Below are 57,671 nucleotides of genomic sequence, written 5' to 3' on the forward strand. Positions count from 1 at the left end.
GCACGACCTGACCGAGCTGCCCGAGGTCGTCGCCCCGCTGCGGGACCGGCCCGAGCGCTTCATCCTGTATGTCGACGACTTCAGTGTCGCCTCTTCCGACGCGCGCCTGACCGCGCTCAAGACCGCCCTCGATGGCGGCATCGAGGACCCGCCGGAGAACGTGCTCATCTATGCCACGTCGAACCGTCGCCACCTGATGCCCGAAATGGCCAAGGAGAACGAGGGGTACCACTGGGAGGATGGCGAATTGCATCCCGGCGAAACCACCGAGGAGAAGATCTCGCTGTCGGAGCGCTTCGGCCTGTGGCTGAGCTTTCTGCCCTTCACGCAGGACCAGTATCTCGACGCCGTGCGGGTGCACCTGGCCCTGCTGGGGCACGACGGCTGGGACGAGGAGCTCCAGACGTTGGCGCTGCGCTGGGCGCTGAACCGCGCTTCCCGATCGGGTCGCGTGGCTCGTCAGTTCGCTCGCGACTGGGTGGGCCGCGAGAGCACGTGACGGCTAGCCGACCAGCTTCTTGACGACGGCCAGGTAGTTCTTCATCGCCTGGTCGGCACTGGTGCCCTTGAGCTTGCTCCAGGCGTCGTACTTGGCGCGGCCGACCATGTCGAGCATGCCGGGACGCGCGCCCTTGACGTCACCGTCGGTGGATTGCTTGAACAGCGAATAGAGCGTCAGCAGATCCTCGTTGCTCGGGCGCTTGGTCAGCGTCTTGACGTCCTTCTGAGCCTGCTCGAACTGCGCCTTGATGTCCGACATGAAAGCTCCTGGCAAGAATTTCGGTGGGACGTTTTAGCACGCGCCCTGCCCGCCCAGCAGGGGCCGATCCCGTGCTAGGCCCGTTCCAGCGTGACGAAGCGATAGGCGTAGGGGTGCCGGTCGTCCGCCGGATGCTCCTGCGATGCAACCTCGCGGAATTGCGCGCGTTCGAACGCGGGGAAATGCACGTCCCCCGGCAGGGACGGCCCGACGCGGGCGAGAACCTCGGTGAGATACACGGTCTGCGCCCGGGCCAGCGACTGCCGGTAAAGGTCCGCGCCACCGATGATCATCAGCTCGCCGTCGCAGGGTTCCGCCAGCGCGGATTCGAGCGACTCGAAACGGCGGGCCCCTTCGGGCGCGAAGGCCGGGTCACGGCTGAGCACCCAGTTCGGACGCCCGGGCAGCGGCCGGCCGAGGGAGGCCCAGGTCTTGCGGCCCATCAGTACGGTCTTGCCCATCGTCGTGCGCTTGAAGTGCGCCATGTCGTTGGGCAGCTTCCAGGGCAGCGATCCGTCCGCCCGGCCGATCAGTCGGTCCTGATCCATTGCGACGATCAAGCCCAGGCGGCGCCCCTCGCCGCCCGCGGAGCCCGATGGGCTCACACCGCCACCGGCGCCTTGATGTGCGGGTGCGGCTCGTACTCGGTCAACGCGAAGTCGCCGGGCTGGAACGCGAACAGGTCGCGCACTTCCGGATTCAGCGTCATCTTCGGCAGCGGCCGGACTTCTCGCGCGAGCTGCGTGCGGGCCTGTTCGAGGTGGTTCGAGTACAGGTGGCAATCACCGCCGGTCCAGACAAAATCACCCGGAGCCAGTCCGCAGACCTGCGCGATCATCAACGTGAGCAGCGCGTAGCTCGCGATGTTGAACGGCACGCCGAGGAAGATATCCGCGCTGCGCTGGTAGAGCTGGCAGGACAGCTTTCCGTCCGCCACGTAGAACTGGAAAAGCGCGTGGCAGGGCGCCAGCGCCATCTTGTCCAGCTCGCCGACGTTCCAGGCCGACACGATGTGCCGGCGCGAATCCGGGTTGCCCTTGATCTGGTCGATGATCAGGCGCATCTGGTCGATCTCGCGGCCACCGCTCGCCGGCCATGCGCGCCACTGGCGACCGTAGACCGGGCCGAGTTCACCGGTCGCGTCGGCCCATTCGTCCCAGATCGAAACGCCGTGTTCCTTGAGCCAGGCGACGTTGGTGTCGCCGCGCAGGAACCACAGCAGTTCGATCAGGATGGACTTGAGATGCAGCTTCTTGGTGGTGACCATCGGGAAGCCTTCCGCGAGGTCGAACCGCAGCTGGTGGCCGAACACCGACAGCGTCCCGGTGCCGGTGCGGTCGGATTTGGGCGTGCCGTGCTCGAGCACGTGCCGCATCAGATCGAGGTATTGGCGCATGGCCGAATTGTACCGGCGCCCTGCGTAGCCCGGACGAACTCCGGGAGGAGAATTTGTCCGAGCGGGCGCGCAATCCCCGGACTTCGTCCGGGCTACGTCGGCGAACTCAGACGGCGAAGCTCTCGCCGCAGCCGCACTGCGCCTTCACGTTCGGATTGATGAACTTGAAGGACTCGTTCAGTCCCTGCTTCTGCCAGTCCAGGATCATGCCCTGCAGCATCGGCAGGTGCTCCGACTTCACGATCAGCTTGGCGCCATGGGACTCGAACACCTCGTCCCCGGCCGACACGTCGTCGGCGTAGTCCATCGTGTAGGCGTAGCCGGAGCATCCCGACTTCTTGACCCCCACACGCAGTCCCAACCCCTTGCCGCGCTTGGCGAGCTGGAGCTGGATACGGCTGGCGGCGGAGGCGGAAAGCTGGAGACTCATGTCAGGTGGCGGTGCAATTCGCGCAGAACGTCCTGCGCCATGAGCCAACAGTGGGCGCGATCCTCTGGAATTTCAAGGTCGGCGCGCAGTTCGGCGACCGGCGCGACCTGCAAGTCCGCCACCGGACGCCCGAGGCACCAGTCGGCCAGCCAGCTGCCGACGGCGATCGTGTAAGGGCATCCCCAGGCGCGGAAGCGGGCATCGCTGACGCGCCCGTCGGTCAGGCGGCATTCCAGCCTCAGCCGGAACTTGCCGGCGTGGGACCCGACCTCGGCGGCGCTCACACCGACCGCCGGCTCAAGAGCCCCGGCTCGCGGGGTTCCGATGAAGCGCCGCCAGACCTGCGGCGGATAGCCGAGCGGGTTGTTCGAGCCCAAACCGTTCTCGCCCACGTTCGCCGTCATGCGAGCCGGTTCAGCCCGTTGTGCGCGGCCACCCGGTAGGCCTCGGCCATCGTCGGGTAGTTGAACGTCGTGTTGATGAAGTAGCGGATGCTGTTGGTCGCCGGATCGGCCATCACCGTCTGCCCGATGTGCACGATCTCCGAAGCCCGATCGCCGAAGCAGTGCACGCCGAGCACCTGCAAGGTCTCGGAGTGGAACAGCAGCTTGAGCATGCCCACCGTCTCGCCCGTCATCTGCGCACGGGCCAGGCTCTTGAACGCGGCGTGCCCGACCTCGTACGGCACGCGCGCCGCGTGCAGGTCGCGCTCGGTACGACCCACCGAGGAAATCTCGGGGATCGTGTAGATCCCGCTCGGGATCATTTCCAGCGGCTGCGGCTGCACGCTGGGGTCGAGGATGTGCTGCGTCGCGAAACGTCCCTGCACCGACGCCGCGCTGGCCAGTGCCGGCGGACCGATGACATCGCCCACCGCGTAGATGTGCGGCAGCGCGGTGCGATAGCAGTCGTCGACCAGCACCTGTCCCCGTGAATTCAGCGCGATGCCGAGCTCGGCCAATCCCATGCCGTCCGAGTTGCCGGTGCGCCCGTTGGCCCACAGCAGAACGTCGGACTTGATGCGACGGCCCGACTTCAGGTGCAGCACGACGTCGCGTTCGCGTGGCTCGACGCGTTCGTACTCTTCCTGATGGCGGATCAGGCAGCCCTGCTCGCGCAGGTGATAGGACAGCGCCTCCGCGATCTCCTCGTCGAGGAACGACAGCAGGCGGTCCTGCGTATTGACCAGGGTCACCTTCGCGCCGAGGTTGACGAAGATCGAGGCGTACTCGCAGCCGATCACGCCAGCGCCGAAGATCGTCACCGAGAACGGGTGATGGCCGTAACGCAGGATGCTGTCGCTGTCCTTGACGCGCGGATGCGTGAAGTCGAGGTCGGGCGGGTGATACGGCCGCGAACCGGATGCGATGACGAAGTGCGCCGCCTTGAGTATTTCCGGCGCCGCGCTCTCGCCGCGCACCTCGATACGATTCGCATCGAGAAAGCTCGCACTGCCCTCGAACACCGGAACACGATTGCGTTCGTAGTAGCGCCGACGGCTCGCGATCTGCGATTCGACGACCTTGTCCGCGCTGCTGAGCAACTGCGGATACTCCGGCGGATTGGCGTTGTAGTAGTTGCGCGTCAGCGGGTTGTGCCGCAGGTCGCTGAGCGTCTTCACGGCATGACGCAGCGCCTTGCTCGGGATCGTGCCCCAGTGCGTGCAGCCGCCGCCGATCTCGACGCTGCGCTCCACCAGCGCGACGCGCCGGTGGTTCTTGGCCGCCATCATGGCCGCGCCTTCTCCGGCGGGGCCGGAGCCGATCACGACGATGTCAAATTCCTGCATCTGTTTCCTCGATTTCCTGCATCTGTTTCCTCGATCAGTTCGTCAGCGGCGACAGCGCGCGCAGACGCAATACTTCATGTTCGACGCGCGCAGCGGCCGCATCGATGTCGGCTTCGCACGTCGTGCGGCCGAACGAAAAACGCAGGGATGCGTTCGCGAGTTCGTCGTTGCGCCCGAGCGCGCGCAGCACGTAGGAGGGCTCCGCCGTCGCCGACGAACAGGCCGCGCCACTCGAAACCGCCACGTCGAACAGCGCCGCCCGCAGGGATTCGCCTTCCACGCCGTCGAAGCTCAGGTTGAGGATGTGCGGCGCCGCCTGCCGCGCATCGCCGTTGCGTTGCACCCCGGGCAGCATCGCGAGTCGTTGCCAGAGTCGTTCGCGCAAGTGGGTCGTCCGTTCGCTGAAGTCCACGGGAAGCGATGCAAATGCCGCGCCCATGCCCACGACCTGGTGCGTGGCCAGGGTCCCCGAACGCATGCCCCACTCGTGGCCACCGCCGTGCAGCAGCGGCGCGACACGTGCCCGCGGCCTGCGTCGCACGAACAGCGCGCCGACACCCTTGGGGCCGCCGAGCTTGTGCGCCGAAAGTGACAGCAGGTCGACGGGCACCGCGCAGAGGTCGATCGCGACCTTGCCGGCGGCCTGCGCCGCGTCCACGTGCAGCATCACGCCGCGCTCGCGCAACTGCGGGGCCAGCGCCGGGATATCGGTGAGATTTCCGATCTCGTTGTTGGCCCACATCAGCGACACCAGCACGGTTTCGGGGCTCAGCGCGTCGATCACCTGCTGGGGCTCGATGCGCCCCAGCCGATCCGGTTGCAGATACGTGACGCGCACGTTACGCGCGCCTTCCAGCCAGCGGCAGGTATCCAGCACGCAGCGATGCTCGATCCGCGATGTGATCACGTGGGCCCGCCCGCGGGCATGGAATTCCACCGCGCCCTTGATCGCGAGGTTGTTCGACTCGGTGGCGCCGCTGGTCCAGACGATTTCCTCCGGCTGCGCACCCACGAGCGCCGCAACCTGCGCGCGCGCCGCCTCCACCGCGGCAAGCGCCTGCCGGCCCGCGGCATGCGCCGACGCCGGATTGCCATATCCGCCGCCCGGCTCCAGCCAGGGCCGCATCGCGGTCCAGGCTTCGGGTGCGAGCGGCGTGGTGGCGGCGTGGTCGAGGTAGATCACGTGGCGGATGAGACGAAGGCTTCGGGCGGATAGTCTGATGCAAGTCGGCGCCCATGGCCGAATCGACGCTCGTCGTCATGCATCGAACGTGACGTTGGCGCGCGCCGCTGCGTACACTTTTCCGTCCTGGCGTGCCTGCGCACGTCTCTCGGAGGTCTGGCTTGAACATCACCATCTTCGGCTCCGGCTACGTCGGGCTGGTCACCGCCGCCTGCTTCGCCGATGCCGGCAACGACGTCCTGTGCGTCGATGTCGACGCGGCAAAAGTGGAACGGCTGCGCCGCGGCGAGTGCCCGATCTACGAGCCGGGACTCGAGGAATTGCTGGTCTCGAATGCGCAGGCCGGCCGCCTGCGTTTCACCACCTCCGCAGCCGAAGGCGTCGCCCACGGCCTCTACCAGTTCATCGCGGTCGGCACGCCGCCCAGCGAGGACGGCTCGGCCGACATGAAGTACGTGCTCGCGGTCGCCAAGTCCATCGGTCATCACATGGACGACTACCGCATCGTCGTCAGCAAATCGACCGTGCCAGTGGGCACAGCGGACCGCGTGCGCGACACGCTCGCCGCGGAGCTGGCGGGTCGGGGCAAGACGATCGAATTCGACGTGGTGTCGAACCCGGAATTCCTGAAGGAAGGCGCCGCCGTGGCGGACTTCAACAAGCCCGACCGCGTGATCGTCGGCGTGTCGTCGGAAAAGGCCGCGGACCTGATGCACGCGCTGTACGCGCCGTTCAACCGTAACCACGACAAGATGATCGTCATGGACCTGCGCTCGTCGGAGCTGACCAAGTACGCGGCCAACGCGATGCTGGCGACCAAGATCAGCTTCATGAACGAGATGGCCAACCTGGCCGAGCGCGTCGGCGCCGACATCGAGAAAGTGCGCGTCGGCATCGGCTCGGATCCGCGCATCGGCTTCCATTTCATCTATCCGGGCTGCGGCTACGGCGGCTCGTGCTTCCCCAAGGACGTGAAGGCGCTGGCGCACACGGCCTCGACGGTCGGCTTCGAGGCCTCGTTGCTCAACAGCGTCGAAGCCGTGAACAAGGCACAGAAGAATCGCCTGTTCGAAAAGATGCAGAAGCACTTCGGCTCCCTGCAGGGCAAGACGATTGCGCTGTGGGGCCTGGCGTTCAAGCCGCGTACCGACGACATGCGCGAAGCGCCGTCGCGCGACCTGATGGAAGCGGTGTGGGCCGCCGGCGGGAAGATCCGCGCCTACGATCCGGTGGCGATGCACGAAACCGAAAAGCTGTATGGCAAGCGCGCGGACCTGGTGCTCGCGAGTTCGCCGGAGGAAGCGGTCAAGGGCGCTGATGCGCTCGCCGTGGTCACCGAGTGGCGCGTGTTCCAGTCGCCGAATTTCGAGCGCATCGCCAAGGCGATGAAGCACCCCGTGATCTTCGACGGCCGCAATCTCTACGAGCCGAAGTTCGTCGAGCAGGCGGGCATCGCGTACTACGCGATCGGACGCGGACGCGCCTGACGTGGGCCACGCGCAGGTCGCCTGGGTGACCTGCCCGCTCGCGCACGCGGAGGCGCTCGCGCGCGGCCTGGTGGAAGCGCGTGTCGCGGCCTGCGTGAACATCCTGCCGGCAGTGACCTCGATCTATCGCTGGAAGGACGAGGTGAGTCAGGACGGCGAAGCGCTGCTGATGATCAAGACCACGGCGGACGTCTTCGAGGACCTCAAGCGCGAAGTCCTCGCGCGCCACCCTTACGAACTCCCCGAGATCATCGCGGTCGATATCGCCGCTGGGCACACGCCCTATCTCGAATGGATCGCCGCTTCGATCGGATCACCACCGCACTCTTGAAGAAACTTCTCCCTTTCCTGATCGTCGCCCTGCTCGCGCTGGGCGGTGGATTCGCCTTGCAGCGCTATCTGACCGGTCGCGAGGCTGTGGAGGCACCGTCGCTCGCACCCGAGCTGTCGATGGCCACGCTCGACGGCGGCACCGCGAGCTTGTCGGCGTTGCGCGGCAAGCTCGTGCTGGTGAATTTCTGGGCGACGTGGTGCGCGCCGTGCCTGCAGGAAATCCCGCTGCTGGTGCAGATGCAGGATCGCTACGGTGCACGCGGCCTGCAGATCCTGGGGCCCGCGATGGACGACCCCGAGCAGGTCCGCGCGATGCTGCCGCGCCTGAAGATCCAGTACCCGATCCTGATCGGCGAGACGCAGATTCCGAATGCGATGGATGCGCTCGGCGACACGATGGGCGCGCTGCCGTTTTCCGTACTGATTTCCGCGGACGGGTACGTAGTCGATCGCAAGCACGGCGAATTCGAGGCCGAGGAGCTGATCCAGCTCATCGAGAAGCACCTGCCCACGCAGGACGCGCTCTAGAAGCCAGGCAGAACGGACACGACGGCTTCCCGCGGACGCCGAAACATGGTTTCGGCCCGTCGTCGCGCTGACCGGGCACCCCATCTTGCCGCCAACGGTCGGCAAACCGCTTCGATCCTCCGCCAATTTCCATTCCCGCTGCCCTTCGGGCAGAATCTTGGCACTTCAAGGACGGAAGCGTTCCACTTGAGCCACCTGCTGCTCCTGAACGGCCCCAACCTCAACCTGCTCGGCACTCGCGAGCCCGAGGTCTACGGGGCTACGACGCTCGCCGAGATCGAGGCGGACATGGCGCAGCGTGCGCAGGCGCTGGGGCACCGCCTGAGCAGCTTCCAGAGCAACCATGAAGGCGCCCTCGTCGATCGCGTGCAAGAGGCGCGCGGCGATGTCGACTTCATCCTGCTCAATCCTGGTGCGTTCACGCATACCAGCGTCGCGCTGCGCGATGCACTGCTGGGCGTGGCCATCCCGTTCATCGAGGTTCATCTCTCGAACGTGTACAGCCGGGAGTCCTTCCGGCATCACTCGTACTTCACCGACATCGCCGTGGGCGCGATCGTGGGACTGGGCCCGATTGGCTATGGGCTGGCTCTGCACGCGGCGGATCAACAACTGACGAAAAAGGGGAAATAGCGGCAATGGACCTGCGCAAGATCAAGACGCTGATCGACCTCGTGGAGCAATCGGGGATCTCGGAGCTGGAGGTCAAGGAAGGCGAGGAATCGGTGCGCATCAGCCGCAACAGCGGGCCGATCACGCAATACATCTCCGGTCCGGGACCCGCCGCCGGCTCGTACGCGCCCCCGGCACCGGCCGCAGTCGCAGCGCCGGTGGCACAGGCGGCTCCCGTCGCCGCGGCGAAACCCGAAGTGGATACGCGCCACATCGTGCGCGCACCGATGGTCGGCACGTTCTACCGGCAGCCCTCGCCGGGCGCGCGCGCGTTCGTGGAGATCGGCCAGACCGTCAAGGCCGGCCAGACGCTGTGCATCATCGAGGCGATGAAGATGCTCAACCAGATCGAGTCCGACAAGGCGGGCGTCGTCGCCGAGATCCTGGTGGCCAACGAGAACGCGGTGGAGTTCGACCAGCCGCTGTTCGTGATCGAGTAGGCGGCCGTCTCGATGAGAGAGATCAAGAAGATCCTGATCGCCAATCGTGGCGAGATCGCGCTGCGCATCCTGCGGGCCTGTCGCGAGATGGGAATCAAGACGGTCGCGGTGTATTCGCAGGCCGACCGCGACCTCAAGCACGTGCTGCTCGCCGATGAATCCGTCTGCATCGGGCCTCCCGCGGCGCAGAAGAGCTACCTGAACATGGCGGCGCTGATCAGCGCCGCGGAAGTCACGCAGGCCGACGCCATCCATCCCGGCTACGGATTCCTGTCCGAGAACGCCGACTTCGCCGAGAGCGTCGAGAAATCCGGCTTCATCTTCATCGGGCCGCGTTCGGAAACGATCCGCCTGATGGGCTCGAAGACCAACGCCAAGGCCGAGATGATCGCAGCGGGCGTGCCCTGCGTGCCCGGCTCCGAAGGCGAACTGCCCGAAGACGAGGCCGAGTGCCTGAACATCGCCGAAGCCGTGGGTTACCCCGTGCTGATCAAGGCGGCATCGGGCGGCGGCGGCCGCGGCATGCAGGTGGTACGCACGCGCGAGGAGTTGATCGGCAAGATCCAGATCGCCCGCACCGAGGCCCTGAACGCGTTCAAGGATTCCTCCGTATTCCTCGAGAAGTATCTCGAAACGCCGCGCCACGTCGAGGTGCAGGTGCTGGCCGACGGCCAGGGCAATGCGATCTACCTGGGCGAGCGCGACTGCTCCATGCAGCGCCGCAACCAGAAAGTCATCGAAGAATCTCCGGCACCCGGCATCACGGACGAGCAGCGCGAGGAGATCGGGCATCTCTGCGTGGAAGCCTGCAAGCGCATCGGCTATCGCGGCGCCGGCACGTTCGAGTTCCTGTACGACGAAGGCAAGTTCTACTTCATCGAGATGAACACGCGTATCCAGGTCGAGCACCCGGTGACCGAAATGGTCACGGGCGTGGACCTGATCCGCGAGATGATCAAGATCGCCGACGGCCGCAAGCTGACCAAGCGCCAGGGCAACATCCGCCTGCGCGGCCACGCCATCGAGTGCCGCATCAACGCCGAGAACGCGCGCACGTTCATCCCTTCGCCGGGGTGCATCACCAAATACCATGCTCCGGGCGGCCCGGGCGTGCGCATGGATACGCACATCTACTCTGGTTACAAGGTGCCGCCTCACTACGACTCGATGGTCGGCAAGCTCATCTGCTGGGGGAACACGCGCGATTCGGCGATCGCCCGCATGAAGGGCGCGCTGTCCGAGATGATCATCGAGGGCATCGAGACCAACGTGGCGCTGCAGCAGCGGATCATGCGTGACCAGGCCTTCGTCGAGGGGCGGCACGACATTCATTACCTCGCCGGCATGATCGATCGCTGGTCGCAGGAATAAGCCCCCTTTCACTCCATCTCATTTCTCCCGTGCCGACGAAACCCGTTTTCCTGACGCAGTTCCTTATCGAAGAGATGCGCGAGCACGGCGAGCAGATGCCTGATTTGCGCCTGCTCATCGAGGTGGTGACACGCGCTTGCAAGCGCATTTCGATCGCCATCGGCAAGGGTGCACTCGGCGGGGTGCTGGGCGAGGCCGGTACCGGCAACATCCAGGGCGAGGCGCAGAAGAAGCTGGACGTGCTGTCCAACGACATCCTGATGGAGGCCAACGAGTGGGGCGGGCATCTCGCCGCATTGGCCTCGGAGGAGATGGACGAGGCGGTCATGATCCCCGAGCAGTTCCCGAAGGGCGGGTATCTGCTGCTGTTCGATCCGCTCGACGGCTCGAGCAACATCGACGTCAACATTTCGGTGGGCACCATCTTCTCGGTGCTGCGCGCGCCGCGACGTCCGACTGGGCCGCTGGAGGAGTCGTTCCTGCAGGCGGGCACGCAGCAGGTCTGCGCCGGCTACGCGCTGTACGGTCCGAGCACGCAGCTGGTCCTGACGATCGGCACCGGCGTCCACGTGTTCACGCTGGACCGCGAACTCGGCAGCTTCGTGCTGACGCAGCGCGACCTGCGCATCCCCGCCGACACGCAGGAATTCTCGATCAACGCCTCGAATGCACGCCATTGGGAGGCGCCGGTCAAGCGCTACATCGATGAATGCCTGGCCGGCAAGGACGGACCGCGCGGCAAGGACTTCAACATGCGCTGGGTCGCATCGATGGTGTCCGACGTGCACCGCATCCTGACGCGCGGCGGCGTCTTCATGTACCCGCTCGACGCCAAGACCAAGGCCCAGGGCGGCAAGCTGCGCCTGATGTACGAAGCCAACCCGATGAGCATGTTGATCGAGCAGGCGGGCGGCGCGGCGAGCACCGGCCGCGAACGGATTCTGGCGATCAAGCCGGGCAAGCTGCACCAGCGCGTGCCAGTGATCATGGGCTCGAAGAACGAGGTCGAGCGCGTCGCGTCGTATCACGCCGGCGGCTGAGCCAGCGACCGGACGCGTCACGCCGGTACGGCCCTGGCCGCACCGGATCTTGCATCGAGAGTCGCGCAGGCTGGGCAGGCTGTTGCTCCCGCCTTCCATCCTTCACGCCTTTGCGCTAAATCTCTCGCAGCCATACGTCCGCCGGAGCGACCATGCCCCGCAATGCCCTCTACGCCCAGTCCGGCGGCGTCACCGCGGTCATCAACGTTTCGGCGCAGGGCGTCATCGAGACGGCGCGCCAGCATCCGCAACATTTCGGAAAGCTCTATGCCGGCCGCAACGGCATCATCGGCGCGCTGACCGAAGACCTGATCGACACCTCGCTGGAATCCGACGCCGCCATCGCCGCGCTGCGTCACACCCCGGCCGGCGCATTCGGGTCGTGCCGGCACAAGCTCAAGGGCCTGGACAAGAATCGCGCGGAGTACGAACGCCTGATCGAGGTGTTCAAGGCGCATGACATCGGCACCTTCTTCTACAACGGTGGCGGCGACAGCGCCGACACCTGCCTGAAGGTCAGCCAGCTCGGCGAGACGCTCGGCTATCCCGTCCAGGCGATCCACGTGCCCAAGACGATGGACAACGATCTGCCGCTCACCGATTGCTGTCCGGGATTCGGATCGGTGGCCAAGTACACCGCCGTGTCGATCCGCGAAGCAGGCTTCGACGTCGAGAGCATGGCCAAGACCTCGACCAAGGTCTTCATCCTCGAAGTCATGGGACGCCACGCCGGCTGGACCGCGGCGGCCGGAGGCCTCGCCTCCGAGAACGAAGGCGAAGCACCGCAGGTGATCCTGTTTCCCGAGATCGTGTTCGACGAAGACAAGTTCCTGGCCGCCGTCGACGCGAGCGTGAAGCAGCATGGCTCGTGTTCGATCGTCGCCAGCGAGGGCATCCGGCTCGCGTCGGGCAAGTTCGTTTCGGAAGCTGGCGGTGCGGATGCCTTCGGCCACACGCAGCTCGGCGGCCTGGCGCCGCTGCTCGCCAGGCTCGTCGGCGACCGCCTCAAGTACAAGCAGCACTACGCGGTGGCCGACTACCTCATGCGCGCGGCGCGTCACATCGCCAGCGCCACCGATGTCGAGCAGTCGTACGCGGTCGGCAAGGCCGCGGTGGAACTGGCGGTGGCCGGCAAGTCGGGCGTGATGGCGACCATAGAACGGCAGTCCGACTCGCCCTATGTCTGGACGACGGGCGAGGCACCGCTCGATCAGGTCGCCAATGTCGAGAAGAAGATGCCGCGCGATTTCATCAGCGCGGACGGCTTTCACATCACCGACGCCTGTCGGCGTTACCTGGCGCCGCTGATCGCGGGCGAGGACTACCCGCCGTATCGCAACGGGCTGCCGGACTACGTGCGCCTTCGCAATGCCGCAGTCCCGAAGAAGCTGCCGACTTTCACCGTGACGAAATGAGCCGCCCGGTCCCCATGGACCTGGGCTTTCTCCGCGGCGGGCTGTCGATCAGCCTGGCCGCCGCCGATTCGCACGGGATCGCCACGCTCTGCCGCGTACTGGGTTGCCACTTCGAGGACAGCGGACGCGTGCTGAACCTGATCGTCGACCTCGACAAGGCCGCCGAAGCCCTCGCCTGCATCGAGACCACGCGACGTGTTGCGGTGACGTTCTCGCATCCGATCACCAATCGAACGTTGCAGTTCAAGGGCTGCGACGCACAGATCGTACCGGTGCAGAGCGCCGATCTCGATCTATGCCGGGTTCACACCCGGGACTTCGCCGCGGTCCTGGGGGTGTACGGCTGGACGCACGAGTACGTCGACACGCTGCTCGACGTGCGCGAAGGCCACGTGGCCTGCGTGCGCTTCTCGCCCGATGCCGCGTTCGAGCAGACGCCCGGCCCGCAAGCCGGCGTGCGCATGGAACCCGGAACGTGACGCACACGGTGGGGCTGGATCAGGTTCGCGATTGCTTCGAGGGCGGCGTGCCGCCGATTCTGGCCACCTGCGGCGCCGATGGCGTGCCGAACATCACCTTGGTTTCGCAGATCGAATACGTCGATCGCAGCCATGTGGCGCTGTCGTTCCAGTTCTTCAACAAGACGCGCGAGAACATCCTCGCCAATCCTTCGGCGACGGTGATGGTCACGCATGCACAGACCGCGGAGGCCTGGCGGCTGCGGCTGCATTACCTGCGCACGGAAAGCGCAGGGCCGCTGTTCGAGCGCATGCGCGCCAAGCTCGCCGGCATCGCGTCCCAGACCGGCATGTCGGATGTGTTCCGGCTGCTCGGCTCGGATCTCTATCGCGTGGCATCGATCGAACGCGTTCCCGGACGCAGCCTGCCGCCGGCGCCGGCCGGGCCGCCGCCGCTGGTGGCGCTGCGCAACGGCGTCGAACGCTTGGCGGCCTGCGCCGACCTCGAGCGCCTGTTCGACGAGACCCTGTCGGTGCTGCAGCGCGAGTTCGACATCGGCCATAGCCTGCTGCTGATCAGCGATGCGCCGGGTGCGCGCCTGTACGCAGTGGCCAGCCGTGGCTTCGTCGATTCCGGCATCGGCACCGAGATCGCGCTGGGCGACGGCGTGATTGGCGTGTCGGCGCGAGAGCGCACGCCGATCCGCATCACCCACACGAGCAGCGAGTACGCGTACGTACGCGCCGTACGCGACAGCGGACGTCAGCCCGGCCACGACACCAGCACCGAGATCCCCTTCCCCGGACTGCCCGACGCGCAGAGTCAGCTCGCGGTGCCGCTGCTGGATCGTGGCCAGTGCCTGGGTGTGCTCTACGTGGAGAGCAGCCGACCCAGCCGCTTCCGCTACGTCGAAGAAGACCTGCTGTGCGTGCTCGCCGCCCAGCTCAGTGCGCGCATCGCGCTACTGCGGCTGCAGGAAGACGACGCACTGGCGACTGGCAGCGCGCCGTCACCGACACCGGAAGGTCCGCCGCTGCAGCTGCGACGCTTCGCCGAGAACGACAGCGTGTTCGTCGGCGACGAATACCTGATCAAGGGCGTGGCCGGCGCGCTGCTGTGGAAATTGCTGCGCGATCACGCCGGCGGCCGCCGCGATTTCACGACGCGCGAACTGCGCCTGGATCCGAACCTGCGCCTCCCCGAGATCGTCGACAATCTCGACACGCGCCTGATTCTGCTGACGCGCCGCCTGGCCGAGCGCTGCCCGTGGATCGCGCTCGACAAGACCGGGCGCGGCCGCTTCCGCCTGCGCGTGGAGCGGCCGCTGCAACTGGTGGAAGTCAGTCGCTGACCGGCCGCAGCACTAAGCCAGGCTCATCGTCGTGGCGAGCTTGTTCCACTCCCGCGGAAGCAGCAGGTCGCGCAGCATGTTCATCACGCCCTGGAACGCCTCGCCCGGCATGCCCTGGCGCATGCCGCCGAGCATCTCGGCGCGCTGCGCGGGGCTGGCGTAGGGCAGCATCCACGGCAACAGCAGCTGCATCATCTCCGGCTTCACCGAAGCCACGAGCCGCTGCTCGATACCCATGATCTCGGCGTCGGTGTACGCGGACCACAGCACGGAATTGTTGTAACGCTCCTCGATCTCCATGTGCTCGAAGTTCTCGGCGACGAATCCTGCCAGCGCGCGGTACAACTCGTCGCCCGCCTGCTGTCGCGCACCGTTGGCGGATTCGCCGACGCGCGCGGCCATGCGGCCGAGCTCTTCGATGTGACGCAGATGGTCGCGATGATCGCCGGAGGTCTGCGCGCTCGAACCCGGGCGGCGTTCCTCCATGGCGGGATGGATGAAGCCATCCTCGTGCTCGAGATGCGCGGCGCAGCAGGCGAGCAGTTCTTGCACCTGCGCGAGCGTGGTCCCGCGGTCCTCGGCGTCCTCCCAGTCGACGCGGCCGACGCGGGTCAGCGTCTGGCCCATGAAGGCCCGCAGGCCCTTGTGGATGACGGCGTAGATGTCGGCGCGTTGCTGCATGTCGGTTCTCCCGGAAGGTGTTGCGGCGGAACTGCCGCTTGCCGACCAGCTTAGGAACCGCACCTCGGAGTCGCTGCTAAAACGCGCTTAAGGGTTTGCTAAGAACTCGCTAAGGGGCCGCGGTTCGTGATGCGGCGCACGCATCGCTCGTCGAGGCCGCTTCGTCTCGTAGCCCGGACGAAGTCCGGGGTCGCGCCCGATCTGCACCAGAAACCCCGGACTTCGTCCGGGCTACGGGCGCGTCAGCGCCCGTAGCCCGCGATCTTTACAGCAGACCTCGCGACAGGGTCGCCGTCGCCGCCACCGCGCCGCGCGTCGCACTGATCGTCGTCGTGATGGGCAGCAGACCGGCGATGACCGTCGCGAGACCCTGCGTCCCGGCCTGATTGCTGATCGTGGCGACGCTCGCCTCGGAAGACGCCCAGGTGACCTGTTCCGTGATCGGCAGCGTGCTGCCGTCGGAGAAGGTTCCAACCGCCACGAACTGCTGCGTGCTGCCCGACGGTCGGAATACCGATCCCGGCGTCACCGCAATCGACGTGAGGGTCGCCGCCGTCACGGTCACGCCGGTCTGCCCGACGATGTTGGTGCCGGCGCCGTTCGACAAGGTCGCCCTGATCGTCGAGCCTCCGACCGCGGTGCCGCTCACCACGCCCTTGAACCCGCTGGCGTTGCTGACGGGCGCGATGGCAGGAGCGGTCGAGGTCCAGAGGACCTGCGTGGTGACATCCTGCTCGCTGCCATTCGAGTACACGCCCAACGCGGTGTACTGGCGCGCGAAGCCGATCGGCAACGTCGCGGCGGCAGGCGTCACGCGAATCTCCGTCAGCAGCGCCGACACGACCGTGAGCGTCATTGCGCCATCGATCATCGTGTCGGGATCGGTGGCGGTGATCGTGGCCGCTCCCGTCGTCGCGGCAGCCGTGGCCAGGCCCTTGCTGCCGGTCGCATTGCTGACCGATGCGATGGACGGATCCACGGTGGCCCAGGTGACCTCGGTCGTGATGTTCCGGGTCGAGCCGTCGGAGTACGTGCCCGTCGCCGTGAGCTGGCGCGTGCCGCCGAACACCACCGTGGCCGCGGCCGGCGTGACCTGGATGGACCGCAGCACGATCGGCGTCACGATGAACGACGTCGAACCGACGACCGCTCCGCTGATGCTCGTCGCGCTGATCGTCGTCGTGCCCGTGGCCCTGGCCGTTGCAAGTCCGCGCGAACCCGTCACGTTGCTGATCGTCGCCACGCTGGTCTGGCTGCTGGCCCAAGTGACGAGACCACTGAGGTTCGCCGTCGAGCCGTCCGAATACGTGCCGGTCGCCGTGAACGCCTGCTCGGCGCCGACCGGGACGCTCGCGTCGGCCGGCGTCACGTCGATCGTCTGCAAGACGGCTGCCGTCACCCTGAGCGTGGTCGAGGCAGTGACGCCGTTCCGCGTCGCGGTGATGGTCGTCGTTCCGGCCTGGATGCCTGTTGCGCGTCCCTGCGTCATGGCGCCCGCATCGTTGCTGATCGTCGCCACGGCCGGGCTCGAACTGCTCCACGTCACCGAGGTGGTGATGTCGCGTGCCACCTCGTCGGTGAATGTGCCGGTAGCCGTGAACGCCTGCGTCAGGCCCTTGGCCACGATCGGATTCACCGGCGTGATCTCGATGGCGGTCAGCGCCGCGTCCGCAACCGTCAGCACCGTCTGGCCGGTCGTGGGCCCGATCGACGCGGAAACCGTCGTCGTCCCGGTCGCGATCGAACTCGCCAGGCCATGGCTGCCATCGGCATTGCTGATGGTCGCCACGGCTTCGTCGGAAGAAGCCCAGGTGACGCGATCGGTCACGTTCAACGTGCTCGAATCCGAGAACGTGGCGATGGCCGTGAACGGTTGCTCGAGGCCGAGCGCGATCGAGGGATTCGCCGGCGTCACGCCGATGGCGGTGATGGTGACCACGTTGACATTCAGCGTGGTCGAACCTTGCGCATCGCCGAGCGTCGCGGTGATCGTCGTCTGCCCTTCAGCCACACCGGTCGCGATGCCCTTGTCGGCGGCCGCATTGCCGATCGTTGCAAGCGCGGGGTCGCCGGACGTCCAGCTCACCTCGGTCGTGATGTCGCGGGTCGTGGCGTCACTGAGCCGGGCCGTCGCCTGGAACGCGCGCTCGAATCCGACGCCGACATTGGCATTCTTCGGCGTGACGTCGATGGACACGAGCAGCGCATCGGTCACCGTCATCGTGGCGGTGCCGTTGATTCCGCTCCGTGTCGCAGTGATGGTCGTCGTTCCGACCTGGACCGCGGTTGCGCGTCCCTGCGTCATGGCGCCGGCGTCGTTGCTGATCGTGGCCACGGCCGGGCTCGAACTGCTCCACGTCACCGAGGTGGTGATGTCGCGCGCCACCTCATCGGTGAACCGGCCTGTGGCCGTGAATGACTGCGTCAGGCCTTTGGCCACGGTCAGATTCGTCGGCGTGATCTCGATCGCGGTCAGCGCCGCATCCGCAACGGTCAGCACGGTCTGGCCCGTGGTGGTCCCGATCGAAGCCGAGACAGTCGTCGTCCCGGTGGCGAGCGAACTGGCCAGGCCGCGGCTGCCATCGGCATTGCTGATGCTGGCCACGGTCACGTTGGAAGACGCCCAGATCACGCGGTCGGTCACGTTGAGCGTGCTCGCGTCCGAAAACGTGGCGATGGCCGTGAACAGCTGATCGAGGCCGAGTGCGATCGACGGATTCGCCGGCGTCACACCGATGGCGGTAAGCGTGACAGCCGTGACGTTCAGGGCGGTCGAACCTTCCACGTTGCCAAGCTTCGCGGTGATCGTCGTCGGCCCTGCGGCCACACCGGTCGCGATGCCCTTGTCGGCAGCCGCGTTACCGATCGTTGCACGCGCCGTGTTGCTGGACGTCCAGCTCACCTCGGTGGTGACGTCGCGGGTCGTGCCGTTGCTGAGCCGGGCCGTCGCCTGATAGGGGCGCGCGAAGCCGACGGCGACATTGGCGTTCTTCGGCGTGACGTCGATGGACACGATGCCTGTATTGGTCACCGTCATCGTGACGGCGCCCCTGACGCCCATCACCTCGGCACTGATCTGCGTGGCGCCGGCGAGGCGAGCGGTCGCAAGGCCCTTGGAACCGGCGGCATCGCTGATCGTGGCGCGTCCCGGCAACGAAGAAATCCAGGTCGCGGTCGTGGTGACGTCTCGCGTCGTGGAATCGCTGAACGTCACCGTCGCGGTGAACTGCTGCGTGCCGCCGACGGGGACCGCCGGATTGAACGGTGTCACCGTCAGACTGGTCGCCAGTGCCGACGTGACCGTCACCGTCGCACTCTGCGTGAGCGACATCGCAGTGGCGGATATCACCGAGCTGCCCGGGTCGATCGCCGTCACGAGTCCCGTCGAGTTTACGGTGGCCACGGCGGGTCGGGCCGTGGTCCACGTCGCGCTGTTGGTCACATCCTGCTGCGTCCCGTCGGAGAAGAACATCGTCGCCGCGAGCTGGCGAACGCCCCCATCCGGAATGAAGGGATTGGTCGGTGTGACCGAAAGGCTCACCGGCGTCGCGGGCGTCACCGTCACGGCGGCGGTGACGCTCGCGCCCTGGAAGGTCGCTGACACCGACGTGCTTCCGGCCCTGATGCCGCGCAGCAGTCCTTTGTTCACAGCAGCATTGCCAACCGATGCAACGGCCGCGTTTTCAGGCGTCCAATTGGCCGTGCTCGTGACGTTCTGCGTCGTTCCGTCGGAATACACGGCGGTGGCCGTGAGCTGCTGCGTCGTGCCGATCGCCACCGAAACGGTCGCAGGCGAAATCTCGACACGCACGAGCGTCGCTTCGGGATCGTCTCCACCATTGCCGCCCCCGCCCCCGCCTCCGCCGCAGGCACCCAACAGAAGGGCCAGCATCAACATCCAGGAAAAACGAGCCTGCAGCAGCGAGCCTGACGAGATCATGAGTAAGAGGGTCTCCACACAATGAACCCATGCCGTGCGCCATGCAGCATCCCCGGGCGCACCGCTGAGCTGAGTCACCCTCGACGAGGGGACTCTTGTTAACGAGATGCTACCAATTGCCGGCGTGCGGCTGACGGCATCTCACGCATTCACGCCATAGATCTTATGGCTATGGTGATCCTTCGGTTCCCACATCGAAATACCCATATCGATATCTTGCGCGGGAATAAGTGTCTCGCCCCGCGAGCAGCAATCGACGAACGCAGCCTCGAGCGTGCGAACGAGCGCGCGCGCGTTGCCGTGCCAGCGACAGGCGCGAATCCGCTCCCAGGCATCGTCGTGCAGGCCGGTGGGACCCTTCCACGTGGTGCAGCCTTCGCCCAGCCGCGCGAGCGTCGTCGCGGTGACGGCGATCATGTCCTCCTCGCGCTGCGACAGCTCGGGCACCTGCAACGTGGCGGCGCCCAGACGCGTGAATTCATCGATGTTCACGGAGTCCATCAGGTGCTGCCAGCTCCGGTTGGTCGCGAACAGCAGCGCACAATCGAGCCGCTGCTTCGCGGCGGCACCGAATGGCAGGTACTGCCCGTTGTCGAGGGCCTCCATCAGTACTTCCATCACGGGGCCCATGACGCCGTGGCTCTCGTCGAGGAAGCACACACCATCGCGCGCCTGGGTGAAGGCGCCGATGCGCGCACCTGCTCCGGGAAACGCGCCGGCCACGTGACCGCACAGCAACGACTTCACCGATGACTTGTCACCGGTGTTCTCCGCCGCAAGGTTCACCGACACGAAGCGGCCCTTGTTGCGGACCAGGAAGTAGTAATACGCGAGCGAGGTCTTGCCGCTGCCCGGCCCGCCGAGCAGGTAGGCGCGATGGATGCCGTTCTGCGCGAACGCGCGAACGCGTGTGACGAGCGTCTGCAGCTTGGAACTGAAGACGTAGAAATTCTTCCAGCTCTGGTTCTCGACCTCGGTGGTCATCGGCATGCGGATGACGTTCTCTTCGCGCACCGGGCTCATGCGATCGCCGAGCTGCGCGGAGACGCCGTCCAGATCGGCCGCGACCAGCAGATGCATGCCGCCGAGGCGGTGCTCGCCGGCACGCTTTTCCAGCCAGCGTCCGAAGGCCGCGAGCTGGCCCGGCTTGATTGCGACGATCAGCGCGATGCTGCGTCCCTGCCGACGCAGCGCGAGCACCGCGTCGGCGAGCGGATCGAGGCGCGCCGGCTCCAGGAACAGGCCGAGCACGAAATCGCTTCCCATCGGCTCGCCTTCGAATCCCGTCGGCAGCCCGCGAAACTCGAAGCGGCGCCCGGCCGCGAGATGGTGATGGAACGCGCCGATCCTCTGTTCGTCACGCAACTGCGTGTCGGACGAATAGATGATCAGGTCCGGTGCCGGCAGTCGATCGGCTATCGGAAGGTCAGCGTTTCTTTTTGGGCCAAGCCGGAACATGCATCTTCCCCGCGATTACGACGTGGCGTTCACCATACCGCCGCTGCACGGCGGATGGACAGCCGGTCGTCACCGATCGACGGCGCCGGTCCCGTCACCGGGACGAGCTCATCACGAAAAACGGCAAGGCAGGGGCATTTCCGGTGCGTGGAGAGCGCCGAATCGCACCCGTGAGCCGTTGTCCGGATTGCACAGCGTCATCGCCGCCGGGGGACCGACCCGATGCCGCGAGGGCTCCCGGCCAGATTCCCGGCCCGCCTGCGGCAGCGAACCTCGGTGCAGCCCCGCAGGCGTTCGACCCTGCCGAAGGCATACGCCCTCGACCCGCAACTCGAGCCGGGTGCGGCTGATCCATCCCCCGCGGGTGCGTCAGAGGGCCCGGTCTGCGAGGCCCGAGTCTGCCCAAACCGGCTTTCGTGAACCAGCCCTAGGCACGGGCCACGACGGCCAGTGCCCGCGAGGCTCCGCACATCACCGCAGGGGTGTAGCCATAGCAGCTCCGGACGCATCGGCTCAGGTGCGTCGAGTCCGCATACCCGGCATCGAGGGCTACATCGACCAGCCTCGGCTGGCCGGTCAGCATCGTCAGGAATCGGCGCGCGCGCTTCCAGCTGCGAAAGCGGCGGAACGTCGTCTGGGTCTGCTCGCTGAACAGGTGCATGAATCGCGATGACGACAAAAAGACCTGACTGGCGTATTGCTCCGCGCTCAGGCGAGAAGTCTCGGGGGCGGCGATGAGATCGATCACCCGCCGGACACGATGATCCAGCCGACGGCACGGCAGGGCGCCACCAAAAAAATGGACGTCGAAATCGGCAGCCGCACTGGGATTGTTCCGGAAGCCGTCACGGATCGCATCCGCCGTTCGCTGCTGCGCCTCGGGCGAGCCCATCAATGCGGCGCACATCGCAGGGACATCCACGGAGTCGGGTTCGATCAGAAGGACCGACAGATCGCGCCCCGACGGCACGACGCGATGCCTGCTCCAGGGCGCGACGAGCGCAAATCGTGTAGAGCGCCCGTCCTGCCCTTCCTCGTCCAGATGGAACGGCTCGTCGGCCGAAACATAGAAGGTCCACGATCCCAGGCAGCGGCTGCTGGGTCTTCCGAAAGGTCCGCAGAACGCGATGCGATTCCGGGTGATCAGCATCACTCGATGCAGACGCTGCTGCGGCTCGTCGACGCCTCGCTCTACGTGGCAGTGGTTCATCCCGAGTCCCTCCCTCTCGATGATCCGTCAGCGTGTGTCTCGATGATCTGTCGGCTTATATATAGCCGACTATATTTTTTCGACTCTATCTTCGGCACGCGCCGACCTGCAATGAACGCACCGGATCAGGCTGACGAGCGGTTGCTGCGATCGTTCGAGAGTCGATGAGATACGCGTCATCGCCAGACGAGGTTCCGGCGCCGATCACACTCGTCCCGCCTGCGCGGATGACGGCGCGCCGGATCGCTGCGCGCGCTATGCAGCCGGACGTGAACGCTGCGTGGGGACCTTGGCCTTGCGCGTCGTGGGCCGAAGAGGGCGCGGCGCGACCCGCGCGCGGTGCGCAGAAGAGCCCAGTCGAAAGGCCTTGAGCGGCGCAGGCCGGCACGCTTGCATCAGAGACAGCACTCGCTTGCGCCGTGCTCCGCTGGTGAGTCCCACCGCCAAGGCCAAAGCGCCGTACGCCAGGTGCGATGGGAGATTCTCGTTCTCGATTTCGCCGTGGACCCATAGATCCACACGCCCGAGGGCCATACCGACCAGTTCGCAGGCGAGCTGGCCCCGAGATTGCGCGTCGGAGAACAGATGCAGGGACTGCAGGCCGTCGATCGCCACATACCAGAAGAACGCCGCCCGCTCGAGATAGTGGGGGCGATGAACAGGATCGACCGCGCTCAGCAGTACCTGGTGCAGCGGGCGATAGAACCTGGCGTCAGCCGTGAACATTCGACCGACGCCCTCGGCAGCGTTCATCACCCGGATGAAAGGGTCCGGCTCCGCGCTTGCCTTTCGACCCGCATCGTTTACGCCATCAAGAGAACGGATCAGAAGCGCATAGAGCAGGCAAAGTTTGGACTCGAACAGGTTGAACGGCGTCGCCGCGCTGACGCCGGCCGCCATCGCCAGTTCGGCCATCGTGAAGCTGGTCGCCCCGCGCTTGCGAATCAGCGCCTCGGCCGCGTCCATGATGGCCTGACGACGCGCTGCCATGTGGACCGGTCCTGCCGGCATCAGACGCTCTCGAAGCGGGTCGAATGCGCCATCTTGTTCACACGTCTACTCGGGGTCCGGGGCGATCCGAAAAAACTCTTCGCGAAGCTGAGCGGCTCGAGTCCACGGGTAATCCTCTTCCGGCAGCTCCAGAAGCCAGTTCCAGAAATCGCCTCCGAGACCTGCACCGCCACTGCAAAGCGGGCCGCGATTACTCTCGTTCGACCAGACCCGCTCGCGAGCGATCAGGGAAACCAGTTCGTGCAGGGGCGGATCCGATACGGTGCAGACCTGTGCCGGGTCTGCACTCCGCGCCGAACGACTGCACGCCTTTATTGCCGCGCGCTTGTCGCGATCGGCGCCGCGGTGAAACCGTCCGAGGAAAGCTGTCCTGTCCATGGCACCTGCGCATCGATTCGCGCATGCGCGCGGCTGGAAAAGGTTACGGAAGTGGCCGGGCGCGACTCTTGTACGAACGGGCTAACACGCTCATCAATCCGCTTTCAGACCCGGACCAGACCCGTTGCTGCGCGGCGCGCTGACAGGCGTTCCGTCGCCCTGGGGCGCGGACGACGAATTCAGCAGGCCCGTCGACGCGCGCGCAGACGTATTGAAGAGCGAGAACGCAAACGAAGCGGAGATGCCGACGACACAAGCCACGATCCAGCTTGCGAAGAACAAGCGGTACGCCAGTGGTCCCTGGTGCAGTTCCATGAAGTTGCGAAGGATCAGGAAAATCTTGCCCCCCGCAACGACCATGATCGCCGCAGCCGCCAGGAGCGGATGCCCGAGCAGCTGGGCTGTGCCGACACCGAACAGGGTGGCCAGGATCAGCGCCGCCCAGGTCAGATGCAGCGTTCTTGTGCCCGCTGTCCGGACGTTCATCGCACGGCGCCCAGCAGATAGAGCATCGGGAAGAGGAAGACCCAGAGCAGGTCGACCATGTGCCAGAAAATGCCCCCGGACATCACGGCTCGCGTCAGCCCTTCGTCGACCGCCGCGACCCGCTGCGCTCGCCGCAGCAGCACCAGCAACACCAGCATCCCGGCCCCGTAGTGCAGGAAGTGGACGCCGGTCAACGCGAAGTAGTAGCCGAAGAACGCATCGGTCTGGGGCGTGATCCCAGCCGCGATCTTCATCGCGTATTCCGTCAGTTTGAGCACCGCGAAGCCCGCTCCGACGACGATCCCGCCGAGCAACAGGCGGCGCAGCGCTGGCAGATCATCGCGGCGGGCTGCGGCGGCGGATAGCGCCACAAGATAGCTGCTGGTAATCAGGATCAGCGTGTTCGCCAGGCCCAGACGCACATCCAACAGGCTCGCCGAGGCATCGTAGGCCGCGGGATCGTGCAGTCGCTCGGACATGAAGACACCGAAGAGCACACCAAACGTGGCGCAGTCCAAGGCGATGAATGTCCAGATGCTGGGGAACCACGGCGCGGAATCCTCGTCCGTCGCCTCGCCGGGTGCCTCGGTCACTGGCATTTCGATCGTTCCGGATCAGGTCTTCGCTACGTGTTCCGCGGCGTACTCTGCGTCCAGCTTTGGAATGGCCTTGAGCAGGAAGATGGTCGAGAGCACCATGAAGAGGAAGAAGGCCGGAAGCTCGAACCAGAAATTGATCGCGCCATTGCGGGCGAACGCACCGGTCTTGAAGAACGGCATGAACGCGAACATCACCAAGCTCGCGCCGACGTAGATGCCCATCCAGCCAATCCACTTCGGGATGATGGGAATGCGGCGTCGATCCGAAAGGATGCACACGCCAAGCGCAATGAGCTGGGCGGATCCTGTCGTCGCCGACATGTCGAACAGCATCCATGCGACGTCCGTCAGAGCCTGCAGGATGTCAGGTGGCATGGTCTGGGCGCGAAACGTCGAGCCGAGCCAGATCCCGGGGGGAACGATGAAGAAGACGGTCGTCAGTCCGCCGCTCCACATCTGCAGTGTCGAGAGCACGTTGTTCGCGCTGTTGGCGCGCTCGATCGGCTCCATTATTTTCGTGATCCCCACCGTCCAGAACATGTAGAGGATTCCGCCCATGACCGCTCCCGTCATGCCGATCCGGATGACATCCGCGTCGGCCCGGAAGACTTCGGCGTAGGCCTGCGCATCAAGCGCCGGGGAGTACGGCGGGATGTTCTGTCCCAGGATCCCCCAGAACACCACTTCGATGAACAGCAGGACCACACCGGCCCAGATGCACAGGCGGACGTGCTGATACGGATTGATCATGGGCATCGTTGAACATCCTCTCGCGTTGCCGGCATCGGCCGGTACCTGCCGCGACGCGGCATGGACAAAAACCCCGACCTCCACAGCCGGCGGGTGACGCGGGCCTGGGTCATGGCACCCGGGCCGTCGGAGGCGCCTTACTGCGCGACGAAGCCGCCATCGATTGAAAGATCGGCGCCCACGCAGAAGCTGGATTCATCCGATGCAAGGAACAGGCACCCGTAGGCGAGTTCTTCGGGGCGTCCGGCCCGACCGATCGGCTGCCCGCGCAGGAAGATCTCCTCCATCGCCACAGGATCCATCGCGTTCTTGTACGCGGCTTGCAACATCGGGGTATCGATGACGCCCGGGCAGATCACGTTGGCGCGGATGCCTTCCTTGATGTGTGCCAGTGCGGTCGCCTTGGTGAGATGCCGAACGGCCGCCTTCGAGGCGTGATACGCCGCAAACCCGTTCGATGCGACGATTCCGTAGGCAGAAGATATGTTGACGATGGAACCGCCGCCTCTCTTCTTCATCTCCGGCACCGCATACTTGGTAGCAAGGAAAACGCCCTTTACGTTGACGTCGAAGACCCTGTCCCACTCCTCCTCGGTCGTATCGACTTCGTTCTTCGTGATCTCCAGGCCGGCGTTGTTGACCAGGACGTCCAGGCCACCGTAGGTCTTCACGGCAAACTCGATCATCGCGCGGATATCGGCGTGCTTGCTGACGTCGGCTCGAACGAAATCTGCAATCCCGCCCGCACTGCGAATGGATTCGACGACCTGCGCCCCGCCCTGTTGGTTGATGTCGGCAACGACGACCTTGGCGCCTTCCTTCGCGAACAGCGTCGCGGTTGCCGCACCGATACCGGAAGCAGCACCCGTTACGATCGCCACCTTGTCCTTCAAGCGGTCCGCCGGTTTCGTCGCCATAGCGAGACTCCCCTTTGCATAACGATGGATGTACGCCGGTAACGCCAGCGTTGATTCGAAGCGGCGCCGTCGGCAATCCCTGTTGGCAAAGGTGATGCGCGCTCAGCGATCGGGCGATGTCAGCCGTCGCTCCGGCAGCGTGATGGCTGCGGCAGTCGCCTGTCTTGATTAAACGAGCTGAACACTCGCCGTCCGGTCCACGGCGGGATGCGCGACCAGGTGCTCCTCGATCATCAGCAGGCTGATGTTGCGGCTGCCGCGCAGCAACATGTCCGTGACACGCCCCATGATCTTGATCTTGCCCTGCGCGTCCAGGCGACCGAGGTCACCCCTGCGATGGAAGCCGAGCGCGTCGAAGGCTGTCCGCACCGCTTCGAGATCGTGGAGATGGCGAAACGACTTGTCCGGCGGTTGCCGGCACGCCTGGTCGATCTCGCCCCTGAAGTGCCACGTGCTTCGGCCTCGCCACTCACGCGCCTGGGAAGGTTCGGTGGCGGCATCGCTTCGGGGTCGATACCCGATACCCGGACCGTAGCCCGGCTTCGGACCGGATGTCCGAGCATTGGGCCTTACCGGGCGCCAGAAACAAAAATCCCCGCATGTTCGCGGGGGTTTCTGTACTTCTGTGGATCACGATGGACCCTTACTTGGTGCCGACGGAGGGACTCGAACCCCCACGACTTTCGCCGCTACCACCTCAAGGTAGTGCGTCTACCAATTCCGCCACGTCGGCAATCAATCTGCGAGTCGGCCCGATGGTTCAGCTGCCCAGGGCGAGGGGCGCGAATCTTAGCGAGTCGACCCGGCTTTGTCTCGCCCGGATTCTTCTCGCGACCACCCGGATTTCACTCAGGAACTTTGGGCGCCTCTTCGGCCGGAGCCGGAGCCTGCGGCGCAACGGCCGCCGGTGCCTCGGCGGGGGCCGGGATGATCAGGCGGGGCTCTTCGGTGACCGGCCCGGGCGCAGGTGTCTCGATCTGGTCCGTGACGCTTCCACTGGTACGACCCGTGCGGTCATTGACCAGATAGGCCAGGCCCAGGCTGGACGCGAAGAACGCGGCCGCGAGCCAGGCCGTGGTCCGGGTCAGGAAATTGGCCGCGCCGCGCGCACCGAACACGGTGCCGGAGGCACCGCTGCCAAAGGCTGCACCTGCGTCGGCGCCCTTGCCGTGCTGGATCAGCACGAGACCGATCAGGGCAACCGCCACCAGAACCTGAACTACCACCAGAACCGTATGCATGGAGACAACCCTGCTCTCTTAAGCCTGCTGTGCCTGCGCGCCCGCGCAGATCGCGAGGAAATCGCTGCTCTTCAACGACGCACCACCAATCAATCCGCCATCCACGTCCGCACCGGCGAACAGCTCCAGGGCATTGTCCGGCTTGACGCTTCCGCCGTACAGGATGCGAGTCGAGCCCGTGATTGTAGCATCGCGATTCGCAAGCTGGCCGCGCAGGAAGGCATGGGCGGCCTGGGCCTGGGCTGCGGTCGCCGTCCGGCCGGTGCCGATGGCCCAGACCGGCTCATAGGCGATCACGGCCTTAGCGCCGAAAGCGGCGACCCCCGCGGCGTCGATCACCGCGCCGAGCTGACGCCCGAGCACAGCCTCGGTGCGGTTGCCGTCCCGCTCTTCCAGCGTCTCGCCCAGGCACAGCACCGGAACCAAGCCCAGCGCCTGCGCAACCTTGAACTTGGCCGCCACGATCGCGTCGGTCTCGCCATAGAGCGCGCGGCGCTCGGAATGCCCGACGAGCACGTAGGAGCAGCCCAGTTCCTTGAGCATCGCCCCATGGGTTTCGCCGGTGAAGGCGCCAGCCTTTTCCTGGTCGGCGAGGTTCTGGCCGCCCAGGCGAATGCGCGTCGAACCGATCAATTCCCGGACCTGCCCGATGTGGACCGCGGCCGGGCAGACGAGCACTTCGACCTGGGCACAGGCCTCGAGCCCGGCCGCGATGCCCGCGACGAGCGTGCGATTGGCCTCGAGGCTGCCGTTCATTTTCCAGTTGCCGGCGACAAGATACTGGCGCTTCATCGTCTCTCTCCTTGGAGTTCTTCTCTGCTCAGGCTGCCACCGCGCGGACGTGGTCGGCGATGAACGCTGCCGCCGCCTGCGTCTCCGCCGCGTCCTGCGCTTCGACCATGACGCGGATCAGCGGCTCGGTTCCCGAGGGCCGCAAGAGTACGCGACCTCGCCCCGCGAGCTTCGCCTCGGCCTCGATCACCGCGGCCTTCACCGAGGGGGCCGCCATGACGCGGTCCGCGGCGCCGGCGAGCCGGACGTTGATCAGGACCTGTGGGAACTTGCTCATGCCCGCTGCCAGGTCAGCCAGGCTGCGGCCCGACTCCATAATCGCGGCCAGCACCTGCAGCGCGGTGATCGTTCCGTCGCCGGTCGTCGTGCGGTCCAGACAGAGCGTGTGACCCGAGGTCTCGCCGCCCAGCGAGCCGCCGTGCTCCTTGAGCATTTCCAGCACGTAGCGGTCGCCGACCTTGGCGCGCTTGAAGCTGATACCAAGGGCCTCGAACGCACGCTCGAGGCCCAGGTTGGACATCTGCGTGCCGACCACCGGCCCCTTCAGATCTCCCGACGCCAGCCGGCTGCGCGCGATGATGTAGAGGATCTCGTCGCCGTCGATCTCGTCGCCGCCGGCGGTGACCATCAGGCAGCGGTCGGCATCGCCATCGAGTGCGATACCGAGGTCGGCCTTGCGCTCGCTGACGACGCGCTTGAGCGCGTCCAGATGCGTGGATCCGCAATCCTGATTGATGTTGAGGCCGTCGGGCCTGTCACCGATGACGATCGTCTGCGCGCCCAGTTCGGCGAACACGGCCGGCCCGGTGCGATAGGCCGCGCCGTTGGCGCAATCGATCGCGACGCGCATGCCCTTGAGGCTGCGATTGAGCGGAAAGCTGCTCTTGCAGAATTCGATGTAGCGGCCCTGCGCGTCGTCGATGCGCCGCGCCCGGCCCAACTCGTCCGAGGGCACGCATTCGAGCGGCTGTTCCATCAGCGCCTCGATCTCGGCCTCGACCTCGTCGCTGAGCTTTCCACCGTCTGGACCGAAGAATTTCACGCCGTTGTCGTGATGCGGATTGTGCGAGGCCGAGATCACGACGCCGGCCTGCGCACGCAGCGCGCGGGTCAGGTAGGCCACGCCCGGCGTCGGCAGCGGGCCGAGCATGTCGCTCTCCACGCCCGCGGCTGCGAAGCCCGCCTCGAGCGCGGATTCGAACATGTAGCCCGAGCGTCGCGTGTCCTTGCCGATCAGCACGCGCGCACCGGGCGTGCGTGCGAGGACACGGCCGGCAGCCCAACCCAGCTTGAGCGCGAAATCCGGCGTCATCGGCGCGCTGCCGACCGGACCGCGAACGCCGTCGGTCCCGAAGTATTTTCTTTTCACGAACTCTCCTCCCCCGCGGCTCGAATGGCAGCGGCAACCCGCACCGCATCGCGAGTCTCGCGCACATCGTGCGCGCGCACGATGGCCGCTCCCCCCAGCACCGCGGCCGTGGCCGCGGCCAGGCTCGCCGGCAGGCGCTGGTCCACCGCCGCACCGCAGAGTTTCTGGAACATCGATTTGCGCGACAGGCCCACCAGCACCGGGAATCCCAGGGCGGCGATCGCAGGAACGCGCGCCAGCAGCGACAGGTTGTGCTCCAGCGTCTTGCCGAAACCGAAGCCCGGATCGAGCAGCAGCGACTCGCGCGAGATCCCGTAGTCCACGCACTCGTGCACGCGTTCGAGCAGGAAGTCGGTGATCTCGGCGAGCACGTCGAGATAGTGCGGCGCGACCTGCATCGTCCGCGGCTCGCCCTGCATGTGCATCAGGCAGGCGGCCGCGCCAGCATCCCGCACGGCCTCGATGGCGCCCGGCGCCCGCAGCGCGTTGACGTCGTTCACCAGCTGCGCGCCGGCCGCACAGGCTGCCCGCATCACCGCAGGCTTCATCGTGTCGATCGAGAGGACGCAGCCGATGGAATCCCGCAGGCGCTCGATGACCGGAACGACGCGATCGAGCTCCTCTTGTTCGGAGACCGGCTGTGCGCCGGGACGCGTGGATTCGCCGCCGACATCGATCAGGTCGGCGCCTTCGGACGCCATCTGCCGGGCATGCGCGAGCGCCTTGTCCAGCGAGACGTAGCGGCCGCCGTCGGAGAACGAGTCAGAGGTGAGGTTCAGCACGCCCATCACGCGCGGCGTGGACAGGTCGAGCGAGCCGTCGCGGAAGCGGAGGATCAAGGGATCAAAACGAAGCGGGGCCAGCTCGCGCTGGCCCCGTTACGAACCGTGTCGACGATCAAACCGGCTTGGGTGCGGCAGGCGGCGGCACCTGGCCCGCCGGGCTGCCCGACGCGCGCGGCGGCGGCGGCGTGTTGGGACGGCCACCGTTGTCGTTCCAGCTTTCCGGCTGCCCCGGATCCTCGCCCCGCATCAGGCGGGCGAGCTGCTCGGCGTCGATCGTCTCGTACTTGAGCAGGGCCTGCGCCATGGCGTGGAGGACGTCCATCTTGTCCTCCAGGACCTTCTTCGCGCGCTCATAGTTGAAGTCGATGACCGAGCGGATCTCGCGGTCGATGGAGTTCGCCGTGTCGTCGGAGACGTTCTTGGTCTGCGTGACGCTCTTGCCGAGAAAGACCTCGCCGTTGTCTTCGCCGTACGACAACGGGCCGAGGGCCTCGGACATGCCGTACTTCGTGACCATGTTGCGCGCGATGTTGGTCGCCCGCTCGATGTCGTTGCTGGCACCGGTCGTGATCTTGTCGATGCCGAAGATGATCTCCTCGGCCAGACGCCCGCCGAACAGCGAACAGATCTGGGAATTCAGGCGTTCGCGCGTGTAGCTGTAACGATCTTCCTCGGGCAGGAACATCGTGACGCCCAGCGCACGGCCGCGCGGAATGATCGTGACCTTGTAGACGGGATCGTGCGACGGCACCGAGAGACCCACGATGGCGTGACCGGCCTCGTGGTACGCGGTGAGCTTCTTCTCGTCCTCGGACATCACCATCGAGCGCCGCTCGGCGCCCATCATGATCTTGTCCTTGGCGCGCTCGAAGTCGTCGTGATCCACCAGGCGCTTGTTGCCGCGCGCGGCGAACAGCGCCGCCTCGTTGACGAGGTTGGCCAGGTCCGCACCCGAGAAGCCGGGCGTGGCGCGCGCGATGATGTCGGGCTTCACGCCGTCGTGCAGCGGCACGGCGCGCATGTGGACCTTGAGGATCTGCTCGCGGCCGCGCACGTCCGGCAGCGGCACGACGACCTGACGATCGAAGCGACCCGGACGCAGCAGCGCAGGGTCGAGCACGTCCGGCCGGTTGGTGGCGGCGATGACGATGACGCCCTCGTTGCCCTCGAAGCCGTCCATCTCGACCAGCAACTGGTTGAGCGTCTGCTCGCGCTCGTCGTGACCGCCACCCAGACCGGCACCGCGATGACGGCCGACCGCGTCGATTTCATCGATGAAGATGATGCAGGGGGCGTGCTTCTTGGCCTGCTCGAACATGTCGCGCACGCGGCTGGCGCCGACGCCGACGAACATCTCGACGAAGTCCGAACCGGAGATCGTGAAGAACGGCACGCCGGCCTCACCCGCGATGGCCTTGGCCAGCAAGGTCTTGCCGGTACCCGGCGACCCCACCATCAGCACGCCGCGCGGAATCTTGCCGCCCAGCTTCTGGAACTTGCCCGGATCCTTCAGGAAGTCGACGAGCTCGCCCACTTCCTGCTTGGCTTCCTCGACACCCGCCACGTCGTTGAACGTGATCTTGACCTGGTCGGCGTTGAGCATGCGAGCGCGGCTCTTGCCGAAGCTCATCGCCCCCCGGCCGGCGCCGCCGCCCTGCATCTGGCGCATGAAGTACACCCAGACCGCGATCAGCAGCAGGATCGGGAAGGCGTTGAACAGAAGCTGCAGCGGCCACGGCGTGCCCTTCGGCATCTCGCCCGTGAACTTCACGTTGTTGTCGATCAGCGTGCCGATCATCGAGCGGTTGTCCGTCTCGGGGCTGATCGTCTCGAAGCGGGTGCCGCCCTTGAGTTGGCCGGCGATGACGTCGCCCGCGATCTTCACGTCGGCGACCTGCCCCTGCTTCACCTGCTCGAGGAAATCCGAGTACGCCACGGGCTGCTGTCCGCGCCCGCGGTTGGCGAAGCTCTGGAACACACTGATGAGCACCACCAGGATGACCACCCAGAGCAGGAGATTCTTCGCTAAGTCGTTCAAAGCCTTGATCCTCTTCGCCACGGCCCGCAAGCGCTGGGCCGCCTGATTTGCACCTTACACCCGGCGCAGACTCCTCGCCAGCAGATAAACCTCCCGACTCCGAGGGCGCGAAGCCTTCGGTTTGCGGATGGCCACCGACTCGAACTCCGCTCTCAGACTCTTGATGAAATCCTCGAACCCCTCGCCCTGGAACACCTTCACCAGCATGTGACCGCCGGTCTTGAGATGTGCCTTGGCGAAATCCAGCGCCAGCTCACACAGATACAGCTGCCCGACCTGATCCGCACTGTCGATTCCCGAGACGTTGGGGGCCATGTCGGACAACACAAGGTCGACCGCCCTGTCCCCGATCCGGCCCTGCAATTCCTTGAGTACCGCCTCTTCGCGAAAATCCCCCACGATGATCTCGACGTTGGGGATCTCCTCCATCGGCAGGATGTCCAGGGCGATCAGGCGCCCCTTGATCCCGAGCAAGGGCCGTGCCCATTGGCTCCAGCCGCCCGGCGCCGCACCCAGGTCGACGACCACCTGGCCCGGCTTCACGAGGTGGTCGCGCTCGCTGATTTCCTTGAGCTTGAAGACGGCGCGCGAGCGGAAACCCAGCCGATGCGCCTCTTTCACATAGATGTCGGCTCTATGTTCGGCGATCCATTGAGCCGAACTGGGTCGGCGCTTCTTGGACACAAATCCTCAGATGTACTCGACCGACAGGATCTCGAACTCGCGCTGGCCGCCGGGCGCGGCGACGAGCACGACGTCACCCGCGACCTTGCCGATCAGCGCGCGCGCGATCGGCGAGTTGTACGAAATCAGGCCGTTCTTCGAATCCGCCTCGTCGTCGCCGACGATGCGGTAGGTCCGCTCGTCCTCGGATTCGGTGTCGACCAGCTTCACCGTGGCCCCGAAGATCACCTTGCCGGTGTTCTCCATCTTGGTGATGTCGATCACCTGGGCGGCCGAGAGCTTGCCCTCGATCTCGCCGATGCGGCCCTCGATGAAACCCTGCTGTTCCTTGGCCGCGTGGTACTCCGCGTTCTCGCGCAGGTCGCCATGGGCCCGCGCCTCCGCGATCGAGGCGATGACCCGGGGGCGCGCCTCGGACTTCAGGACGCGCAGCTCTTCGCGCAGCTTCTCTTCGCCATGCTTAGTGATCGGCACTCGGCTCATGGTGTTCACCTTTTACGAATAACAAAAAAATGACGCAGGGAGCGCTGCTGCGCTCCCCTTCGGACTCACGCTCGGATAAGCCGCGCCGAGTGCCGGCGCGGCAGAAAATTATCGCCTAGCCAACGGTCTGGTGCAGATCCTGCAGGCGATGGACCTCTCGATTGTCGAGAAAATCCATCGCGACGGCTGCAGCATGGGCGCCGGAAATCGTCGTGAAATAGCAGACCTTGTGCTGGATCGCGGCCGAACGGATCGAGCGCGACTCCTCGATCGACTTCTTGCCGTCGGTGGTATTGGCGATGAACTGGATCTGGCCGCTCTTGATCATGTCCACGCAGTGCGGCCGGCCTTCCTTGACCTTGTTCACGCCTTCGCAGGCGATGCCGGCGCGACGGATTTCCTCGGCGGTGCCGTGCGTGGCCACCACGGTGAAGCCCTTGGCCGTCAGCAGGCGTGCCACGTCGATGGCCTTGGCCTTGTCGCTGTCACGCACCGACAGGAACGCCGCGCCGCTGCGCGGAATCGCGTTGCCGCCGCCGAGCAAGGCCTTGAAGAAGGCCTCGCCGAACGTCGCGCCGACACCCATGACTTCGCCCGTCGAACGCATCTCGGGACCGAGCAGCGGGTCGACCGACGGGAACTTGTTGAACGGGAAGACCGCTTCCTTGACCGAGTAGTACGAGGGAATCAGTTCCTTCTCGATACCCTGCGACTTCAGCGATTTGCCGACCATGCAGCGTGCCGCGATCTTCGCCAGCGGCCGGCCGATGGCCTTGGATACGAACGGGCTGGTGCGCGAGGCGCGCGGATTCACTTCCAGCAGGTAGACCTTCTCGCCCTGCACGGCGAACTGCGCGTTCATCAGGCCCACGACGTTGAGCGCCTTGGCCAGCTTGAAGATCTGGTCGCGGATGTCGTCGAGCACGCTCGCCGGCAGTGAGTACGCGGGCAGCGAGCAGGCCGAGTCACCGGAGTGCACGCCGGCTTCCTCGATGTGCTCCATGATGCCGCCGATGACGACGGTCTGACCGTCGGACAGCGCATCGACGTCGACCTCGACTGCGTTGTTGAGGAAACGGTCCAGCAGCACCGGCGAATCGTTGGAGACCTTCACGGCCTCCGTCATGTAGCGCATCAGGTCTTCGTCGTCGTGGACGATTTCCATCGCACGGCCGCCGAGCACGTAGCTCGGTCGCACGACCAGCGGATAGCCGACCTTGTTGGCGACCGTCAGCGCCTGCTTCTCGGAACGCGCGGTCCCGTTGGGCGGCTGCAGCAGCTTGAGCTTCTCGACCAGCTTCTGGAAACGCTCGCGGTCTTCGGCCAGATCGATCGAATCCGGCGACGTGCCGATGATCGGTGCGCCCGCCGCTTCCAGTGCACGCGCCAGCTTCAGCGGCGTCTGGCCACCGAACTGCACGATCACGCCCTTGGGCTGTTCGAGGTCGATGATCTCCATCACGTCCTCGAACGTCAGCGGTTCGAAGTACAGGCGATCCGACGTGTCGTAATCCGTGGAGACGGTTTCGGGGTTGCAGTTGACCATGATGGTCTCGAACCCGTCCTCGCGCAGCGCGAGCGCCGCGTGCACGCAGCAGTAGTCGAACTCGATGCCCTGCCCGATGCGATTCGGCCCGCCGCCCAGGATCATGATCTTGTCGCGCGACGTAGGCGCGGCTTCGCACTCCTCGTCGTAGCTCGAATACATGTACGCAGTGGACGACGCGAACTCGGCGGCGCAGGAATCCACGCGCTTGAACACCGGACGGATGCCCAGGCCGATGCGGCGCTTGCGCACCGACTCTTCCTTGACGCCGATCAGCTTGGCGATGCGGCGATCCGAGAATCCGAGGCGCTTGTAGCGGCGCAGCTCGGCAGCTTCGATCTGCGTGATCTTCTGCTGCGCGATGTCGGACTCGACGGCGACGAGCTCGGCGATCTGGTCGAGGAACCAGGGATCGATTTTCGAGAACTTGAAGACTTCCGGCACCGACAGCCCGGCACGGAACGCGTCGGCCACGTACCAGATGCGCTTGGCGCGCGGCGTGACCAGTTCCTCGATGATCTTGTTGAGCGATTCTTCCGAACCGATCTTCACCTGCGGATCGAAGCCGTCGGAACCGACTTCCAGCCCGCGCAAGGCCTTCTGCATCGATTCCTGGAAGTTGCGGCCGATGGCCATGACTTCGCCCACCGACTTCATCTGCGTCGTGAGCCGCGAGTCGGCCTGCGGGAATTTCTCGAACGTGAAACGCGGCACCTTGGTGACGACGTAATCGATGCTCGGCTCGAACGACGCCGGCGTGACGCCACCGGTGATGTCGTTCTTGAGCTCGTCCAGCGTGTAGCCGATGGCGAGCTTGGCCGCGATCTTGGCGATCGGGAAACCGGTGGCCTTCGACGCCAGTGCGCTCGAGCGCGACACGCGCGGATTCATCTCGATGACGATCATGCGACCGTCGTCCGGATTGATCGCGAACTGCACGTTGGAGCCGCCGGTATCCACGCCGATCTTGCGCAGCACCGCGATGCTCGCGTTGCGCATGATCTGGTATTCCTTGTCCGTCAGCGTCTGCGCCGGCGCGACGGTGATGCTGTCGCCCGTGTGCACGCCCATCGGATCGAAGTTCTCGATCGAGCAGACGATGATGCAGTTGTCCTTGCGATCGCGGACGACCTCCATCTCGAACTCTTTCCAGCCGAGCAGGGATTCCTCGATCAGGACTTCCGTGGTCGGCGAAAGATCGAGACCGCGCGTGACGATCTCGTCGAACTCTTCCTTGTTGTAGGCGATGCCGCCGCCGGTGCCGCCGAGCGTGAAGCTCGGGCGGATGATCACCGGGAAGCCGATGCCGGCCTGGATCGCCAGCGCCTCGTCCATCGTGTGCGCCACGCCGGATCGCGCCGAACCCAGGCCGATCTCGGTCATCGCGTCGCGGAACTTCTGGCGGTCCTCGGCGAGGTCGATCGCGTGCGCGTTGGCGCCGATCATCTGCACGCCGAACTTCTCGAGCACGCCGTGCTTCTCGAGATCCAGCGCGCAGTTCAGTGCGGTCTGGCCGCCCATCGTCGGCAGCAGCGCGTCCGGGCGCTCCTTCTCGATGATCGCGGCCACGGTCTGCCAGCGGATCGGCTCGATGTACGTGGCATCGGCCATTTCCGGGTCCGTCATGATCGTCGCCGGATTCGAGTTCACCAGGATCACCCGGTAGCCCTCTTCGCGCAGCGCCTTGCAGGCCTGGGCGCCGGAGTAGTCGAACTCGCAGGCCTGGCCGATGACGATGGGGCCGGCGCCGATGATCAGGACCGACTTCAGGTCCGTGCGCTTACCCATTCTGCGACTCCATCATCTTCACGAAACGATCGAACAGGTAGGACACGTCGTGCGGGCCGGGGCTCGCCTCGGGATGTCCCTGGAAACTGAAGGCCGGCGCATCGAGCACCCGGATGCCCTGGTTGCTGCCGTCGAACAGCGAACGGTGCGTGACCTGCACGTTCTTCGGCAACGTGGCCTCGTCGACCGCGAAACCATGGTTCTGGCTGGTGATCAGCACGCGGCCCGACTCGATGTCCTGCACCGGGTGGTTCGCGCCGTGGTGGCCAAACTTCATCTTCAGCGTCTTCGCGCCGGTGGCCAGCCCCATGATCTGGTGGCCCAGGCAGATGCCGAACAGTGGAACCTTCTTCTTCATGAACTCGCGCGCGCTGGCGATCGCGTAGTCGCAGGGCTCGGGGTCACCGGGTCCGTTGGCCAGCATCACGCCGTCCGGCTTCATCGCCAGCACGTCCTTGGCGGACATCTGCGCCGGCACCACGGTCACGTGGCAGCCGCGGTCGACCAGCATGCGCAGGATATTGCGCTTGATGCCGTAGTCGCAGACCACGACCTTGAAGCGCGGGTTGGCCAGTTGGGTCTCGCGATTGGTCTCCAGCGTCCAGGAGCCCGTCGTCCACTCGTAGACCGACGGCGTCGTCACGACCTTGGCCAGGTCCATGCCCTTGAGGCCGGGGAACTCGCGCGCCGCGGCGAGCGCTGCTTTCTCGCTGACTTTCGCCCCCGCCAGGATGGCGCCGTTCTGCGCCCCCTTGTCGCGCAGCAGGCGCGTCAGGCGGCGGGTATCGATGCCGGCGATCGCCACCACCTTCTGCGTCTGCAGGTAGTCGGTGAAATCCTGCGTCGAGCGGAAATTGCTGTGGCGGCGCGGCACTTCGCGCAACACCAGGCCCGCGAGCTGCACGGCGCCCGACTCGGCGTCTTCGGCATTCACGCCCACATTGCCGATATGGGGATAGGTCAGCGTGACGATCTGCTGACGGTACGAAGTATCGGTGAGGATTTCCTGGTAGCCGGTCATGGCGGTGTTGAACACCACCTCGCCAACCGTCTTGCCGTCGATACCAATGGAAACGCCTTCGAAAACGCTACCGTCGGCGAGGGCAAGCAGGGCCGGCTTGAGATTCGTCATCGGCTCGGAGAATCAGGTGGGCTTTCGGGTCGCGCACACAAATCGGGGGGCGTGAGCCCCCCGCGCGAGATCGATTTGGAATTTTACCGGCGGGGGTGCGGTGCGTCCATCGAAAGTTCGTTACAGCCGCCACGTATCGCGAGAATCGCCGGGCAATAAGTGTCCACCGGGCGCAAACATGATCCGTCGACCGCGTCAGAGCCCGCTGATCTCGAGCGCGCGGCGCATGAAAACCGGGGCGAGCAGCGCAAAACGCCGCGCACCTTCGTCCGCCACCAGCCCGGCCCGGCCGCGCGCCACGATGCCCTCGGCCATCACGGTGCCGCGAAACAGCGCGAACACCAGATGGAACGGCGCGATCTTCGGCGTCAGCGGCGCGCCCGCGTAGTAGCGCTCGAGGTACTGATCTTCGGTCGGGATTCCCAGGGCGGCGGCATCCAGCCCGCGCAGCCCGTCGAACTGGCCCGCGTCGAGATGCCAGGCCATCAGCCCGTAGGCGAGGTCCGACAGCGGATGGCCCAAGGTCGACAGTTCCCAGTCCAGCACGCCGACCACGCGCGGCTCTGTCGGATGGAACATCAGGTTTCCGATGCGAAAATCCCCGTGCGCGATCGTCGTCGTCTCGTCCGCCGGCACGTGCTCGACCAGCCAGGCCGCAAGGCGACCGCCCTGCGGCGTGCGTGCCACCGGCAGATCCTGGAACTGGCGCACCAGGCGCTCGACCTGACGCCGGAAGAAGTTTCCTGGCTTGCCGAAATCCGCCAGTCCCAGCGCCTGCCAGTCGACGCGGTGCAACGCAGCCAGGGTGCCGGCCATCTGGAAGAACATCTCCCTGCGCTCCGCCGCCTCGAGACCCGGCGACGAGAACCACGGGATCACGCGGCCCTCGAGCCGCTCCATCACATAGAACGGCGTACCGATCAGCCCCGGCTCCGCATGGAACAACGCGACGCGGGGCACCGGGACCGCCGTGGACGCCAGCGCCCGGAGCACGCGCACTTCGCGATCCACCGCGTGCGCGCCCGGCGCAAGGCCCGTCGCCGCCGGCGGCTTGCGCAGGACGTAGCGCGATTCGTCGCCGAACCCGAGAAAGAACGTCGGATTGGACTGGCCGCCGCCGATCCGCTCCAGCCGCATCGCACCCGGCCCCACGGGCAGCGTTTCGCGCAGGAAGTGCTCCAGCGCGGAGCGATCGAATCCGGGCGGGTCTTCTTCGCGAGCAGGTCCGTTCATGATTGGCCAAGCTTGCACGCACACCTTCGCTTTCGCACCGGGGCCCGCCCATGGATTTCTCGCTACCCGCCGAGCTGGTCACCTACCTCGCGCGTCTCGACGCCTTCATCGCTGCGGAGATCGACCCGCTGCAGGCGCAGGACGACAACGAGCGCTTCTTCGATCATCGCCGCGAGTGGGCACGCACCGACTTCGAAGGCGGCGGAATCCCGCGCGTCGAATGGGAAGCCCTGCTCGACGAAGCCAAGCGCCGTGCCGACCGCGCCGGGTTCTATCGGTACTCGTTGCCGCGCGAGTTCGGCGGCGACGGCGGCAACAACCTGTGGATGGCGGTGATCCGCGAGCACCTCGCGGCCAAGGGCCTGGGGCTGCACAACGACCTGCAGAACGAACACTCGATCGTCGGCAATTTCCCGGTGATCGTGATGCTGCGCGACTTCGGCACTCCCGCGCAGAAGGAGGCATACATCCGCGGAGCGCTGGACGGCGACGTGCGCATGGCCTTCGGCCTGACCGAACCCGGCCACGGCTCAGACGCAACGCACATGGAAACGCAAGCGGTTCCCGACATCCGCGATGGGGTCGACGGCTGGCGCCTCGACGGCGAAAAGATGTGGACCACCGGCATGCACACGGCCACTCACGTGGTGGTGTTCGCGCGCAGCAGCGGCAAGGCTGGTGAGGCGCGCGGCATCACGGCCTTCATCGTCCCGGCGCAGGCGGCGGGCGTGAAGATCGAGGAATACCTGTGGACGTTCAACATGCCCACGGATCACCCGCGCGTGAGCTTCACGAATGTGTGGGTGCCCGACGAAGCGCGCTTCGGCGCAGCAGGCGCAGGCTTGGCGGTCGCCCAGGCCTTCGTGCACGAGAACCGCATTCGTCAGGCCGCGTCGTCGCTGGGCGCCGCCCACTACTGCGTGCAGGAAAGCGTCCGCTACGCGCGGCAGCGCAAGCCTTTCGGCGAAGCCCTGGCGGAGAACCAGGCCATCCAGTGGCCGCTCGTCGAGCTGGCGACGCAGATCGAGATGCTGCGCCTGCTGATCCGCAAGACGGCCTGGGAAATGGACCAGATGCCGCACCCGGAGGTCGAGAAGCAGCTCTCGGACAAGGTCTCGATGTGCAACTACTGGGCGAACCGGCTGTGCTGCGAAGCCGCGGATCGCGCGATGCAGGTGCACGGTGGCCTCGGCTACTCGCGCCACAAGCCGTTCGAGCACATCTATCGCCATCACCGGCGCTATCGCATCACCGAGGGCTCGGAAGAGATCCAGATGCGCAAGGTCGCGGCCTGGCTGTTCGGGTACGCAGGTCCACGCAAGCGCGACTTCGCGGACCTCCCTGCGACGTAGCCCGGACGAAGTCCGGGATCGCGGCCGGGACTCGACGATGCCGTCGCGTTGCCGGCCTGCCGCGGGCCGTGCGAAGGTCGGCTCGCCCGGTGACCGCACTGCCGCCACCGCAGGCGCCTCTCATATAAGAACTCAAGGAGCCCACCCCGTGTCAGCCGTTCGCCCGTTGCATCACGCCGCACTCCTCGCCTCCCTGTTCGCCGTGGGCCTCGTCGCCTGCTCCAAGAAGGAAGAATCCACGGCGGCCACGGACAGCGCAGCCGCCTCGACATCCGCACCGGCCGCTGCCGCGCCGGCGGCTTCGGGTGGCGGCTCGGCCGACGCGCCGGCCAATACGAAGTACCTGTGCTCGAGCAACATCGTCCTGGCCGTCAGCTACAAGCCGGGTGTCGCGAAATTCACGTACAAGGACAAGCCGCTCGAGTTCAAGGCCGAGGCGGCGGAACCGACGCGCTACATCACGGCCGGCTACGAGTGGTGGGTCAACGGCCGTGGGCAGGGCGCCAATGGCAACCTCTATACGCAGGCGGCGGATGGCACGACGGGGGAGTTCATCGAGGGGTGTATTGAGAATCCGAACAAGTAGGGCGCGACGCGTAGCGCAGGTAAGCCGGGGGCGAATCGACTGGCCCTGCGGAACGACTCACTCCGCGGGATTGTTCGCTGCGCTCACGCCCTCTCCGGTGAAGCCGGGGGCCGCTGCCGCGGCTTTCTCATCCTGAAACGAGTCCACTGGACTCGTTTCTCCGCCTTCGGCGGACCGGATTCGAAATGGTCGAACCCCAGGTTTGTTTATCGCGGGTTCGAATCCCGCTCTGCGCCACAAAAAAAGGGCCCTTTCGGGCCCTTTTTTTCGCTTGTGGCGGAGAGAGCGTCCGCCATAATGAATGTGGGTGGATGCCTATGGTCGCTCAGTCTATCCGTTAAATGCCCTGTTTTTGTCCGTTAATTGCTTGACGACGTTCACAGGCATCCACCACCATCCAGTGCGGGTTTGTGGGTTGGGTTGAGGATCAAAAAGCCGGCCAAGATTAGATCGAGCGCGAGATTCCTGCCCCGACATCCAGTTTTTTGCGGGTCGCTTTTGAGGGTTACAGATGGCGCGGCGACAAACGGGAAAGCTCCAAGCGGTGGGGCTACTTAAAAGGAGTACCGGTCTGCACGGCGACGGCGGCGGGCTCTGGCTGCAGGTCGGTCCTACGGGCAGTAAGGCGTGGCTCTTCCGCTTCATGCTGCAAGGGAAAGCCCGAGAGATGGGCCTCGGCCCGTTCCCCGACGTACCACTCGCGGAGGCTCGGCAGAAAGCCGCCGAAGCCCGAGCATTGCTCCGCGACAAGATCGACCCCATCGAGGCCCGGCGGGCGCTCGCGACGGCCCGGACCGCGTCCGTGCTGGCAGCAAAGACGTTCAAGGCCGCCGGCGACGCTTTTATCGAAGCGAACAAGGCGGGATGGAAAAACGCCAAGCACCTCCAGCAGTGGCAGAACACCCTTGCGACCTACGTCTACCCAAAGATCGGGGACACCGCGGTGTCGGAGATCACGACGGACGACGTGCTGGGCATCGTGTCGCCGATATGGACGACAAAAACCGAGACGGCAACCCGCGTCCGATCGAGGATCGAGATCGTGCTCGACTACGCCATCGTTTTGAAATGGCGAACGGCCGGCAACCCTGCGCGGTGGCGCGGGGGTCTTGAAAGACTGCTCCCCCGCCCGACCAAGGTGCGCAAGGTTAAGCACCACGCCGCGCTTCATTACTCCGAGCTGCCCGCGTTTATGGCGGCACTGCGAGTACAAAACGGCATTGGCCCGCTGGCCTTGGAGTTCGCGATCCTCACCGCAGGGCGAACTGGCGAGGTAATCGGCGCGATCGAAAACGAATTCGATCTCGAGTCCCGGGTTTGGAGGGTGCCGGCCGATCGAATGAAGGGCGGCAAGCCGCACCACGTTCCGCTGTCCGATCGCGCTGTCGAGATCCTTGAGGGGCTCTCAGGAACAGACCGTGGGTTCGTGTTCCCTGGAATGAAAGAGAGCAAGCCGCTCTCGAATATGGCGTTACTCGCGACGTTGAAACGAATGAAGCGCGGGGACCTCACGACGCATGGGTTTCGGAGCACTTTCCGCGATTGGTGTGCGGAGGCGACCAGCTATCCGAGGGACGTTGCGGAGATGGCCCTCGCGCACTCCATCCCGAACAAAACCGAGGCCGCATATCGGCGCGGGGATCTTTTCGAGAAGCGCGCGGCGCTGATGCGCGATTGGGCGGCGTTCTGCGCAAGCGGGCAAACCCATCGCGCGCCTGTGCCGCAGGTAGAAGCGATTTGAGAGACCGCACGCGCGCCGCGGATGGGGCGAGCATTCGCGTCGAAGCGGCCGAACCCGCCGACGCCTACAGAGATAAGGAGCTGACAATGTCACTAGCCCAAAGCAAAGCCGCTCGCCCGCGTCCAGGGCACTATCTGACCCGCGCCGGTCTGAGCGCCGTCGTCGTCGACAAGCTCCCCGAAGACGAGCACGGCCTCGCCATGTGGCGCGGGTACGTCGAAACACCCGCAGGCCGAGAAGGCGTTAGCTGGACAGTTAAGGGCGACGTCTGGATCGGAGGCCGACCGACCAGCGACTTCGACCTGCGTGAGCGCGTCTAGACAACGACCAAATCAACGCGGCGCGAGTCGCCAAAGGATGCTTCATGAAGCGGCGGCAGCCCGAAAGGCGCTGCCGCTTTCTGAGCGGATCCCCCGCGCCTAAAACGCCATCGCTCAGAACATTGGTCCTCCGATCGTCCGAGTGACCGGCAGCGCGTTCAAAAGGCGCTTGCGTGAGCTACACCGTCGCCTCTTGCTCCATGGAAGACTGACGAAGTTCCAGCCCCATATGGTTAATTCCCCGAACGACGTGACCGGTAGTTTCCTGCGCATTCGCTAACAGTTGAATGAAAGTCGGGAAACTCAATTCAAGTCTTCTCGATGCCGCTCGTGACACACGGAGAATAAGCTCGCCTGAGAATACCGGAGAGTCGTTTTCGATTTGGATCGGAAACTCTACCCAGCTCGCGCCGCGCTTAAACGTTGGAACGTCCGGAAGCGTCCACTTTCGACCGAAAAGATCGAGGAAAATTTTAGGGGCGAAGTACCCTGCGAGATGAGATGAAAGCCCCTGTTCGTGCTCTGCTGATGATGGCTCCTCTTCCTTATATACATCCTCGTTTGGAAGATGAAGATCTTCATCTCTCAACTGATGCAAACTCACCAGCTCGCGCAGTGCGGCGCAGTAGGTCTCCCGAACCGGGCGAAGCAGAAGTTCCGTTGAACCGGCATCGGCCATGGCGTCAACGAGCTTAATCATCCACGCATTGCTCGCGACCCCCAGATAATCCGAAAAAACGACAAAATCTTGGGTCATCGCATCCGCGACATTAGCCCCAAACGCTTCAATGTCCACTATTGATTCGAAGCGTTTGATATCTCTTTCCTTGAGAGCAGCCATAGCACAAACGATGTCCCGTTCTATAGACGGGATCCTGTCCTCTTTTTCTTTCAATCTGTCCGCGATGATCTTCTCCTTCAATCGTCGCGCTCTTTCAGTGTCGACGAAGCCCAGTTCTATGTCTCGCTCCGCCTCTGCTGCAATGCGCTTATTGAGGCTTTTAATCAAAGATGTTCTTCGGCGCTCGATATTCGAAGCAAAGATATTAGAAATAAAATCTAACATCCGAAATAGCGCCCGGATGAAAGGCGTCATCCGCTCTATAAGGGCGTCCGATTCTTGCTGAGCGATAGCTTGCTGAGCCGTAAGCTCTGCGGTCTGACCGTACATTTTTGTAGTGATATTTTTTTCCGTTTGCCGCGACTGGCTAATGTTATACAACGGGTCCAGCCGCAGAATGTCCGTTGAATACAGCTCTGATTGCCCATTGTTGTAGAGGGGCATATCAACCTGGGGGCCGAACCTGCTGAAAAGCGCGTGACCAGCAAAGCGCTCATGGACAGCCTGCTCGATGTCCGCGGCATTATCAAAATGCCCGAAGAAGAGCACGCGATCTAGATACCGCTCGTCTCCGTTCTGCCGAAGGGCGAGCCGCTCTCTAGCGGAGCTAAGTGTTGTATATCCAAACTTATACATAACCCCCATAGGCGTTTTTAAACGCACATAGTAGAGATTGCCGCTTGCCTGAATTGGCTTGTACTTTACTGGCTCTCGATAAGCGTTTCTCATTTCTCTCGTCACTTTTCTCGCGTTTTTAGATGAGTCTCAATCTCCGCACAGCTCTCCACATTGTGATGTCACAGTCCTATCACGGATAGCCACTCCCTCTGCTCAAAGCAGAGCGAGGGTTAACACTGTAAGTGGCTGACTGGAATATCCGAGGAGACCGCTGGCCGCGGCAACATGAGAGTTCCATCCCCATCCGCTTATCTGGACAGCCATAGATCCAAGTCGTCCGGGTGAATTCTGAGAATTTCGAACCGCCTCTTCTCGAACATCACGACCAGATGCCGTGTCCCGCATGAGTCGCAGCCGACGAAACGCGTGCCCTCTTCGTCTTCTTCTTCCTCGATGCCGTGAATCGGCACCCCGATGTATCCGCATCTCATGCAGGTAAATTTCTGTCTCATCGGCCCCGTCCGATTTCGATCCAACCCCGCCTGAGAATCTCATACGTGGCCCGCGCCGCGCATCTGTCTGGGCGTGACGGCTGGGCGGGTCGTATCGGCCCGCCTCTGCGTTTACCTATCGCTCGGAGCCCGGGCTAACATCAGGCCCAAGCCCATGCGGATTCATAGCAGAACATGCCCATTCCTCGTCAGGAGGCAGCCAACGCATACGCGGACGCAGTGCTCTTGCACTTAGAGACCGGCCGCGTGGCTGCAATTCAGGCGCACAACCGTCGCCTGGAGGTCACTCAGATGCCGAAAGGTCTGAATCCGACCGACGTTTCAATGTGCGTTTCCGACAGCTACGCCGCGTATCTCCCGCGAATTTCTGAACTGGCAAGGGCCACGCCTCGCTTATCGAATGCAGCGCTACGGGATGAGATCGTTCGAGATCTCATGGGCACAGAATTCCTTGAGGTTGTGGCGGGCTGCATTGAGCAGGAGCCTGCAGGGTTCGGATGGGATTACTTCCCCGAAACTTTGCCCGAGTAATCATGATCCGCCCTACCCTCGCCCAAGTTGCGGATGCATATGCGGAGGCGGTCCTCCGCGCGGCGACCGCTGACGGCGCAACCGTGCTGACGTGGTGTGACGGGTGCGTCCAGGTCGATCAGCTGGAACCGGGGCAGAGCCCCGAGGACTATACGGTCGTCATCTCCGCCGGAATGACTGTCTTCTACCCGTGGTGCCGCGCTGAGGGCGTGACGTGTGTCGGCTGGCCTGAATCGGCCACCCGAGGCGACGTCGCTACGCTGGTCCTCGAAAGCGGCTTCGCCGCCAAGCTGGTCGCTCTCCTGTGCTCGGAGACGGCATAGCGAGATGATGGTCCCTAATCGGCTCTTCTTCGCGCTGCTCCCTGACGCGGCTACTCGCGAAGCCATGACGCTCGCCGCAAAGAGCATCGCGCTAAAGCTGGCGCACGGGGGACGCGAGGTCCCCGAGGCGAACCTCCACCTGACGTTGATGTTTCTAGGTGACGCCGTCCCCGCTCAAGACGAGCAAGCGGCCTGCGGAGCGGCGGAGTCGGTTAGCAGCGATCCATTTACCTTCGCATTGGACGCTGCGGGCTCCTTCCCTACGGCGTGGTGGCTCGGCCAGCACAAGGCCTCGCCCGAGCTTCAACGGCTCCGAAAGTCGCTACAGACCGCCATCACCACCCGGAAGGTCGCCTATGACCGCCAACACTTCGTTCCACACGTCACCATCGCCCGCCATCCAAAGACCCGGCTCGCCACGACTAGCATTGCGCCAGTTGAATGGCGCTGCGATTCATTTTCTTTGATGCGAAGCTCGCTCGCGGGTCAGGGCGTTGCATACGAGCAGATCGCCCGCTGGTCGTTGCGCTCACGAGTCGAAGCAACTGCGGCTCAAATGTCCCTCATCTGACCATGTGCTACTCAGCCATGGTTAAGCAGCGATACTCGGAATACGTCCGAGTATTCGGTGCGCGAGTCGACATTGACGAGTTCGCTCGGCTCTACGTCTTCCGCTCTCAGGGTGGCGCCGTAAAGATCCCCAAGGGGATGGACGCGAACTTTGACGAGCCCGGCACGGACGGCGAGCGCGCAATCAAATCGCTAATCCAGACGTATAACAAGTCGAACAGCGAGAAATGGGAGCAGGAGATATTCAAGCAGCGTCGGCGGTTAGCCGATGCCGAGCGTGCGCTCCACGCCAAGCCTACAAAGAAGGCCGCGAACGACAAGCGTATTGCGACCAACAGAATCGAACAGATGCTCGGCTGGCTCGACGATCTCAAGCGGACCGAACCCAAGTCACGCGATTCGCGCATCTTCTCGAAGAGCTACTGCCCTGTCATGGTCTTCGAAAACGGACACCGTGTCGTGAAGCCAATGCGCTACCTTTGCAGGCCGGCCGGCATGCCAGCGTCATTTGACGAAAAATATCCGGGCTGCTTTAACGCTCGACGCGATAATCTTGAGGGCTTTTGGAAGAACCAGTTCGGGCAGACACACGGGATCGTCCTCGCGACCAGCTTCTTCGAGAACGTTTCCCGACATCGCTTGGAGGACCGCGAACTGCGACACGGCGAGAGCGAAGAGAACGTAAGGATCGAGTTCCGGCCCCAGACCGGCGGCGTGATGCACGCGGCGTGCCTCTGGTCGCGGTGGATCGGGCCGGATGGCAGCGAGCTGCTCTCGTTCGCTGCGATCACAGACGAGCCGCCGGCCGAAGTCGCCGCGACGGGGCACGATCGCTGCATTATTCCGATCGATCCGGGCAATATCGATGCTTGGCTCGATCCGAATGGCGACCTAGTTAAGTCCTACGCAATTCTCGATGCCCGAGAACGGCCGTACTACGAGCATCGACTGGCCGCGTGAGATGACCTGCGCGGTTCCTCGACTGCGATGCCGATAGTTTCATATCGCGCTTCTGCGTTTCCACCATCAGCCGGGGCTTCACTACTCGGCCACCACGACTTGTGGGTGCCGCTTAATGATCTCGTTCACGCCGCGATCACCGTTGGAAAGCCTGGCGTTGCACATTTATTTACTCACGGGTGGAATTCAATAAGCGACATTATTATTAGGACGCACACCGTTTATGCGTACTTGCAGTATGTCGCTGGGCGATACGGGAAGAGTTCTCTCTACGAAAGCCTTGATCCGACCGAAAAAGCGGCTGCCTCGTACTTCATGGGGATGATAAGCGCCAAGGTGGTATTCGATCGGCTGCTGAAAACCCCGTGGCTGTTTCATGTCTCGATGCTGAAGCCGCTTGGACATTCGTTCAATCTCAAAGGAAAGTCGGAACCGGATCTGGTCGGGAAAAATGCGTTAGGCGAGTGGGTCGTTGCGGAGGCCAAAGGCAGGTCAAACGGATTCAATCAGCCCGCGATGCGCGCAGCTAAGGAGCAAACACGACAACTGCGCACCATTAACGGCGCAGCTCCTGCGCTACGCGTCGCCATTCAGGCTTCATTCGAGCCCTACCTCCGTTTCGATCTCTGCGATCCTGAAGACGCGGCAGAGCGCGCGATCGATATCGAGACCGACCTCGATACGGTAATGCACAGATATTACTCTGGGATCATCGATGCTACTGAAGGCGCCGAAGTTGCCTTGATCCAAGGTCGCCAATTTCTCGTAAGAAAGATCGAAGAGGTTGGCGTAACTGTCGGGCTTGATACGGGTGTGCGGTATTTGCGCCTGTTTGGACTTTCCGGACGAATCCCTGCTCTCTTGCATCCTCCCGACGCTAAAATGTACGACGGTGACGATCCTCAGAATTTCAGGGTGTACGGGGATGGCGTTGCTATCGCTCTCGATAGACGTTGGTCCGATAATGTAATGGCACTATCGCCGTTCGAACGAAGAGAGGGATTCGGGAACTAACCATTAGCAAGCGTATTTCTTCCTTGATACTTGCAACGTCGTACATCTCGACCATTTAACCGACCACCGCTTTTGCGTAGGTGACAGATGTATTCCATGCGCGACACTAAGACATGGAATCCTCACGCTCGAAGCTGTTTAGACGTGCTCTGATGATTGCGGACGGCCACTCGCGATCGGACATCGAGACACTAGGTACCGAGATGCCGAGCCGCCACGGATGCTATGGACTTGCAGACACCGCTGGTCGACCGGTCCGCGGGCTCCGGGAGGCTGGCGTTACGTTACGCGACGCGATTGATTGGCTATGCACCCGCCACCTTGCCTCCCTTCGAATTGGCCCGGACGGGGTATTAGTCGAGTTGCATCTGGATTTGTTCGTCGACTAACAGCTTTTCCATTCGAAACCCGGATGAGCGTCCTTGACGCTGGGCCATGATCCCTGCTTTCCAAGCCCACTTCGGATGCCACCGCCTTTGGGCGACCTCCGCTTGCACCTGTTCACGAAACTGAAGAGGAGAGGCGGCCTTGTGAGTTGGCAACCGAGGCCAATGGCGCTGCCAGTTGCAATGCCGGCAAGCCGCGACAATGTTGTCCTCCTCGTCCCCTCCGTTATCCTGTCGCGCGACCAAGTGCTCGGCGGTGCATTGGAACCGCAGAGCCCGCTTTGGCGAGATGCCAAACCGCACGCAATACGCGCCTGGATCGCCGAGCCACATCGCGGCGCCGCAGTAGTAACAGAGGAAGTCTTGACGAACGGCCGCTCTGTTGCGGAGCGTTTGAAGCGACGACATACACAGACCGGTTAACAGCAACCGTCTGCTCTAGCGAGCATCGCGGAACCGCGGGCTAGCGCCACTGCGGCGGGATGTACGCGGCTACCGCCGACGACATTTCGGAAGTTAGAGCACGCGAGCGTTCAGGGCAAGCCGCAGCGAACGGTCTGAGCTACGCCTTGGCAGGAATAAGCCGTTGCCCGTCACTACTGTACACATTTACAGTATCTCAATGCACGGCGCACCCCACCCTCTCGACCCAAATCTCGGCGTCCATTTCCTCCGGCACGAACTGTCAAGCCTACGCGACGAGATTGCAGAGCGGCGACCCCGAACGGCAGCAGAGCGTGTAGCGCTGCAGCGCCGGGCCGTCCTCACGATTAATCGAGTCCTGGAGGCGACAAGCTTCCTAGCAGAAAGCTTCTACACGCCAGGGGTTCCGGAGTACGACACCTGGCGGCACGGGACGCTCGAGAAGTCCTTCAAGGAACGCCACCTCACCTGCTCGGCGAACTTGCGGCTCGACACAGTCAGCCGGGCGGCGATGATGGTGTGGCAGGACGAGTTCAAGGTCCGAAGGTGGATGCAAGAGGATCTGTTCCCCGCGGAGACGCCTTCCGCCCCCTATTGGATGGCACGGGCATCAGATGAAGGCGTGTGGCGATCGCTTGAGGCCTTGGACCAGCTGTATCGAGAGGCCACGATTAAGGACGAGATCTTTTAGTCTAGAAGCCTCCTCACTTACATCGACCCCATAACGACCTGCAATGTTTGTAGATCTATCTCGAACGTTCCATGAACTGGTCGCCGATGTCGACCCGTCCCCCGACGGAACTGGTGGGCTTAGTTCCAAGGGCCTGCCCATAACTTGGGACGAAATCTTCAAACGACCTAGGGTTGTGCTGTTATCCGAGGCAGGGTCCGGCAAAACGGAGGAGATTCGTCACGCCGCCAAGCGGCTACGGGCGTCCGGAAAATCAGCATTTTTTATGCGGTTGGAAGAAATATCTCGGTCTTTCGAGTTGTCGTTCGAAGAGGGCACCCTAGAAGACTTCGAGTCCTGGCTCCGCTCAGCCGACGAAGGATGGCTCCTCCTTGACTCAATTGATGAATCTCGCCTCCGAGATCCATCGGATTTTGAACGTGCGGTAAAGGTTTTGGGAAATAGGCTCAAAACTGCGATGCATCGCGTTCACATCGTGCTGACCGGCCGAATTTCAGCCTGGCGACCCGTTGCCGACCTCGCTCTGTGCGCGGGGCATTTCCCCGCGCCAAGCTCGCTTCGAGAGAACATTGAAACCGAGCCGACCGCGAACTCGTCGCAGTCACGTTCAATATCTCGCGAGGTCAAAGTGTCACCCTTCCTCGTCGTCGCGCTCGACGATCTATCCAGTGACCAAGTGCGGCTCTTCGCAGAGTCGAAAGGCGAGAGGGACGTCGATGCCTTCTTGGAAGAAATTACACGCGCCGACGCTTTTTCCTTCACAGCAAGGCCTTTGGATTTGGAGGACTTGCTCGGGTTCTGGACGGCGCACAGCCGCGTCGGAAGTCGCGTAGAGCTAGTGCGCAATAGCATTGAGACTCGACTCGTTGAGCGAGATCTCGACCGCGCAACCCACAGCGCCTTGTCGCCTCAAAAAATCATGGAAGGCGTCACACTTATTGCCGCCGCGTGCACGCTTTCGAACACCCAGATCATAGGCGTTCCCGAACCTGAGAGCGCCAAATCATTTCGGGGACTTCAGATTGACCGCGTTCTACCTGATTGGAGCACTAAGGAGATCTTGACGCTGCTCCAGCGTCCGATTTTCGATGAAGAGATCTACGGTGCTGTGCGGTTTCACCATCGAATGGTCCGCGAATACCTAACAGCCGAATGGTTTTCACTACTGCTCAAGCGTAATACGTCGCGACGCGCCATCGAGCAACTGTTTTTCCGGAACCAATATGGCATCGAAGTCGTTCCGCCTATGCTTCGCCCGGTTCTGCCCTGGCTAGCGATTCTTGATGCGGGAATTCAGCAGAAAGCGCGTGTGATAGACCCCACGCTACTTTTATCGGGTGGCGATCCGAGCTGCCTTCACATCGAAACTCGGCAGAAAATTCTAAGCGAAGCGGTGCTGCGAACATCAAATGGAGAAACGTATCCCACCGACTACGATCTCAACGCGATACAGCGTTTCGCCGCGCCAGACCTCTATCCCGAAATACGCGCGTTGATGGCGAGTACGTCAGACGATAACGCGCTCGTGTTTTTACTTCGGATGGTCTGGCAGGGACGACTAGTTGACGCGACCGAAGATGTAACCGCGGTAGCACTGAACGTCGACAGAAGTGCGGGAACTCGCGTCTACGCAATACGCGCATTGCGCGCCGTCAACGCAACGCGAGCCCTTTCAGAACTGAGATCTAAATTCGAAATTGAGTCGGCGAGCCTAAGCAGAGACATATTTGCCGCGTTGCTTGAATCAGCCCCCGATACCGACGATGTTCTGGACTGGATCCTACGTTGCACTGCGAAAGCCGATGAATATCAATCATTCAGCGCAGAATCATTGAAAGAATCCATATGCAATTACGCAAAGAAGGTGTCGGCCACACGCTTGCTCCGCTTTGCGGTAGCGCTCAACTCTTTCCTCGCGACACCGCTTCTAGATGTTGATACACACGACGATATATCTAAGCCACACGGATGGCTCCTTAAGCCGGCCGCCATTGCCTTGCATCGCCTGATTTCAAATGAAGGAACAGCAGAATTTCCTGATCACATCTTGACGCTCCTCAACAAGCTTCCGCTGGCACGTCAAGATAAAACGATCGGCTGGAGCGAGACTATCGATAGAGTAAAAGAAGCAGTTATTGCGAGGCCGGAACTTACATTTCCTCTATTTTGGAACGCCGTCAGAAAAGAGCGTCAAAGAGAAAAACAGCAAGGGAAATCTCTCGAAGATTTCTGGCCGGTAGTCGCGTGGCACACGTACATTCAGTTCCGTCCTGAGCAATTTGATGAGGCATTGAATGCGATTTACGCCGCGCCCGACGTTGACGACAAGAAAATTGCGCTGACGCTATCTTTTTCCCTTTACGTTAGAGGCGGAAGACAACGCAAGAATAGAACCGCGCTTACCAAAGCCGTTCGCGGATCTCCTGACCTGGAGATCATCCTTAGAAATCTGATGTCTCCTCCACGAATGTCGGCGACGTCACTGAGGCTGCGAAGGATGAATTCGCGATTTATGCGAGACGCGGATTCCCGACGCAAGAAGGAGGAGAAGGACAGAGAAGCAGCAAAGGCGTTCTTGCGGCTTCACTGTGAGGCTATTCGCAATCCGGGCTTCAAAGATCCTCGTGCGATGTCTAAGTCGCAACACTATCTTCTGCATCAGCTACGAGCCGACGACAAAAACAGCAGCGGTCTCTGGTGCAGCGGCAATTGGCTCGCGCTTGTAGAAGAATTCGGACTTGAGGTGGCGACCGCTTTTAGGGACGGTGCGATGTATTTCTGGCGGCGACACAAGCCACAGTTAAAGTCTGAAGGCGCGCCGGCTAATTCGACTCCGGAATCTACAATCTTCGGACTTACAGGATTGCAGATCGAAGCAAGCGAGGACGTTTCTGCGGTGGACCGATGGTCGGACCTAGAAGCAGACACCGCTTTTCGGTTTGCGATGCATGAGTTGAATGGATTCCCTCCGTGGTTCCGCTCACTTTACGAGCGTCACTACAGCACCGTACTCCCCGCTGTAATAAACGAAGTGCAATACGACCTGGAGACAAGCGTCGACCCGCATCCGAGTCATTACGTCGTAGACGACATCTTGTGGTCTGGCAGCTGGCTTTGGAACGACATAGCCGGTCCGCTGCTGGCGATTCTCCGAAACACGAGCGTTCGGAGCTTACAGACCCTTGAGTCCGCCTTGAGCATTGTGCAGGGTTCCGATATTTCGGACGATCAACTCGCTGAACTGGCGTCAATGAAAGCGACGGCGCTGGGTGGCGCCGCAGGACGCCCTCTTTGGTTTGCAGTATGGGCAGGCGTTCAACCCGTGTGTGCGATAGCGGAATTGAAGTCCACACTGGCGGGTCTATCTGCTTCGACCGAAGCCGCTGATTTCTTCACCGCCTTTCTCTGCCATCTAACGGGCGGAAGGTACGAGCGGCCGTCGCGAATCAGGGGCGCGTTCCGTCAACCAGCATGCCTGCGCACTCTATATCTGTTGGCCCACGCGTACATACCTTTATCCGGAGATATCGATCGTTCGAGAGGTGGCGCTTACACTCCGACCGCGAGAGACGAGGCGCGCCACGCGCGTGAGAACTTGTTGCAGATGCTCCGCCCAATCCGAGGGAAAGAATCGTTCCTCGCGTTGGATGAGATCTCACGGGCGCATCCAGATCTTAGCTACAGGTATTGGGTCCGAGCCATCGCGCGAGATAGAGCAGTGCAGGACTCAGACCTAACTGCTTGGTCGGAAAAACAAGTCTACGACTTTCACTGTGCACAGACTCGAACACCCGCCAATCATAGAGAGCTATTCGATTTAGCAACTCTTCGACTACACGATCTCAAGGATGATCTTGAAAATGGAGATAGCAGCAACGCTGCGCTGCTTGCGAATGCGAAGGACGAACCTGAGGTGCGAAAGTACGTCGGCAATCTTCTTCGGTTGACGTCTAACGGCCGATATAGCGTTACTCAAGAGGACGAGCTTGCCGACGGAAGGCGGCCGGATATCCGGTGGCACGGCGTTGGTTTTGACGCCCCTGTTCCCGTCGAGGTCAAACTCGCTCACAAATGGACCGGCCCCCAGTTATTCGAGCGTCTTGAGAATCAGCTCTGCGGCGATTATCTGAGGGACTACCACTCCGGCTGCGGTGTGTATCTACTGCTCGATTATCTGGGGCGCTGGGAACTACCCACAAGCAGGGGCGGCGGTACCGTCGACTTCAGGGGCTTACTCTCAGCGCTGCAAACGAGGTGGGAGGAACTTTCCGCGGGACTTCCTCACATCGAGGAGATAAAGATCATCGGTGTCGACTTATCACTGCGCTCGAAGTCGGGCACTCTTAAGCGAAAACGATCTCGCTCTGTATCGAATTTGACCCCTAACCGAAGCGCTTAACCTGCGCGCTGAGTAGCGGTGGGATCGGAAAAATTCGGCCATTTATTTTGGCAGGGGGCGACTCAGCGCGCCCGCGGCATTCGTTCCGGCGCCAGGGGTACCTTTTCCCTCCCCACCCCTTATATTCCCGCTTGCAGCGCTTCATTAATATTGCGGACGAGAGGGGTATTTATTCCCTCCCGCCCGGAATAGTTCACGCGGGAGTGCCGCCGTCGGTCCCGTAGATCGACCGCAGCCAGGTGGACACAGCGGCCTCGCCTTCGTCCGTCAGTCCTTCGGTGGGAAACAGGACCTCTGCAAGGCGGCTGACCCGCTTTGCACGGGAGTGGTCATTACCGCGTGTCGCGCTGTCGGCGGCCCTTGCCGCGCCCCACAGGAGTGTCACGGCGTCGCTGACCAAACCGACGAAGGCGCGCTGCGTAGCGCTGTCGACGGCCTTGCGGAGACGTCGATCCGACTCCATCTGGATGGACCACGCGGTGCTGTTGGCGATGTCCGCAGCTTTGGTGCGAGTGTCGATCTCCGCCTTCGCAGTCGTCAGCATGCTCGCGCGCTCTTCAGCGCTCTTGTGCGCGGTTTTGAATTTCTCGCCGATCTCCATCCAATCTGATCGAGAGACATCCGCCAGTGCCGACGCGGATGCATGCTCCAGCTCCGTGCACTCGCTCTTGGCCGCCTCCAATTGCTCGCCGAGTAGCCGCCTTCTCTCCAGGCATGCGTCGAAGTGCACTTTCGCCCGTCGAGCAGCTTCCCGATCGGCGAGCGCGACCGCTTTTGCTTCGCGCACTTCCGGGTCTGCGTCCACCTCTTTACCCATCCGCTCGGCCGTCGTCACCTTCGCTGCGCTATCTGCCTTTGCCGACGATACTGCCTTTGCCACGTCATCAGTCTTCATTTCAATCTCCTCGCGGGTCCATTGGAGTCCGCATCTGCCCGCGCATCAGATACAGACAAAAAAAGAAAACAGGCATCAATGACGCTATGACGGGATATGACGGACTTTCTGAAAAGTCCTCTAAGAGAGCTTCAATGGGCAGCTTTTCATTTCAGCCGTCATATCCCGTCATGGCGTCATACGAAGCCGAGTGAAAGCCCTAGCCAACCGCGCTCGCCAGTAGTGCGCGTCGCCTTTATCTGCCTGGAGGTAAGACCGTCAGCGAAGCGCGGCCGAGATACGTAGCCATCGCCTGACGTGACGCGCCAAGAGTCAAAGGCCTCGTACAGAGCAGCGCTACTGATATATGCGGCCGGATCCAGCACGCACATTTCGGAGATGAAGCGCCCGATCGGGTCCGATTCATCCCGGTAATCCTTCGTGGCGTCTCTGACGGTCTCCGGCACTCGCAAGCCGTCCCGGAGATATTCCGCCGCGCCACGGATAGCCCATGCCAGAATTCCGGGGTACTCGGCGCGTAGCTTTTCCCTCAAGGCGAAGTCCCGTTCCTCTTCGGGAATGCGTTCGGCGAACGGCACTAGGCAGATTCGCCGCCAGATTCCTTCGTCGTTGCCCCGGATTCGCGGCCGATGATTCGTAAGAAGCACCAATGTGTGCGACGGCTCATAGGTGAAGAAGTCACCGTAGAGTCGCCGCGCCTTGATCGAGTCGCCGCCAGTCAAAAGCTTTGCGCGGGTCTCTTCGAGATATCCGCCTTGCCCCGATTCGGATGCGAATACGAGACGTCTACCGAATAGATCAGCCATCTCAGCCGGATGCGCCTCGTTCTTGCGCTGCATAAGCATCCCTGGCGCGGCGGGCGCGGCGTAGTCGCCCATCACGTCGGCGAGCACCTCAAATACCGTTGACTTGCCATTGCCGCCCGGCCCGTACGCAACGAAGAGCTTCTGTTCACGCGTATGTCCTGAGATGGCGTAGCCGGCCAACCGTCCGAAGAACTCGAAGAACTCCGGGTTGCTCCGAAAGATCCTGCGCAACGTCGCCTCCCAAATAGGGCACGTCGCAGCAGGATCGAATGCAACGGCCGTACGGCGCGTTATGAGATCGGAGCGCATTACCGGCCTGCGGGAGCCCGTCCGAAGATCCACCGCGCCTCCAGGCGTCCCGAGTAACTCAGGATCTCGATCAAGTCGATCGGCTTTTACCGAGATGCGGTAGCGCAAGCCGTCAAGAGCCTCGCGCATTCGCACTGCCATCTCCGAGTTGCGGCTCCATCTCGCGAGGCTTTCGGCTCGCTCCATCAGGCTCGCGCGTCGATCTTTGTCCTCTGTTTCGCTCGCCTCTTTCGCCGCCTGTTCAGCCTCTCGCAACACTAGTCGCCCGATGCCCGACGCGATGCACCTAACGGTGGCAGGATCGTGTCGCCATCCATTGGCGTCTTCGTCGAAGACGTAGTCGCCAATCCCCTCGACGTGAACAAAATTCGGCCCGAACGATCGGAAGAGTCTCTCGGAATTTGCGTGGTCGCTCGTTAGAGATGCCGGAACGGGCTCATCCCGTGCCGGCGGCCAATCCAGCCCTAATCCGGTCGGCGTCTTGCTTCTCGGCAGCGCACCGGACTGGATCCTCACAACCGCGCTCTCGTATGCACGGATCGCTTCCGGCAGAACATCTCGCGACCATCGCCCGCGCTCGGACTCCGCTTCGATTGTCGCGACGCCGCTACTCGGGTCTGCCCCGGTCGCCACGATCGTTTGCGCGAGGCGGAACGAGAAGGTCACCGCGTCTTCATGGCGCCCTACGTCGATGACGACAGGCTCCGTAGGTGCCACGGGAGCCCGCGCTAGTCGACTTACAACGTCGGTCTGAGGGAACGAAGGCTCAAATGCGGCGACCAGCTCGTCGATGCTGCATTCAGCACCAATGTCGTCCGTCACTTCTCGGATGCGGACCGCGAACGGCGTGCCCTTGCGATGATTGAAGCCCGGAAGCCTCATCACTCGAACAAGATCGTTGACGCTCTCGTCACCCCCTAGGCGCGCGGCGATGGCCTTTTGTAGCGGCTTGAACTGACCAAGCTCGACGCCGCAGGCATGCCAGTACAGATGCGCCTTGCCGGGTGACGAGTCGACGACGCAGTGAGGTTCAATCTTCGAGCGCGACAGCGCGTCTGTTAGCGGCGTCCCGTCGAGGTCCGCGAAGACACAGCGCACCGCGCGGACGTTCTCGTTCGATCGCTTACCCGACAGCGTCGTTTCGTTGACAGTGACGAAGATTCCCGCCCCACAGGCATTCAGCGCGGTCAGTTCGCCCGCGTTCTGCTCGAGCGTTCCG

54 protein-coding genes and 1 tRNA gene (2 of these 55 cut by a window edge) are annotated in these 57,671 nt (G+C 63.6%); 22 read left to right on the top strand and 33 right to left on the bottom strand.

Annotated elements, in window-relative coordinates; translation table 11 throughout:
• On the top strand, window positions 1-499 hold the 3' portion of the coding sequence (locus DFR24_RS10795; RefSeq protein ID WP_133881266.1) for an ATP-binding protein. It extends 257 nt beyond the left edge of the window; only the last 499 of its 756 coding nucleotides appear in the window; the start codon falls outside the window, past its left edge; the stop codon is at window positions 497-499.
• Between the two features lie 3 nt (window positions 500-502).
• On the opposite strand, the gene DFR24_RS10800 is transcribed toward DFR24_RS10795, so the two are convergent.
• The 7 genes from DFR24_RS10800 to DFR24_RS10830 form a co-directional block, all read right to left on the bottom strand.
• Complete coding sequence (locus DFR24_RS10800) at window positions 503-760, bottom strand: acyl-CoA-binding protein (protein WP_133881267.1); 258 nt, start codon at window positions 758-760, stop codon at window positions 503-505.
• 74 nt (window positions 761-834) lie between these two features.
• Window positions 835-1,365, bottom strand: a complete 531-nt coding sequence (locus tag DFR24_RS10805; protein ID WP_281280152.1) for a dihydrofolate reductase — start codon at window positions 1,363-1,365, stop codon at window positions 835-837.
• Window positions 1,362-2,156, bottom strand: a complete 795-nt coding sequence (locus DFR24_RS10810; RefSeq protein ID WP_133881268.1) for a thymidylate synthase — start codon at window positions 2,154-2,156, stop codon at window positions 1,362-1,364. Before DFR24_RS10810 ends, DFR24_RS10805 begins: the two co-directional genes overlap by 4 nt.
• Window positions 2,157-2,262: 106 nt before the next feature.
• Complete coding sequence (locus DFR24_RS10815; RefSeq protein WP_133881269.1) at window positions 2,263-2,586, bottom strand: HesB/IscA family protein; 324 nt, start codon at window positions 2,584-2,586, stop codon at window positions 2,263-2,265.
• Window positions 2,583-2,990 (bottom strand): iron-sulfur cluster assembly scaffold protein, encoded by a 408-nt coding sequence (locus DFR24_RS10820; protein ID WP_133881270.1) that lies wholly within the window; start codon window positions 2,988-2,990, stop codon window positions 2,583-2,585. Before DFR24_RS10820 ends, DFR24_RS10815 begins: the two co-directional genes overlap by 4 nt.
• Window positions 2,987-4,375 carry a Si-specific NAD(P)(+) transhydrogenase gene (gene sthA / locus DFR24_RS10825; RefSeq protein ID WP_133881271.1) on the bottom strand — a complete coding sequence of 463 codons (1,389 nt, stop codon included), beginning with the start codon at window positions 4,373-4,375 and terminating at the stop codon, window positions 2,987-2,989. Before sthA ends, DFR24_RS10820 begins: the two co-directional genes overlap by 4 nt.
• A gap of 34 nt (window positions 4,376-4,409) precedes the next feature.
• Window positions 4,410-5,567, bottom strand: a complete 1,158-nt coding sequence (locus tag DFR24_RS10830) for a cysteine desulfurase family protein (RefSeq protein WP_133881272.1) — start codon at window positions 5,565-5,567, stop codon at window positions 4,410-4,412.
• Between the two features lie 152 nt (window positions 5,568-5,719).
• On the opposite strand from DFR24_RS10830, the gene DFR24_RS10835 reads away from it, so the two are divergent.
• The 10 genes from DFR24_RS10835 to DFR24_RS10875 all read left to right on the top strand — a co-directional run bounded on the left by DFR24_RS10835 (window position 5,720) and on the right by DFR24_RS10875 (window position 14,654).
• Window positions 5,720-7,045: a UDP-glucose dehydrogenase family protein gene (locus DFR24_RS10835; RefSeq protein WP_133881273.1), complete on the top strand. Its 1,326-nt coding sequence runs from the start codon at window positions 5,720-5,722 to the stop codon at window positions 7,043-7,045.
• A 1-nt stretch (window position 7,046) separates the two neighbouring features.
• Window positions 7,047-7,376, top strand: coding sequence for a divalent-cation tolerance protein CutA (gene cutA, locus DFR24_RS10840; protein ID WP_210772502.1), 330 nt, complete (start codon window positions 7,047-7,049; stop codon window positions 7,374-7,376).
• Complete coding sequence (locus DFR24_RS10845; RefSeq protein WP_246051585.1) at window positions 7,373-7,906, top strand: TlpA family protein disulfide reductase; 534 nt, start codon at window positions 7,373-7,375, stop codon at window positions 7,904-7,906. The genes cutA and DFR24_RS10845 overlap by 4 nt, the downstream gene beginning before the upstream one ends.
• A gap of 186 nt (window positions 7,907-8,092) precedes the next feature.
• Window positions 8,093-8,539, top strand: a complete 447-nt coding sequence (gene aroQ, locus DFR24_RS10850; protein WP_210772503.1) for a type II 3-dehydroquinate dehydratase — start codon at window positions 8,093-8,095, stop codon at window positions 8,537-8,539.
• 5 nt (window positions 8,540-8,544) lie between these two features.
• The gene (gene accB / locus DFR24_RS10855) at window positions 8,545-9,018 is read left to right on the top strand and encodes an acetyl-CoA carboxylase biotin carboxyl carrier protein (protein ID WP_133881276.1); all 474 of its coding nucleotides are present in this window, start codon (window positions 8,545-8,547) and stop codon (window positions 9,016-9,018) included.
• A gap of 12 nt (window positions 9,019-9,030) precedes the next feature.
• Window positions 9,031-10,389, top strand: a complete 1,359-nt coding sequence (gene accC / locus DFR24_RS10860) for an acetyl-CoA carboxylase biotin carboxylase subunit (RefSeq protein WP_133881277.1) — start codon at window positions 9,031-9,033, stop codon at window positions 10,387-10,389.
• Between the two features lie 29 nt (window positions 10,390-10,418).
• A complete protein-coding gene (locus tag DFR24_RS10865) occupies window positions 10,419-11,429 on the top strand; it encodes a class 1 fructose-bisphosphatase (RefSeq protein WP_246051586.1) in 1,011 nt (336 codons plus the stop codon).
• Window positions 11,430-11,581: 152 nt separating this feature from the next.
• Complete coding sequence (locus DFR24_RS10870; RefSeq protein WP_133881278.1) at window positions 11,582-12,844, top strand: 6-phosphofructokinase; 1,263 nt, start codon at window positions 11,582-11,584, stop codon at window positions 12,842-12,844.
• On the top strand, window positions 12,841-13,323 hold the full coding sequence (locus tag DFR24_RS24915; protein ID WP_170214109.1) for a hypothetical protein: 483 nt from the start codon (window positions 12,841-12,843) through the stop codon (window positions 13,321-13,323). Before DFR24_RS10870 ends, DFR24_RS24915 begins: the two co-directional genes overlap by 4 nt.
• Window positions 13,320-14,654, top strand: a complete 1,335-nt coding sequence (locus DFR24_RS10875) for a GAF domain-containing protein (protein ID WP_246051587.1) — start codon at window positions 13,320-13,322, stop codon at window positions 14,652-14,654. Before DFR24_RS24915 ends, DFR24_RS10875 begins: the two co-directional genes overlap by 4 nt.
• Window positions 14,655-14,666: 12 nt before the next feature.
• Here DFR24_RS10875 and DFR24_RS10880 read toward each other — a convergent pair whose 3' ends face one another.
• The 22 genes from DFR24_RS10880 to DFR24_RS10985 form a co-directional block, all read right to left on the bottom strand.
• Window positions 14,667-15,335: a hemerythrin domain-containing protein gene (locus DFR24_RS10880; RefSeq protein ID WP_133881280.1), complete on the bottom strand. Its 669-nt coding sequence runs from the start codon at window positions 15,333-15,335 to the stop codon at window positions 14,667-14,669.
• 265 nt (window positions 15,336-15,600) lie between these two features.
• Window positions 15,601-19,275: a beta strand repeat-containing protein gene (locus DFR24_RS10885; protein ID WP_133881281.1), complete on the bottom strand. Its 3,675-nt coding sequence runs from the start codon at window positions 19,273-19,275 to the stop codon at window positions 15,601-15,603.
• Between the two features lie 141 nt (window positions 19,276-19,416).
• Window positions 19,417-20,640, bottom strand: coding sequence for a sigma 54-interacting transcriptional regulator (locus DFR24_RS10890; protein WP_246051588.1), 1,224 nt, complete (start codon window positions 20,638-20,640; stop codon window positions 19,417-19,419).
• Between the two features lie 520 nt (window positions 20,641-21,160).
• A complete protein-coding gene (locus DFR24_RS24415) occupies window positions 21,161-21,640 on the bottom strand; it encodes a helix-turn-helix domain-containing protein (RefSeq protein WP_162851154.1) in 480 nt (159 codons plus the stop codon).
• A 558-nt stretch (window positions 21,641-22,198) separates the two neighbouring features.
• Window positions 22,199-22,933, bottom strand: a complete 735-nt coding sequence (locus DFR24_RS10900; protein WP_162851155.1) for a TetR/AcrR family transcriptional regulator — start codon at window positions 22,931-22,933, stop codon at window positions 22,199-22,201.
• Window positions 22,934-22,999: 66 nt separating this feature from the next.
• Window positions 23,000-23,332 carry a hypothetical protein gene (locus DFR24_RS10905; RefSeq protein ID WP_133881285.1) on the bottom strand — a complete coding sequence of 111 codons (333 nt, stop codon included), beginning with the start codon at window positions 23,330-23,332 and terminating at the stop codon, window positions 23,000-23,002.
• A 93-nt stretch (window positions 23,333-23,425) separates the two neighbouring features.
• Window positions 23,426-23,818 (bottom strand): cytochrome C oxidase subunit IV family protein, encoded by a 393-nt coding sequence (locus DFR24_RS10910; RefSeq protein WP_133881286.1) that lies wholly within the window; start codon window positions 23,816-23,818, stop codon window positions 23,426-23,428.
• Entirely contained in the window at window positions 23,815-24,411 is a 597-nt protein-coding gene (locus tag DFR24_RS10915; RefSeq protein WP_162851156.1) for a cytochrome c oxidase subunit 3, read from the bottom strand. The genes DFR24_RS10910 and DFR24_RS10915 overlap by 4 nt, the downstream gene beginning before the upstream one ends.
• A gap of 21 nt (window positions 24,412-24,432) precedes the next feature.
• Window positions 24,433-25,251 (bottom strand): hypothetical protein, encoded by an 819-nt coding sequence (locus tag DFR24_RS10920; RefSeq protein WP_133881288.1) that lies wholly within the window; start codon window positions 25,249-25,251, stop codon window positions 24,433-24,435.
• 53 nt (window positions 25,252-25,304) lie between these two features.
• Window positions 25,305-26,084, bottom strand: a complete 780-nt coding sequence (locus DFR24_RS10925) for an SDR family NAD(P)-dependent oxidoreductase (RefSeq protein WP_133881289.1) — start codon at window positions 26,082-26,084, stop codon at window positions 25,305-25,307.
• A 168-nt stretch (window positions 26,085-26,252) separates the two neighbouring features.
• Window positions 26,253-26,453, bottom strand: coding sequence for a hypothetical protein (locus tag DFR24_RS10930; protein ID WP_133881290.1), 201 nt, complete (start codon window positions 26,451-26,453; stop codon window positions 26,253-26,255).
• A 279-nt stretch (window positions 26,454-26,732) separates the two neighbouring features.
• A tRNA-Leu gene (locus DFR24_RS10935) sits at window positions 26,733-26,817 on the bottom strand.
• A 112-nt stretch (window positions 26,818-26,929) separates the two neighbouring features.
• On the bottom strand, window positions 26,930-27,325 hold the full coding sequence (gene secG, locus DFR24_RS10940) for a preprotein translocase subunit SecG (protein WP_133881291.1): 396 nt from the start codon (window positions 27,323-27,325) through the stop codon (window positions 26,930-26,932).
• A gap of 18 nt (window positions 27,326-27,343) precedes the next feature.
• Entirely contained in the window at window positions 27,344-28,117 is a 774-nt protein-coding gene (gene tpiA, locus DFR24_RS10945; protein ID WP_133881292.1) for a triose-phosphate isomerase, read from the bottom strand.
• A gap of 28 nt (window positions 28,118-28,145) precedes the next feature.
• On the bottom strand, window positions 28,146-29,486 hold the full coding sequence (gene glmM / locus DFR24_RS10950) for a phosphoglucosamine mutase (RefSeq protein WP_133881293.1): 1,341 nt from the start codon (window positions 29,484-29,486) through the stop codon (window positions 28,146-28,148).
• Window positions 29,483-30,274: a dihydropteroate synthase gene (gene folP / locus DFR24_RS10955; protein ID WP_133881562.1), complete on the bottom strand. Its 792-nt coding sequence runs from the start codon at window positions 30,272-30,274 to the stop codon at window positions 29,483-29,485. Before folP ends, glmM begins: the two co-directional genes overlap by 4 nt.
• Before the next feature lie 109 nt (window positions 30,275-30,383).
• Window positions 30,384-32,309, bottom strand: coding sequence for an ATP-dependent zinc metalloprotease FtsH (gene ftsH, locus DFR24_RS10960; RefSeq protein WP_133881294.1), 1,926 nt, complete (start codon window positions 32,307-32,309; stop codon window positions 30,384-30,386).
• Window positions 32,310-32,363: 54 nt separating this feature from the next.
• Window positions 32,364-32,993 (bottom strand): 23S rRNA (uridine(2552)-2'-O)-methyltransferase RlmE, encoded by a 630-nt coding sequence (gene rlmE, locus DFR24_RS10965; protein ID WP_133881295.1) that lies wholly within the window; start codon window positions 32,991-32,993, stop codon window positions 32,364-32,366.
• A gap of 6 nt (window positions 32,994-32,999) precedes the next feature.
• Window positions 33,000-33,476 carry a transcription elongation factor GreA gene (gene greA / locus DFR24_RS10970; protein ID WP_133881296.1) on the bottom strand — a complete coding sequence of 159 codons (477 nt, stop codon included), beginning with the start codon at window positions 33,474-33,476 and terminating at the stop codon, window positions 33,000-33,002.
• Between the two features lie 115 nt (window positions 33,477-33,591).
• A complete protein-coding gene (gene carB, locus DFR24_RS10975) occupies window positions 33,592-36,810 on the bottom strand; it encodes a carbamoyl-phosphate synthase large subunit (RefSeq protein ID WP_133881297.1) in 3,219 nt (1,072 codons plus the stop codon).
• Window positions 36,803-37,942, bottom strand: coding sequence for a glutamine-hydrolyzing carbamoyl-phosphate synthase small subunit (carA, locus tag DFR24_RS10980; protein ID WP_133881298.1), 1,140 nt, complete (start codon window positions 37,940-37,942; stop codon window positions 36,803-36,805). Before carA ends, carB begins: the two co-directional genes overlap by 8 nt.
• A gap of 195 nt (window positions 37,943-38,137) precedes the next feature.
• The gene (locus tag DFR24_RS10985) at window positions 38,138-39,175 is read right to left on the bottom strand and encodes a phosphotransferase family protein (RefSeq protein WP_133881299.1); all 1,038 of its coding nucleotides are present in this window, start codon (window positions 39,173-39,175) and stop codon (window positions 38,138-38,140) included.
• Between the two features lie 50 nt (window positions 39,176-39,225).
• Between DFR24_RS10985 and DFR24_RS10990 the strand changes: the two genes are divergently transcribed.
• From DFR24_RS10990 to DFR24_RS11005, 4 genes are all read left to right on the top strand, one after another.
• On the top strand, window positions 39,226-40,527 hold the full coding sequence (locus DFR24_RS10990) for an acyl-CoA dehydrogenase family protein (protein WP_133881300.1): 1,302 nt from the start codon (window positions 39,226-39,228) through the stop codon (window positions 40,525-40,527).
• 148 nt (window positions 40,528-40,675) lie between these two features.
• The gene (locus DFR24_RS10995; protein WP_133881301.1) at window positions 40,676-41,113 is read left to right on the top strand and encodes an MliC family protein; all 438 of its coding nucleotides are present in this window, start codon (window positions 40,676-40,678) and stop codon (window positions 41,111-41,113) included.
• A 511-nt stretch (window positions 41,114-41,624) separates the two neighbouring features.
• Window positions 41,625-42,854, top strand: a complete 1,230-nt coding sequence (locus DFR24_RS11000; RefSeq protein WP_133881302.1) for a tyrosine-type recombinase/integrase — start codon at window positions 41,625-41,627, stop codon at window positions 42,852-42,854.
• Between the two features lie 86 nt (window positions 42,855-42,940).
• On the top strand, window positions 42,941-43,174 hold the full coding sequence (locus DFR24_RS11005; protein ID WP_133881303.1) for a hypothetical protein: 234 nt from the start codon (window positions 42,941-42,943) through the stop codon (window positions 43,172-43,174).
• Window positions 43,175-43,352: 178 nt separating this feature from the next.
• Here the strand turns inward: DFR24_RS11005 and DFR24_RS11010 are convergent, their stop codons facing one another.
• Complete coding sequence (locus DFR24_RS11010; RefSeq protein ID WP_133881304.1) at window positions 43,353-44,744, bottom strand: GIY-YIG nuclease family protein; 1,392 nt, start codon at window positions 44,742-44,744, stop codon at window positions 43,353-43,355.
• A gap of 575 nt (window positions 44,745-45,319) precedes the next feature.
• Here DFR24_RS11010 and DFR24_RS11015 point away from each other — a divergent pair.
• The 5 genes from DFR24_RS11015 to DFR24_RS11035 all read left to right on the top strand — a co-directional run bounded on the left by DFR24_RS11015 (window position 45,320) and on the right by DFR24_RS11035 (window position 48,543).
• Window positions 45,320-45,676: a hypothetical protein gene (locus tag DFR24_RS11015; protein ID WP_133881305.1), complete on the top strand. Its 357-nt coding sequence runs from the start codon at window positions 45,320-45,322 to the stop codon at window positions 45,674-45,676.
• A 2-nt stretch (window positions 45,677-45,678) separates the two neighbouring features.
• Entirely contained in the window at window positions 45,679-45,999 is a 321-nt protein-coding gene (locus DFR24_RS11020; RefSeq protein WP_133881306.1) for a hypothetical protein, read from the top strand.
• Window positions 46,000-46,006: 7 nt separating this feature from the next.
• Entirely contained in the window at window positions 46,007-46,570 is a 564-nt protein-coding gene (gene thpR / locus DFR24_RS11025; protein WP_281280165.1) for an RNA 2',3'-cyclic phosphodiesterase, read from the top strand.
• A 2-nt stretch (window positions 46,571-46,572) separates the two neighbouring features.
• Window positions 46,573-47,529: an SOS response-associated peptidase family protein gene (locus DFR24_RS11030; RefSeq protein WP_133881308.1), complete on the top strand. Its 957-nt coding sequence runs from the start codon at window positions 46,573-46,575 to the stop codon at window positions 47,527-47,529.
• A gap of 105 nt (window positions 47,530-47,634) precedes the next feature.
• A complete protein-coding gene (locus DFR24_RS11035) occupies window positions 47,635-48,543 on the top strand; it encodes a hypothetical protein (protein WP_133881309.1) in 909 nt (302 codons plus the stop codon).
• 353 nt (window positions 48,544-48,896) lie between these two features.
• On the opposite strand, the gene DFR24_RS25340 is transcribed toward DFR24_RS11035, so the two are convergent.
• On the bottom strand, window positions 48,897-49,337 hold the full coding sequence (locus DFR24_RS25340; RefSeq protein WP_133881310.1) for an HNH endonuclease: 441 nt from the start codon (window positions 49,335-49,337) through the stop codon (window positions 48,897-48,899).
• Between the two features lie 178 nt (window positions 49,338-49,515).
• Between DFR24_RS25340 and DFR24_RS11045 the strand changes: the two genes are divergently transcribed.
• Window positions 49,516-50,043: a hypothetical protein gene (locus tag DFR24_RS11045; protein ID WP_133881311.1), complete on the top strand. Its 528-nt coding sequence runs from the start codon at window positions 49,516-49,518 to the stop codon at window positions 50,041-50,043.
• A 43-nt stretch (window positions 50,044-50,086) separates the two neighbouring features.
• Window positions 50,087-54,442 (top strand): NACHT domain-containing protein, encoded by a 4,356-nt coding sequence (locus DFR24_RS11050; RefSeq protein ID WP_133881312.1) that lies wholly within the window; start codon window positions 50,087-50,089, stop codon window positions 54,440-54,442.
• A 193-nt stretch (window positions 54,443-54,635) separates the two neighbouring features.
• On the opposite strand, the gene DFR24_RS11055 is transcribed toward DFR24_RS11050, so the two are convergent.
• Window positions 54,636-55,337, bottom strand: a complete 702-nt coding sequence (locus DFR24_RS11055) for a hypothetical protein (RefSeq protein ID WP_133881313.1) — start codon at window positions 55,335-55,337, stop codon at window positions 54,636-54,638.
• Between the two features lie 176 nt (window positions 55,338-55,513).
• A protein-coding gene (locus DFR24_RS11060) for a phage/plasmid primase, P4 family (protein ID WP_133881314.1) crosses the window boundary here: on the bottom strand, window positions 55,514-57,671 show its 3' portion. The gene runs 155 nt beyond the window's last position; the window shows 2,158 of its 2,313 coding nt (coding positions 156-2,313); its start codon lies off the right edge, out of view — the gene reads right to left on this strand; its stop codon occupies window positions 55,514-55,516.

The organism is Panacagrimonas perspica, assembly GCF_004364935.1.
GTDB lineage: Bacteria > Pseudomonadota > Gammaproteobacteria > Nevskiales > Nevskiaceae > Panacagrimonas > Panacagrimonas perspica.

Coding starts and splice junctions, on each gene's coding strand:
- DFR24_RS10990 (WP_133881300.1), top strand. CDS start 39,226: ATGGATTTCTCGCTACCCGCCGAGCTGGTCACCTACCTCGCGCGTCTC.
- thpR (WP_281280165.1), top strand. CDS start 46,007: ATGGTCCCTAATCGGCTCTTCTTCGCGCTGCTCCCTGACGCGGCTACT.
- DFR24_RS10815 (WP_133881269.1), bottom strand. CDS start 2,586: ATGAGTCTCCAGCTTTCCGCCTCCGCCGCCAGCCGTATCCAGCTCCAG.
- accC (WP_133881277.1), top strand. CDS start 9,031: ATGAGAGAGATCAAGAAGATCCTGATCGCCAATCGTGGCGAGATCGCG.
- DFR24_RS10905 (WP_133881285.1), bottom strand. CDS start 23,332: ATGGACAGGACAGCTTTCCTCGGACGGTTTCACCGCGGCGCCGATCGC.
- DFR24_RS11030 (WP_133881308.1), top strand. CDS start 46,573: ATGTGCTACTCAGCCATGGTTAAGCAGCGATACTCGGAATACGTCCGA.
- DFR24_RS10810 (WP_133881268.1), bottom strand. CDS start 2,156: ATGCGCCAATACCTCGATCTGATGCGGCACGTGCTCGAGCACGGCACG.
- DFR24_RS10885 (WP_133881281.1), bottom strand. CDS start 19,275: ATGATCTCGTCAGGCTCGCTGCTGCAGGCTCGTTTTTCCTGGATGTTG.
- DFR24_RS24915 (WP_170214109.1), top strand. CDS start 12,841: ATGAGCCGCCCGGTCCCCATGGACCTGGGCTTTCTCCGCGGCGGGCTG.
- DFR24_RS11000 (WP_133881302.1), top strand. CDS start 41,625: ATGGCGCGGCGACAAACGGGAAAGCTCCAAGCGGTGGGGCTACTTAAA.
- carA (WP_133881298.1), bottom strand. CDS start 37,942: ATGACGAATCTCAAGCCGGCCCTGCTTGCCCTCGCCGACGGTAGCGTT.
- DFR24_RS11020 (WP_133881306.1), top strand. CDS start 45,679: ATGATCCGCCCTACCCTCGCCCAAGTTGCGGATGCATATGCGGAGGCG.
- DFR24_RS11015 (WP_133881305.1), top strand. CDS start 45,320: ATGCCCATTCCTCGTCAGGAGGCAGCCAACGCATACGCGGACGCAGTG.
- DFR24_RS10880 (WP_133881280.1), bottom strand. CDS start 15,335: ATGCAGCAACGCGCCGACATCTACGCCGTCATCCACAAGGGCCTGCGG.
- DFR24_RS11005 (WP_133881303.1), top strand. CDS start 42,941: ATGTCACTAGCCCAAAGCAAAGCCGCTCGCCCGCGTCCAGGGCACTAT.
- DFR24_RS11055 (WP_133881313.1), bottom strand. CDS start 55,337: ATGAAGACTGATGACGTGGCAAAGGCAGTATCGTCGGCAAAGGCAGAT.
- tpiA (WP_133881292.1), bottom strand. CDS start 28,117: ATGAAGCGCCAGTATCTTGTCGCCGGCAACTGGAAAATGAACGGCAGC.
- DFR24_RS25340 (WP_133881310.1), bottom strand. CDS start 49,337: ATGTCGTCGCTTCAAACGCTCCGCAACAGAGCGGCCGTTCGTCAAGAC.
- DFR24_RS24415 (WP_162851154.1), bottom strand. CDS start 21,640: ATGTGCGCCGCATTGATGGGCTCGCCCGAGGCGCAGCAGCGAACGGCG.
- folP (WP_133881562.1), bottom strand. CDS start 30,274: ATGGGCGTGCTGAACCTCACCTCTGACTCGTTCTCCGACGGCGGCCGC.
- DFR24_RS10985 (WP_133881299.1), bottom strand. CDS start 39,175: ATGAACGGACCTGCTCGCGAAGAAGACCCGCCCGGATTCGATCGCTCC.
- DFR24_RS10925 (WP_133881289.1), bottom strand. CDS start 26,084: ATGGCGACGAAACCGGCGGACCGCTTGAAGGACAAGGTGGCGATCGTA.
- DFR24_RS10820 (WP_133881270.1), bottom strand. CDS start 2,990: ATGACGGCGAACGTGGGCGAGAACGGTTTGGGCTCGAACAACCCGCTC.
- DFR24_RS10900 (WP_162851155.1), bottom strand. CDS start 22,933: ATGGCAGCGCGTCGTCAGGCCATCATGGACGCGGCCGAGGCGCTGATT.
- sthA (WP_133881271.1), bottom strand. CDS start 4,375: ATGCAGGAATTTGACATCGTCGTGATCGGCTCCGGCCCCGCCGGAGAA.
- greA (WP_133881296.1), bottom strand. CDS start 33,476: ATGAGCCGAGTGCCGATCACTAAGCATGGCGAAGAGAAGCTGCGCGAA.
- DFR24_RS11050 (WP_133881312.1), top strand. CDS start 50,087: ATGTTTGTAGATCTATCTCGAACGTTCCATGAACTGGTCGCCGATGTC.
- accB (WP_133881276.1), top strand. CDS start 8,545: ATGGACCTGCGCAAGATCAAGACGCTGATCGACCTCGTGGAGCAATCG.
- carB (WP_133881297.1), bottom strand. CDS start 36,810: ATGGGTAAGCGCACGGACCTGAAGTCGGTCCTGATCATCGGCGCCGGC.
- DFR24_RS11010 (WP_133881304.1), bottom strand. CDS start 44,744: ATGAGAAACGCTTATCGAGAGCCAGTAAAGTACAAGCCAATTCAGGCA.
- DFR24_RS10870 (WP_133881278.1), top strand. CDS start 11,582: ATGCCCCGCAATGCCCTCTACGCCCAGTCCGGCGGCGTCACCGCGGTC.
- secG (WP_133881291.1), bottom strand. CDS start 27,325: ATGCATACGGTTCTGGTGGTAGTTCAGGTTCTGGTGGCGGTTGCCCTG.
- DFR24_RS10910 (WP_133881286.1), bottom strand. CDS start 23,818: ATGAACGTCCGGACAGCGGGCACAAGAACGCTGCATCTGACCTGGGCG.
- DFR24_RS10800 (WP_133881267.1), bottom strand. CDS start 760: ATGTCGGACATCAAGGCGCAGTTCGAGCAGGCTCAGAAGGACGTCAAG.